The 57671-nt window shown below is 37.5% G+C and carries 54 protein-coding genes (1 of these 54 running past the window's edge); 20 read left to right on the top strand and 34 right to left on the bottom strand.

The genetic code is table 11. From position 1 onward, the window contains the following. The 4 genes in view from recG to EHQ43_RS18865 are tightly spaced (each overlapping or abutting the next) and all read right to left on the bottom strand, a layout consistent with a single transcriptional unit that may run on beyond the window. A protein-coding gene (recG, locus tag EHQ43_RS18880) for an ATP-dependent DNA helicase RecG (protein WP_135772026.1) crosses the window boundary here: on the bottom strand, window positions 1-1852 show its 5' portion. Its footprint begins 218 nt before the window's first position; 1852 of the gene's 2070 nt are visible here — the first part of the coding sequence; its start codon is at window positions 1850-1852; its stop codon lies beyond the left edge, outside the window. Next, on the bottom strand, window positions 1849-2250 hold the full coding sequence (locus EHQ43_RS18875; RefSeq protein ID WP_135772025.1) for a hypothetical protein: 402 nt from the start codon (window positions 2248-2250) through the stop codon (window positions 1849-1851). Before EHQ43_RS18875 ends, recG begins: the two co-directional genes overlap by 4 nt. Further along, complete coding sequence (locus EHQ43_RS18870; protein WP_135740840.1) at window positions 2251-3255, bottom strand: metallophosphoesterase family protein; 1005 nt, start codon at window positions 3253-3255, stop codon at window positions 2251-2253. Beyond that, a complete protein-coding gene (locus EHQ43_RS18865) occupies window positions 3256-3936 on the bottom strand; it encodes a hypothetical protein (RefSeq protein ID WP_135740839.1) in 681 nt (226 codons plus the stop codon). A 56-nt stretch (window positions 3937-3992) separates the two neighbouring features. On the opposite strand from EHQ43_RS18865, the gene EHQ43_RS18860 reads away from it, so the two are divergent. Then, window positions 3993-4994 carry an NAD(P)H-dependent glycerol-3-phosphate dehydrogenase gene (locus EHQ43_RS18860; RefSeq protein ID WP_135772024.1) on the top strand — a complete coding sequence of 334 codons (1002 nt, stop codon included), beginning with the start codon at window positions 3993-3995 and terminating at the stop codon, window positions 4992-4994. On the opposite strand, the gene EHQ43_RS18855 is transcribed toward EHQ43_RS18860, so the two are convergent. The 9 genes from EHQ43_RS18855 to EHQ43_RS18815 all read right to left on the bottom strand — a co-directional run bounded on the left by EHQ43_RS18855 (window position 4991) and on the right by EHQ43_RS18815 (window position 12649). Beyond that, a complete protein-coding gene (locus EHQ43_RS18855) occupies window positions 4991-5395 on the bottom strand; it encodes an MAPEG family protein (protein ID WP_135740837.1) in 405 nt (134 codons plus the stop codon). The two genes, EHQ43_RS18860 and EHQ43_RS18855, sit on opposite strands and share 4 nt — an antisense overlap. A gap of 123 nt (window positions 5396-5518) precedes the next feature. Further along, window positions 5519-6316 (bottom strand): alpha/beta fold hydrolase, encoded by a 798-nt coding sequence (locus EHQ43_RS18850; protein WP_135772023.1) that lies wholly within the window; start codon window positions 6314-6316, stop codon window positions 5519-5521. A 163-nt stretch (window positions 6317-6479) separates the two neighbouring features. Beyond that, window positions 6480-7235 (bottom strand): type I methionyl aminopeptidase, encoded by a 756-nt coding sequence (map, locus tag EHQ43_RS18845; RefSeq protein WP_135772022.1) that lies wholly within the window; start codon window positions 7233-7235, stop codon window positions 6480-6482. Beyond that, window positions 7236-8210 carry an arsenosugar biosynthesis radical SAM (seleno)protein ArsS gene (gene arsS, locus EHQ43_RS18840; protein WP_135740834.1) on the bottom strand — a complete coding sequence of 325 codons (975 nt, stop codon included), beginning with the start codon at window positions 8208-8210 and terminating at the stop codon, window positions 7236-7238. Between the two features lie 3 nt (window positions 8211-8213). Beyond that, window positions 8214-8552, bottom strand: a complete 339-nt coding sequence (locus EHQ43_RS18835) for an arsenosugar biosynthesis-associated peroxidase-like protein (RefSeq protein WP_015676644.1) — start codon at window positions 8550-8552, stop codon at window positions 8214-8216. A 141-nt stretch (window positions 8553-8693) separates the two neighbouring features. Next, on the bottom strand, window positions 8694-9545 hold the full coding sequence (locus tag EHQ43_RS18830; protein WP_135740833.1) for a hypothetical protein: 852 nt from the start codon (window positions 9543-9545) through the stop codon (window positions 8694-8696). After that, window positions 9542-10318: an enoyl-CoA hydratase/isomerase family protein gene (locus tag EHQ43_RS18825; protein WP_135740832.1), complete on the bottom strand. Its 777-nt coding sequence runs from the start codon at window positions 10316-10318 to the stop codon at window positions 9542-9544. The genes EHQ43_RS18830 and EHQ43_RS18825 overlap by 4 nt, the downstream gene beginning before the upstream one ends. Window position 10319: 1 nt before the next feature. Then, window positions 10320-12368 (bottom strand): AMP-dependent synthetase/ligase, encoded by a 2049-nt coding sequence (locus tag EHQ43_RS18820; RefSeq protein WP_135772021.1) that lies wholly within the window; start codon window positions 12366-12368, stop codon window positions 10320-10322. A gap of 68 nt (window positions 12369-12436) precedes the next feature. Then, window positions 12437-12649, bottom strand: coding sequence for a hypothetical protein (locus tag EHQ43_RS18815; protein WP_425269669.1), 213 nt, complete (start codon window positions 12647-12649; stop codon window positions 12437-12439). Window positions 12650-12814: 165 nt separating this feature from the next. Between EHQ43_RS18815 and EHQ43_RS18810 the strand changes: the two genes are divergently transcribed. Together EHQ43_RS18810 and EHQ43_RS18805 are read left to right on the top strand one after the other, a co-directional pair. Further along, window positions 12815-13045: a hypothetical protein gene (locus EHQ43_RS18810; RefSeq protein ID WP_135740830.1), complete on the top strand. Its 231-nt coding sequence runs from the start codon at window positions 12815-12817 to the stop codon at window positions 13043-13045. Then, window positions 12981-14798 (top strand): MutS-related protein, encoded by a 1818-nt coding sequence (locus EHQ43_RS18805; RefSeq protein ID WP_135772020.1) that lies wholly within the window; start codon window positions 12981-12983, stop codon window positions 14796-14798. The genes EHQ43_RS18810 and EHQ43_RS18805 overlap by 65 nt, the downstream gene beginning before the upstream one ends. Window positions 14799-14956: 158 nt before the next feature. Here EHQ43_RS18805 and EHQ43_RS18800 read toward each other — a convergent pair whose 3' ends face one another. The 7 genes from EHQ43_RS18800 to EHQ43_RS18770 are packed head-to-tail and all read right to left on the bottom strand — an operon-like array spanning window position 14957 to window position 24089. Beyond that, complete coding sequence (locus EHQ43_RS18800) at window positions 14957-17068, bottom strand: AsmA family protein (protein WP_135772019.1); 2112 nt, start codon at window positions 17066-17068, stop codon at window positions 14957-14959. A 7-nt stretch (window positions 17069-17075) separates the two neighbouring features. Beyond that, on the bottom strand, window positions 17076-18032 hold the full coding sequence (locus tag EHQ43_RS18795) for an ABC transporter ATP-binding protein (RefSeq protein ID WP_135740827.1): 957 nt from the start codon (window positions 18030-18032) through the stop codon (window positions 17076-17078). Beyond that, window positions 18025-19014 carry an ABC transporter ATP-binding protein gene (locus EHQ43_RS18790; RefSeq protein ID WP_135753593.1) on the bottom strand — a complete coding sequence of 330 codons (990 nt, stop codon included), beginning with the start codon at window positions 19012-19014 and terminating at the stop codon, window positions 18025-18027. Before EHQ43_RS18790 ends, EHQ43_RS18795 begins: the two co-directional genes overlap by 8 nt. Beyond that, window positions 19011-20060, bottom strand: a complete 1050-nt coding sequence (locus EHQ43_RS18785; protein ID WP_135772018.1) for an ABC transporter permease — start codon at window positions 20058-20060, stop codon at window positions 19011-19013. Before EHQ43_RS18785 ends, EHQ43_RS18790 begins: the two co-directional genes overlap by 4 nt. Then, on the bottom strand, window positions 20057-21067 hold the full coding sequence (locus tag EHQ43_RS18780) for an ABC transporter permease subunit (RefSeq protein WP_135753595.1): 1011 nt from the start codon (window positions 21065-21067) through the stop codon (window positions 20057-20059). The genes EHQ43_RS18785 and EHQ43_RS18780 overlap by 4 nt, the downstream gene beginning before the upstream one ends. 3 nt (window positions 21068-21070) lie before the next feature. After that, a complete protein-coding gene (locus tag EHQ43_RS18775) occupies window positions 21071-22117 on the bottom strand; it encodes a carotenoid 1,2-hydratase (protein ID WP_135772017.1) in 1047 nt (348 codons plus the stop codon). Further along, window positions 22104-24089, bottom strand: coding sequence for a SpoIIE family protein phosphatase (locus tag EHQ43_RS18770; RefSeq protein WP_135772016.1), 1986 nt, complete (start codon window positions 24087-24089; stop codon window positions 22104-22106). Before EHQ43_RS18770 ends, EHQ43_RS18775 begins: the two co-directional genes overlap by 14 nt. A 137-nt stretch (window positions 24090-24226) precedes the next feature. On the opposite strand from EHQ43_RS18770, the gene EHQ43_RS18765 reads away from it, so the two are divergent. Next, complete coding sequence (locus EHQ43_RS18765; protein WP_135740821.1) at window positions 24227-24682, top strand: hypothetical protein; 456 nt, start codon at window positions 24227-24229, stop codon at window positions 24680-24682. On the opposite strand, the gene ispF is transcribed toward EHQ43_RS18765, so the two are convergent. The 3 genes from ispF to EHQ43_RS18750 are packed head-to-tail and all read right to left on the bottom strand — an operon-like array spanning window position 24679 to window position 26696. After that, entirely contained in the window at window positions 24679-25173 is a 495-nt protein-coding gene (ispF, locus tag EHQ43_RS18760; RefSeq protein ID WP_135740820.1) for a 2-C-methyl-D-erythritol 2,4-cyclodiphosphate synthase, read from the bottom strand. The two genes, EHQ43_RS18765 and ispF, sit on opposite strands and share 4 nt — an antisense overlap. A gap of 1 nt (window position 25174) precedes the next feature. Then, on the bottom strand, window positions 25175-26161 hold the full coding sequence (gene nadA / locus EHQ43_RS18755; protein ID WP_135740819.1) for a quinolinate synthase NadA: 987 nt from the start codon (window positions 26159-26161) through the stop codon (window positions 25175-25177). Window positions 26162-26180: 19 nt separating this feature from the next. Next, entirely contained in the window at window positions 26181-26696 is a 516-nt protein-coding gene (locus EHQ43_RS18750; RefSeq protein WP_135740818.1) for a hypothetical protein, read from the bottom strand. Between EHQ43_RS18750 and EHQ43_RS18745 the strand changes: the two genes are divergently transcribed. Genes EHQ43_RS18745 through EHQ43_RS18735 form a run of 3 tightly spaced genes read left to right on the top strand, consistent with a single transcriptional unit; the run spans window position 26656 to window position 29451 of the window. After that, entirely contained in the window at window positions 26656-27414 is a 759-nt protein-coding gene (locus EHQ43_RS18745; RefSeq protein ID WP_135740817.1) for a hypothetical protein, read from the top strand. The two genes, EHQ43_RS18750 and EHQ43_RS18745, sit on opposite strands and share 41 nt — an antisense overlap. A gap of 35 nt (window positions 27415-27449) precedes the next feature. Next, window positions 27450-28028: a penicillin-binding protein activator LpoB gene (locus EHQ43_RS18740; RefSeq protein ID WP_012387350.1), complete on the top strand. Its 579-nt coding sequence runs from the start codon at window positions 27450-27452 to the stop codon at window positions 28026-28028. A gap of 16 nt (window positions 28029-28044) precedes the next feature. Beyond that, window positions 28045-29451, top strand: coding sequence for a COG3014 family protein (locus tag EHQ43_RS18735; RefSeq protein WP_135740816.1), 1407 nt, complete (start codon window positions 28045-28047; stop codon window positions 29449-29451). A 15-nt stretch (window positions 29452-29466) separates the two neighbouring features. Here the strand turns inward: EHQ43_RS18735 and ftsZ are convergent, their stop codons facing one another. The 7 genes from ftsZ to EHQ43_RS18700 all read right to left on the bottom strand — a co-directional run bounded on the left by ftsZ (window position 29467) and on the right by EHQ43_RS18700 (window position 38104). After that, entirely contained in the window at window positions 29467-30660 is a 1194-nt protein-coding gene (gene ftsZ / locus EHQ43_RS18730; protein ID WP_135740815.1) for a cell division protein FtsZ, read from the bottom strand. A gap of 10 nt (window positions 30661-30670) precedes the next feature. Then, complete coding sequence (gene ftsA, locus EHQ43_RS18725; protein WP_135740814.1) at window positions 30671-31909, bottom strand: cell division protein FtsA; 1239 nt, start codon at window positions 31907-31909, stop codon at window positions 30671-30673. Window position 31910: 1 nt separating this feature from the next. After that, a complete protein-coding gene (locus EHQ43_RS18720) occupies window positions 31911-32642 on the bottom strand; it encodes a cell division protein FtsQ/DivIB (RefSeq protein WP_135740813.1) in 732 nt (243 codons plus the stop codon). A 112-nt stretch (window positions 32643-32754) separates the two neighbouring features. Next, a complete protein-coding gene (locus tag EHQ43_RS18715; protein ID WP_135740812.1) occupies window positions 32755-33120 on the bottom strand; it encodes an LIC_10421 family protein in 366 nt (121 codons plus the stop codon). Between the two features lie 397 nt (window positions 33121-33517). Next, window positions 33518-35224: a caspase family protein gene (locus EHQ43_RS18710; protein WP_425269671.1), complete on the bottom strand. Its 1707-nt coding sequence runs from the start codon at window positions 35222-35224 to the stop codon at window positions 33518-33520. A gap of 56 nt (window positions 35225-35280) precedes the next feature. After that, window positions 35281-36558 carry a DUF1574 domain-containing protein gene (locus EHQ43_RS18705; RefSeq protein ID WP_135772015.1) on the bottom strand — a complete coding sequence of 426 codons (1278 nt, stop codon included), beginning with the start codon at window positions 36556-36558 and terminating at the stop codon, window positions 35281-35283. Next, a complete protein-coding gene (locus tag EHQ43_RS18700) occupies window positions 36548-38104 on the bottom strand; it encodes an MBOAT family O-acyltransferase (RefSeq protein ID WP_135753603.1) in 1557 nt (518 codons plus the stop codon). Before EHQ43_RS18700 ends, EHQ43_RS18705 begins: the two co-directional genes overlap by 11 nt. Before the next feature lie 59 nt (window positions 38105-38163). Here EHQ43_RS18700 and EHQ43_RS18695 point away from each other — a divergent pair, with 59 nt between their 5' ends. The 8 genes from EHQ43_RS18695 to EHQ43_RS18660 all read left to right on the top strand — a co-directional run bounded on the left by EHQ43_RS18695 (window position 38164) and on the right by EHQ43_RS18660 (window position 50200). Beyond that, window positions 38164-40074, top strand: coding sequence for a RecQ family ATP-dependent DNA helicase (locus tag EHQ43_RS18695; protein ID WP_135772014.1), 1911 nt, complete (start codon window positions 38164-38166; stop codon window positions 40072-40074). Between the two features lie 154 nt (window positions 40075-40228). Further along, window positions 40229-41473 carry an amidohydrolase family protein gene (locus tag EHQ43_RS18690; protein WP_135740807.1) on the top strand — a complete coding sequence of 415 codons (1245 nt, stop codon included), beginning with the start codon at window positions 40229-40231 and terminating at the stop codon, window positions 41471-41473. After that, window positions 41463-43547, top strand: coding sequence for a bifunctional diguanylate cyclase/phosphodiesterase (locus EHQ43_RS18685; RefSeq protein ID WP_135753606.1), 2085 nt, complete (start codon window positions 41463-41465; stop codon window positions 43545-43547). Before EHQ43_RS18690 ends, EHQ43_RS18685 begins: the two co-directional genes overlap by 11 nt. A 42-nt stretch (window positions 43548-43589) precedes the next feature. Further along, a complete protein-coding gene (gene pheT, locus EHQ43_RS18680) occupies window positions 43590-45989 on the top strand; it encodes a phenylalanine--tRNA ligase subunit beta (RefSeq protein WP_135772013.1) in 2400 nt (799 codons plus the stop codon). A gap of 47 nt (window positions 45990-46036) precedes the next feature. Further along, window positions 46037-47998, top strand: a complete 1962-nt coding sequence (locus EHQ43_RS18675; protein ID WP_135740804.1) for a 7TM diverse intracellular signaling domain-containing protein — start codon at window positions 46037-46039, stop codon at window positions 47996-47998. A 9-nt stretch (window positions 47999-48007) separates the two neighbouring features. After that, window positions 48008-48580, top strand: coding sequence for a gamma carbonic anhydrase family protein (locus EHQ43_RS18670; RefSeq protein ID WP_135740803.1), 573 nt, complete (start codon window positions 48008-48010; stop codon window positions 48578-48580). Window positions 48581-48663: 83 nt separating this feature from the next. Continuing rightward, window positions 48664-49890 carry an MFS transporter gene (locus EHQ43_RS18665; RefSeq protein ID WP_135772012.1) on the top strand — a complete coding sequence of 409 codons (1227 nt, stop codon included), beginning with the start codon at window positions 48664-48666 and terminating at the stop codon, window positions 49888-49890. Continuing rightward, on the top strand, window positions 49880-50200 hold the full coding sequence (locus EHQ43_RS18660; RefSeq protein ID WP_135740801.1) for a DUF1330 domain-containing protein: 321 nt from the start codon (window positions 49880-49882) through the stop codon (window positions 50198-50200). The genes EHQ43_RS18665 and EHQ43_RS18660 overlap by 11 nt, the downstream gene beginning before the upstream one ends. On the opposite strand, the gene EHQ43_RS18655 is transcribed toward EHQ43_RS18660, so the two are convergent. Next, on the bottom strand, window positions 50197-50706 hold the full coding sequence (locus EHQ43_RS18655) for an acyl-CoA thioesterase (RefSeq protein ID WP_135740800.1): 510 nt from the start codon (window positions 50704-50706) through the stop codon (window positions 50197-50199). The genes EHQ43_RS18660 and EHQ43_RS18655 overlap by 4 nt on opposite strands. 88 nt (window positions 50707-50794) lie before the next feature. Here EHQ43_RS18655 and EHQ43_RS18650 point away from each other — a divergent pair, with 88 nt between their 5' ends. After that, window positions 50795-52687 (top strand): putative bifunctional diguanylate cyclase/phosphodiesterase, encoded by a 1893-nt coding sequence (locus tag EHQ43_RS18650; protein ID WP_135740799.1) that lies wholly within the window; start codon window positions 50795-50797, stop codon window positions 52685-52687. 90 nt (window positions 52688-52777) lie between these two features. After that, the gene (locus tag EHQ43_RS18645; RefSeq protein ID WP_135742379.1) at window positions 52778-53701 is read left to right on the top strand and encodes a cation diffusion facilitator family transporter; all 924 of its coding nucleotides are present in this window, start codon (window positions 52778-52780) and stop codon (window positions 53699-53701) included. On the opposite strand, the gene EHQ43_RS18640 is transcribed toward EHQ43_RS18645, so the two are convergent. Next, on the bottom strand, window positions 53693-54295 hold the full coding sequence (locus tag EHQ43_RS18640) for a glutathione S-transferase family protein (protein ID WP_135740798.1): 603 nt from the start codon (window positions 54293-54295) through the stop codon (window positions 53693-53695). The genes EHQ43_RS18645 and EHQ43_RS18640 overlap by 9 nt on opposite strands. Then, window positions 54279-54935, bottom strand: coding sequence for a DAPG hydrolase family protein (locus tag EHQ43_RS18635; RefSeq protein ID WP_135772011.1), 657 nt, complete (start codon window positions 54933-54935; stop codon window positions 54279-54281). The genes EHQ43_RS18640 and EHQ43_RS18635 overlap by 17 nt, the downstream gene beginning before the upstream one ends. A gap of 127 nt (window positions 54936-55062) precedes the next feature. Here EHQ43_RS18635 and EHQ43_RS18630 point away from each other — a divergent pair, with 127 nt between their 5' ends. From EHQ43_RS18630 to EHQ43_RS18620, 3 genes are all read left to right on the top strand, one after another. Then, window positions 55063-55719: a TetR/AcrR family transcriptional regulator gene (locus EHQ43_RS18630; RefSeq protein WP_135772010.1), complete on the top strand. Its 657-nt coding sequence runs from the start codon at window positions 55063-55065 to the stop codon at window positions 55717-55719. Window positions 55720-55777: 58 nt separating this feature from the next. Then, entirely contained in the window at window positions 55778-56521 is a 744-nt protein-coding gene (locus tag EHQ43_RS18625; protein ID WP_135772009.1) for a helix-turn-helix domain-containing protein, read from the top strand. Window positions 56522-56601: 80 nt separating this feature from the next. After that, on the top strand, window positions 56602-56982 hold the full coding sequence (locus EHQ43_RS18620) for a VOC family protein (RefSeq protein ID WP_135740794.1): 381 nt from the start codon (window positions 56602-56604) through the stop codon (window positions 56980-56982). Between the two features lie 56 nt (window positions 56983-57038). Here the strand turns inward: EHQ43_RS18620 and EHQ43_RS18615 are convergent, their stop codons facing one another. Beyond that, window positions 57039-57542, bottom strand: a complete 504-nt coding sequence (locus EHQ43_RS18615) for a 3D domain-containing protein (protein ID WP_244242901.1) — start codon at window positions 57540-57542, stop codon at window positions 57039-57041. Window positions 57543-57671 lie beyond the last annotated feature (129 nt).

Here is a 57671-nt window from a genome sequence, read left to right as displayed (position 1 = left end):
AATATCCATCATTTGACGAAACAAGTGCTTCAATTCTGTCCCGCCCTTCTTCACTAATATTATCTCCAGTCATGAGGATACAAAAACTTTCTAAGTCACTTCTTCCTACGCGACCACGTAACTGGTGTAATTGGGAGATACCAAAACGTTCTGCATGTTCCACAACTAAAATAGTTGCATTGGGTACATCGACACCCACCTCCACAACTGTCGTTGTGACAAGGATTTGGATCTCTCCTGATTTGAATTTTTCCATCACGGTATCTTTTTCGGCACTTTTCATTTTTCCATGCAATAATCCAATTTTCAAATCAGGAAATACGGTTGTTCGTAAATTCTCGTATGCGACGGTACAAGATTCTAAATCAACCTTTTCGGATTCTTCAACGAGTGGGTACACAATGTAACATTGCCTTCCAGTACTAACATATTTTCGTATCGAGTTGTAAACTCCTGCCCTTCTGTCTTCTTTGTACCAACGAGTATCTATGGGTTTACGACCTTTTGGTTTTGTTTTGATATTTACGAGAGTCAAATCCCCGTATAAAGTAAGACAAAGTGTGCGTGGGATAGGTGTGGCGGTCATTGCCAAGATGTCTGGATTTTTACCTTTGGCTCGAATTGTTTCCCTTTGGTCCACGCCAAATTTATGTTGTTCATCAATCACAACGAGACCCAAATCAGAAAAAATCACATCTTCTTGTAATAAGGAATGGGTGCCAATGATGATATTTGATTCGCCCGTTTTGATTCTCGCTAACTTTTCAGCCCGGATCTTCTTGTTTTCACCACCTAATAATAATTCAATTCCAAGAAAGGGCATATTGCCCATAAACTTATAAATGGTTTGGTAATGTTGTCTGGCTAAGATTTCCGTTGGTGCCAAAAAAACTACTTGGATGTGGTTGTCGATATAGTGTAATCCAACAAGGAGTGCTGTGATGGTTTTTCCTGATCCAACATCCCCTTGTAATAAAAATGCAGAAGGAGAATCGGTATTGGTTTTAGAGAGGATGGTTGTTACGGCTGATTTTTGGTCATCCGTCAGTTCAAATGGAAGATTTTTTTCCAAATTGGTACGTGAAGGTGACAGAGGAAGAGGCCATAACAAACGTTTTACTTTTTGCCTTTCTCGTTGTTTGTACAATAATAACCGCTGAAAATAAAAAAACTCTTCGTAGGCAAACCTTTTTCGTGCAATTTGTACGGTTTCCATCGTATCAGGGAAATGGATGTTACGAAATGCTTCATCTCGACCAAGTAACTTACGTTTTTTGATGAATTTGGAAGGTAAGTTTTCACTTATTTCGCCGCCTTCCAAAACTTGGTGGATGAGTTTACGTAATCCTTTAGAATCAAGTCCTTCTTCCTTTAATGCTTCAGTCGAAGGGTATAACGGAATAATCCTTCCTGCGTGAATGGAGTCTTCAGGGTCATCCTTATCGGATAAAAATTCATATTCGGGATGAAGGATTTGGTATCCTCGGAAGTATTCTAATTTTCCTGACACCACCACCTTTTTATCGATAGCAAACAATTTATGAAAAAAATTGACTCCACGAAAGAAAACTAAATTGATCCTTTCATTGTTTAAGGTTCGAAACCCAACAAGTAATCGACTTTTTTTTCCATGAACAATATAACTATCAACGATAGTCCCGAGTAATGTGACCACGTCACCTTGTTTTAAAATGATATCTTTTGTAAAATTTCGATCTAAATATCGTCTTGGAAAATACGTTAACAATTCATAAAATGTTGTGATTCCATGATCGAGTAAAATAGTTTTTCGTTTCGGGCCAATCCCTTTTAGATTTGATAAACTTTGAGTTAAATCAAACATAGGTTTCATATCTCATCGGTTGGTTTTGGAGGCCCAAAGGGATTTTCCTTTCCTTGGTTTTGCTCGGAACTGTTTTTTTCAGAATCCAAGATCAGATAACAATACTTACATCCATAAATTTGCGCCTGTTTTTTTCCTTCACTATTGGTGTAAGTAGAAATGGCTGCATACAAATATTCATCTTTTCGAAGCACTGTCCCACAAACAGGGCATAAGCGAAGTCTTGGAAGATTTGGGTCTTTTTCTTTTCCGTAAACTTTTCTCGGATCCCCTACTCGAAGATTTTCTTCTTTTTTTAACCTTTCTTTTTCTTTCTTGTTTAAACTTTGATTGTCTACTGCTGAGAGTGCGTAAAGGAAAAAAGCAACGGTAAAAAGTACGCCACAAATCGTAAGAAAGGTGACCATTTAATTCCCTCGGATATAATCTTCGGAACTCACTGTTGAAATCGGATTTTGAGAAATGAGTTTTAAATGTTTTTCAGAACAATCTACTTCTATCAATCTATGCCAATCTTCTCCACGTAGTTGGCAAAGATTTGATTGGACTACATCTTTTCCTTCCATAAGTATTTCAGCGTAATATCCACCTTCTTGGAAACCATGTAATGAATCCACCGCACCAAAGTTAGATGGATTGATAAAAACAGTATTTTTTGTTTTTTTAATGCCTTGGTCTTCATGGACATGTCCTGAAACGACAAGAGATGGAGATTCATCATCTAAATACCTTCTGATCCCTTGACTTCCACATTTTCCAACTCCAGGGATGGTATCAAAATAACCATAAGCAGGATTGTGAATCCAGCAGATATCAGGCAGTTCCTCTCGGAAAAAATCTTCTGGTTCACTATAGTTTTTTCCATTTTTAGTATATTCGTGAAAAACGACGGTGAGTTTTTCGGGAATGCCTGAAGTCCAAATCGGAGCACCACCATACCCAGATACTTTAATATTTTGAAATTCAAAACTTTTACGATGCACTTCTCGTTGGTAAAGTTCGGTGTATTGCAAATCTAAATCATAATTACCCGGTAAACAATACACAGGTGACTTTGCATACTTAAGAATTAGTTTTTCGATGATTTCATATTTTTCCTTCATCGTTTTGGCAGCTAACTTGTACAAGTCTCTGTATTTTTGAGATTTTTCTACGATCGCGGTAGAATATTTTTCAGGAAAACGAATGGCATGTGTTGTAAAGTCAAACGGAGTTGAGTCATCTTTTCTTTCCGTTAATAAATAATACAATTCCTCTTGGACACCACAAAAATCAATGATCCGATCAAAGGAAAAAAAAGCTTTGTATATGATATCTCCAGAAAAAAGATACAAGTCTGCTTCTGTAGTTTGTAGGATTCGTTTCAGACCATGAAGTCCATCATGGATATCCGTTAGATAAATGATTTTCATCTATTCATTTTCCCACAGTAACATTTGGATATCTCGATCTTCTTCAATGTAATCGATCTTTAAATACTCCGGTCCAAAAAAATCCACAAGTGGTTTTAAAATTGTAGAAGATCTCACAAAAATATACAATTCATTATGATCTGCCACAAGGTATTGGATTTCAATTTTACCGGCAATAGAAGGAACCAAATTCAAAAAATAATTTAAATCAAATAATAATTCCCACTGCAAACCAGTGATGGATAAAATGTGAGGTGCCTCATGCATGATAGATTCAAATACTTTTTTTTTGTGAAATGGATCAATTTTCACAAACCACCTAACAAAGTCAAACCGACGAGGTTTAGTATCCCAAGCTCGGTATCCAACAATTTTTAATCTTGCTTTGTTATCTTTAACTAACACAGGTTTGAGTCGAACTCGGTATCGGATGGATTTCACTTTTAAAAACCGAGCGATCCAAAGCCATTCCATGCGGTACGTTCCCGTCAAAATCACTTCCCCTTTGGCGGAACCTACTTCTAAACTTTCCAAATCTGGGTCTTCTGCGATGATTTCTGAGTTTATGACTTTTTTTAAGCTACCGAGCAGTAAGGTAACTTTGTAATTACTCTTTGGGACCACTTTTGGTGGCAAAAAGAGATTCAGTGGGTTGAAACGGAAGAGATCCGTCAAAAGCATATTTTAATTTTATTTTCTATTGCCTTTTTGGAAAGCAGATTTAGAATACGGAACTCATGAAGATTGGAATCATTGGTGCTGGAAGTTTTGGCACTGCACTAGGTAGTATTTTAGCAGACAAGGGTTATGATGTCACCCTTTGGACAAGGAGCGAAGAACAAGCTCGTTCGATCAACGAAAATCATATGAATTCCAAACATATGCCAGATTTGGTTCTTCCTGAAAAACTGAGAGCAAACACAGACCTGATCCAAGTGGTGAAAGACAAAGACATGATTGTTTCGGCTCCTCCGAGCCACGCACTCTCAGGCATCTTAAAGGAAATTAAAGACCATATCCCACCCAAAGTTCCGATCGTTTCCGCTTCCAAAGGGATCGAAAACGAAAGCCTTCGCCTTGTTTCTGAAATTTTTGAATCGGAGCTACCTGGCCAATACCATTCCCAACTTTCTTATCTTTCCGGACCTAGTTTTGCCAAAGAGATGGTAAAACGAGTTCCTACCATCGTTTCCATCGCTTCGAAAAACGAAGCTACCGCCAAACGAGTGCAAGAGATCTTTAGCTTTACCTATTTCCGAACCTACTGGACTCCCGATGTGGTTGGCGTGGAAGTGGGTGGTGCTTTAAAGAATGTGATTGCGATTGCTGCAGGAGTTGCCGATGGTCTTGGGTTTGGACAAAATACCAGAGCTGCACTCATCACACGTGGGTTAAATGAAATCACAAGGATGGGAATCAAAATGGGTGCTGATCCCATGACTTTCCTTGGTCCATCAGGGATGGGGGACTTGGTACTCACTTGTTGCGGGGAAGCATCGAGAAACAGAACGGTTGGGTTTCGATTGGGCAAAGGGGAAACGTTAAAGGAAATTTTAACTTCCATGAACGAAGTAGCGGAAGGTGTAAAAACCACTTTATCCACAAAAAACCTAGCAGATAAATTGGGAGTGGAGATGGCTATCACACAAGAAGTATATCGTATGTTATACGAAGATAAAGATCCGAAAGAAGTGGTCAAAGCTCTGATGAGCCGTGACCTCAAAAGGGAAGGTGTCTAAACCAATCGGACGAGAAGTATGATATAAGTCACAATTTGAATCATGTAAAAAGTGAATCGAATGTTTACTGCTAATACATTCGTTGCAATCAAATGAGTAAGGGATTGCAAAACCCTTGCTCCCAAAATCACAAACCCCACTTGATTAACAAATGTATCTACCTTTCCCAAACTCACCGTCAAAAAAACCACTGCTACAAATAGTGGTAAGTTCTCTAAACTATTGAGGTGGGCACGGTTGAGCCTCCAATTGAAATCACTTCCATGTTGGATACCTGCTGGGAATTCATTGGATTTTTTTTTACCAAGTAACACCTGTACACTTCTGTAGGTTGTCAATGTGACACCAAGAGCGAGTGTCCAAAGAGTGAATAGAATCAAAGCTAAATAGATGGGTTCCACAATTTCTCCTTTATACCAATTCTTCTTTGTATTTACGAATTGATACAGGCGATAATCCTAAATGACTTCTGTTCATTTGTAAACCATTTAAAAGGATTTTTTTATGGAGACTTAGGAAGTTCTCTAGTCCCAATCGATGGATTTTATCTCTTTCCAAACACTAAGCCAACTATGGGAGAAAAAATGGTCGGGGGCTTCTGGGATTTCTAAAAATCGAAATTGGTTCCGTTTTGCAAAATCGACAGTTTGTTTTTTAGGAAACCATTTGTCTTCTGCGGGAAGAAATATTGTAACATCTGTTCGTTTTTCATTCACACCAAATTCTACTTGGAAACCTGGTAAAAATAAATTTCGTAAAAAGGTTGCAAGTGAATCCACTTGGATCCTAACATTTTTCACAGGAAACGAAAGGTGATCCACTTCCCCAGATACCAACCAATCAGGAGTTGCTAATGACTCTAATATCTGTTTGTTGGGAGATTCACTATCAGATAAATTCGGCAGAAGGAGCAAACGACTGAATTCCTCAATGGAATCCGATTCATACAAATACTTTAAACTTAAAACACTATCAAGTATTGGAGAAAGTAAAAATAATTTTCGAAAGGGAGTTTTTTGGGCATACATAAGAAGCGCTGCCCCTCCCCCACTATGTCCAATCCCATACAAAGGTTTTTTTAAATAGTTTTTTCCTTTTAGATACTCATCTAACAAAGTGATGGCGGTTTTTGGATCATAGGTTCCACCTGAATTCCCGTGAGAAGGTGGATTAAAACGAATTAACCTTAACCCATCACGAAGAAGCTCTGAATCTCGGATTCGAAAGGATCTCGCATTCCCACCTGTACTCGGCCAAAGGATAAGTATCCCTCTTGCTTCGTTGGGAGATGCACCAGATTCGATGATTTCTAATGGAAACATAGGCTACTAAAGTGAATTCGATCGACAGTGGTCCGATGCTCTATGTATCAATGGACAATCTTAAAATCTAATATAAAACTTTGTTTGGTCAATTGATGATTTCGTTTCCTGTAATCTATATGAATCCAATTCTAATTCAAAGAGATTAATTTTACTTCCTTGTTTACAAGGTGGTGATAATGGGTTTACCATTTTGCACGATGACTGTGTGTTCGCATTGTGCCACGTAACTTAAATGCCCTTGTCGGTTCCCAGCGACTAAAGTCCATCCATCGGATTCTTCGTATGCAGTTTGGCTCCCAGTGGAAATAAAAGATTCAATCGCAAGGACAAGGCCTTGGTTTAGTTTTCTATGGTCGCGTTTGTCTTCATATACTAAAACTTGTGGTTCTTCATGGAGTTTTTTGCCTGTGCCATGACCTGCCAAGTTTTTGATGACAGTGAATCCATTTTCTTTTGCGGCCGAATGGATTTCTTTTCCTAGGTGGCGAAGATAATTTCCAGTAAACGCTTGTTTTGTGGCACGCATTGTACCTTCGATTGCTGTATCACAAAGTTTTTGAAGTGTTGGGTTTGCGTTACCGACAATGAATGAAATTCCTGTGTCCGCATAATAACCATCTAACTTTGCAGAAACATCCACATTGACCAAATCCCCTTCCTTTAGAATCATTTCTTTTTTGGGAATTCCATGAGCAATTTCAAAATTGGTACTAATACAGGTAAATCCGGGGAATTTATAATCAAATTTGGGAGCAGAAATTGCACCTGCAGCTTCAAACTCTTGTTTTGCGGCCATATCAAGTTCTAATGTTGAAACACCAGGTTTTGCCAAAAGTTTTAATAACTCTCGGACCTTAGCAACAAACTTACCTGCTTTTAAAATCCCCTGTAGGTCTTTTTCATTTTGAATTGACATCTAAACAATCTCCCCACCACAACTAGAACCCGCACCAGCAGTACATCCATAACAATGGTTTGCTACAACGATTTCTCGTCCAAGGAATGCAGGCAAATCGAAATCTTGTATGTGATTCACAGCTTTTGATTTTAATTCCAACATTTGGTTAAAATCACAATCATATACGGATCCATCAAATCCTACTGAAATTTGGTCTAAACACATGAGACCGTTCACTGTTGCAGGATTGTAGGCATTCACCAATGTTTCCATATACATTTCAAATTTTCCACCGCGAACAAGAGATCCTAAAAATCGATTGATAGGAAGGTTGTTGATACAAAACAACTGGTTAAACACAATTCCATATTTTTTAAATAAATGTTCTTTGTATTCTTTTTCTAACTGGGTTTGCCCTGAACTTAAAAATAGCCCATTGGGATTATAAACCAAATGGATCGGAAGTGATGTTCCATAACCAATTGCATTTAACTTTTTTAAGGCGGTGATGGACTTTTGGTAAACACCTTTTCCCCGTTGGTTGTCAGTTACATTTTCCAAAACAGAAGGTAAGGAAGAGACAATTTCCACTTGGTTATCTTTTAAAAAGTCATACAGCCATTCAAAACCTGGTTCTTCCAAAATGGTAAGGTTACAGCGATCTATGACTCGTTTGCCTAGTCGCCTAGCTTCCGTTACAATGTATTTGAAATTTGCATTTCCTTCCGGTGCTCCACCTGTGATATCTACCGTTTCAATTTCTGGAATTTTAGATATGAGTTCGATACAAAGTTTTGCAGTTTTTTCGTCCATCATCTCAGTTCGAATAGGAGACGCATCCACATGGCAATGCCGGCAAGCTTGGTTACACCATCTGCCAACATTGATCTGGAACACTTTGATGGAACGCGCCTGGATGGGTTTTCCGACGGTTTCAAAAAAATGTTTTCCACTATATCCTTGCAAGGTGGAATGTTGTTCGGTTAAATCCATACTTTAAAATGAAAGTTCGTCTATTTTGTTTTGCATTTGGACGCTGTGTACCAAATTAATGCCAGCCGCCATCGCTGCTGCAACATGTACTGCTTCATTCATTTGTGCTTCATCAGCACCTTTTTGAAGTGAAGTGGTCGTGTAGGCATCAATACAATATGGGCATTTTAGTGCATGGGCCACTGCAAGCGCAATGAGTGCCTTTTCTCTTTCCGTTAAGGCTCCTTCTGCCATCACTGCATTGTAGTATCCAAAAAATTTATCAGCAAGAGCGGGATTCGTGCGACCAATCTCTCCAAATTTTCCTAAGTCTTTTGCATTATAATAATGATTTTCTGCCATATTGCCTCTTTAGAATGAAGTTTTTTGACCTTCCGATTTCGTCAAGGGTAAGCCCTAACATATATATCCAAAAGGGTTTAGGTTAGGTCAATATCTTAGACAAAGTTTCTAATTCTTAAGGATTGGTTTTAATCTCTTATCTTAGCTAAATGAACGACTGTAGGCAATGATTGTCAGAATTTCCCAAATCATTTGGAATGGGATGGTGATGGCATCCCAAACGAAGGCAAAAGGTAGAATAGGATACCATTTAACATTCGTTTCAAACTTTTCTATGGAATTAATTTCTATATACCGCTGCAGAAGGAATCCATATTTTTTTGTGTTGATTTGGTACATCTTCCCTACGATTCCTTTTTCATCCACTATGGCAACGACAAGAGAGTCTTCTGCGGGTTGTTTGGGAATGCGAATTGTCTTTCGAATTTTTGTTTGGCAAACATCACAACGATTCAATTGGAAGGTATATGGATACTGACTTGTTGCGATAGGAATTGATTCATAACATGTTTTGCCCGACTTTAATTCGAAGCAAATGCCAAAGGAATTTTCATATTCCACATATTCAATTTCTTTGGGAATCTCTGTGTATTCATCAATCGATAATTTGTATACAACTGAGAACTCCTTGGATAGATACAGATACCAAGAATAGTTGTATGACTTTGGTCGGAAATAGATGCCTCCAATACGGGAACTTTCCCCTTGATTTGTTATCTCTCTCATCTCCAAAGTTTCTATTTTGCTTTCTGGGTGTGGAGCAAACCATTTATTTGAACTTCGATCCAATGCATTGATGGAACGTATGTATGTTGTCCCATCTTTTGTTTTTAATTCAGGGGATTCAAAGAGTAAATCATAGTAAGGATGGATAAGCTTTACAGAATCCAAATGATGGATTTGGGTAGAAACATGTTTTGACCTCTTAATGACTGCTTTTGTGGCACAATTTAAAAAAATCATGACCACAAATACAATCACAAGTCGCATCATGTGGAAAACTTTGGTCTACGTTTTTCTATGAGAGACAAAAACCCTTCTTGCCCATCAGGAGATAAGATCACCTTGGTAAAATGGTCAGCATCTAACTGGAATAAGGATTCCATTTGGGCGCGGTACGGTTCACGTAACGCAGTTTTCATTCCACGGCTCGAGTTATAAGTAAGCTTGGAAAGCGATTCGGCAAATTTCATCGCTTCTGGATATAAATCATCCGCACTATAGAGCTCATCGACAAGACCAATATCTTTTGCCTCAGGACCTTTGATTTGTTTACCAGTAAAAAGTAAATCCCTTGTTGCTTTCACACCAACTAAGTCTTGCAATACGATTGTAGGGATGGAAGGAAAGTTTAGTCCCACAATTGCTTCGGAGAAACCAATCCTTCCCCCTTTGTCCACCATATAACGGTAATCGGAAAAGAGAGCAAACACTGCCCCTGCCGCCATACAATGTCCATTGATCACTGCAATCGTAGGAACAGGAAAGTGGAAATACGTCTGCGCTGTTCGTAACAATTGTTCTACAGAACGCCTAACATCCGATTCCATTTTTCCATACATGAGAGTGGGTTCAATCCCATTGGAAAAAAACTGAGTTTGTGCGGAGGTAAAAAGCAAAACACGCAAATTTGGATTATTTGCGTGTTTGTTTAAAATTTGTTGGAATAATACAAATGCTTCAAAATCAAATGTGTTTTTTTCATTCGACTGCATCTTGATTTCCAAGATGCGGTCTCCATGAAAGATCTCTGCAAAAGGAGTCATATTAACTGTTTTTGTAGAGCTCCAAAATTCTGTCTTTGTATTTTTCAGTGATCACGTGGCGTTTCATCTTCATAAGGTTCGTGAGTTCGTCCCCAACTTCAAATGGTTTTGTGATGAGAGTCACATACTGCACTTGTTCGAAGTTTTTGAATCCAGTTTTAACACTGTTAAAATTACGAACTTCCTTTTTATAGAATTCCACTACCTTTGGATGGACAATGAGTTTCTCAGGAGCTTTTTCTGAGATCCCATTTTCTTCAGCCCAAGGGATAAGTGCATCAAAGTCAGGAACAATGATGGCACCTAGAACCTTTTGATCTTGTCCAACTACCATCGATTGTTTGATGTAAGGTGATTCATCAATTTTGTTTTCGATTGGTACAGGTTCTACGTTTTCACCACCGAGTAATACAATTGTATCCTTCGCACGACCCGTGAGTGTCAGAGTCTTTTTGAAGTTAATCATCCCGATATCACCAGTGTTCATCCAATCATCTACGATAGTTTTTTTCGTAGTTTCTGGATTTTTGTAATACCCTTTCATCACTTGAGGTCCTTTTAAATGAACCACACCTTTGACACCTAACTTTCCAAAGATGATATTCTTTTTGTCGTCAATATGACAAAGAACATTCCCTGCATCATCCCGGATTTGGACTTGGCTGAGCGGAACGATATCACCCACAGAACCCATGATCGGGCGATCAAAAGTCCGAGCAGAAATCACAGGTCCAGTTTCTGTCATACCATAACCTTCGAGTACTGTGATTCCAATGTCCATAAAGAATGCATCTACGTGTTTTTGTAAGGCACCACCGCCAGACAATGTAGCGCGCAAATGACCTCCAGTTGCTTGTCTAATTTTGGAAAGGACAATACGATCAAGAGTAAAACTATTAAACAAAACACCAAGTCCCGCAAGGACATATAAAGGTGTTTTCAATGGACTCTCCTCAGGTACCAAAAACTGTGAGGCAATGAGAGAAAGGATCGTAAGAGTGAAAGGACCTGTGAACAACAATTTTACGATCGATACAATAGCCAATACCGAGGACTGTAAAATATTACGTCCTTCGTAATCCACTTCCCAACCTTTAAGAAATCGAATCGATGCATGGTAGTGTTTTGAGAAAAAGTAAGCCACTTTAAACAAAAACCTTCTGACTGGAGGGGTTTGTTTTGGGTCATTGATACGGGTGTAAATCCCATTATAAATGCTTTCCCAAACCCGAGGTGCAGAAGCCATAAAAGTAGGTCTTGCTTTTTGGATGTCGTTACGAAGTTCGGTAACCTTTGTGTAATATGTGGAACCACCATTGATGATGGCAAAGTATTCCACTACACGTTCAAAGATATGCCAAACAGGAAGGATAGACAACATACGGTCGTCAGGTGTTACTTTTGCAACCCGAGGGACTACATAATGCATTTGGTGGATCATGTTGGAATGCATGAGCATCACACCTTTTGGCATACCAGTGGTTCCTGAAGTGTAAATGAGCGTATACAAATCATCTGGTTTGATTCCAGACATCCGTTTTTCCGCTTCACGTTTCCCTTTGGAGCGAAGTTCCCTTCCGTTTTCCAAAAGATCGTAAAAGTGTAAAATTCCAGCACCTGACTTTAATTTGGTGTCTTTGTCCATAATGATGACGGTTTTTACCGATTTCACTTGTGACTTGTTATTTTTGTATTTTTCGTATACCTTATCGTTTTCTAAAAAAACAACTTTGGCTTCTGAGTGATTTAAAATGTATACGATTTCCGAATCAGTGATGTCCGAACCACGAGGAACGTTGGCTGCTCCAGCAGTTAACACGGCACAATCGGCAATGATCCACTCCACTCGGTTGTCAGCAAGAACGCCGACATGTTCTCTTGCTTTCACACCTAAATCAATTAGGGCTTCTGCAAGTGCGATACCATCTTCGTAAAGTTGTTTATAGGTAAGGGCTTGGTAATCCTTCTGTGCATTTTTATACCAAAATGCTGGTCTTGGACCAAATTTTTCTGCGGATTCCTTATAAACTTCTGCTAGGTTATTTGCCATATCTCTCCATCTAAAAGCGGTCTTTATGATAGACGCTACTTTCAGATGGTCAAGAGAAATTTAGGCAATTAGTCCCATTGGAACCCTTCGCGTTGGTGTCCTTTTTTCAAATGGCGTTTGCGAATTTCGCGAAGTTTGGTCATTTGTGAGAGGTTAAGTAGGTTACGTGCCGCAAGTCCCTTTTGTGGGAGAAGAGATTCGTCTTGGGTGTTGGCAAAAAACTGGTTGGTCTTCACAAAGGAGCTTTTAAACTCCAAATTCATATCAGGATAGAAATCCATACAAGCCTCCGTGCTTTCCGGTTTCTGGGGTATCTGTTTTTGAAGGTCCCCACCATCCGTGGTAAGTAGCCTTCCCCCGATATATGTATCGCCGAAAAATGAATATCCTGAAGCAAAAAATTTTGCTTGTACTATTTTTTTTTCTCTGATTTTTGGTATTCGTTCATGACAATTCGATTGGAAAATTCTACAGGAAGACGAAGCGGGCGCTTTGTTGCTTATGAGTATGGAGAAGACCTATTTGGCACTCTGTATTTAAATAAGTTTTCTGGTCGTGAAAAAGGACGACTCATCGACAAATGGAGATTAAGTGACTTAGGAAGTCTCATCCGTGTCCTTGATACTGAGATTTCTCGAAGGGAAGAAGAAAATTACGAACGACCTCTTTTCCACTAATCCAAAGTATACATTCCTAACTCTTAGGAAAAAAAAATACAAATCTAAAATCCAATTTTTATCCAAACGACTTCGAGTTGTAAGTCTGATTCGTCTCATTACATTCTTAATTTTTGTATCTACGATTAGTTTTTGTTATCTGGCAAAACTTTCATGGTTTGAATATGGACTTTCCTTTCTCCCACTTTTACCTTTTATTTTTCTCGTTCGCTTGTATGTACGAAGAAAAGAACAACTTCAATATGCCAAAAAAACCTTTCAATTCATTGAAGATGAAATCCAAAGGCTTACGGGTGAGTTTAAAAAACTAAAAACTAGGGAAATCTGGGAATACCCTGTTCCTGTAAGAAACCATCCACTTTCCATCGATTTGGATCTCTGCACCAAACAAGGGTTTTTGGGAGTGTATGATACAACGATTACAGAAGAAGGATTTTTAATCTATTTATATCGATTTTTACAAGAACCTGGTGAGTGGGGAAATACAGATAAAAATCACCTTTCTGTTTCCAAAATTTTAAATCAACAAAACTACAGTTTTCAATTGATGCGAAAATTTTTGATTTTGGATGGTGAACCAAATGAAAAATTTTTGTTCCCAAAAGTACACAACGATACGAATTTTTGGAAAAAACGAAAATGGCTTCGATGGTTCTTTCCTATTTGGGGAGTGATAACTCCTATCTATATCTTGGTCGGACTCTTATTTGACCTTCCTCTTATCCCATTTATTTTACTCATCAATGGTATTTTGTTTGTTAGTTATCGCAGCGAATCCAAATTATTATGGAAAGAAATTAAATCCTTACACCTAACTGCAAACCGATTCCAAAAAACTTTTTTATTTCTATCAAAAGACAGAAAATTCACCAAACATATGTTAAGAAAAATATCGAATCTTGGTGATTCTTCTGAACTATTGGTTTCCCCTTTACCCCACTTAATCTTAAATTTACTTTGTTTATGGGACCTTTGGAAAATCCAATCGTTACAAAAATGGAAACAAAAATATGAATCCAATTGGAATGAACTACAAAACCAAATCGTTCAATTTGATTCAATTTTACCACTTCTTAACTTCGGATATTTGAATCCGGAAGCTAACTTTGCCAAAATTTCAAAAGAGGGGATACTTAGATCAGAATCTTTGGTCCACCCACTTTTATCTCAAACCAATCGAGTGATGAACTCTCTACCAGCCATGAAACCAGGCGATTTAATGATAATCACTGGCTCCAATATGAGTGGAAAAACAACATACTTACGGTCTATCGCCATGTCGTTGTTACTTGCTGGATCAGGTGCACCTGTAATAGGCAAAAACTTTGAGCTCCTAGATTTCCAAATTCATACTTTGATTCGTTCACAAGATTCAATGGAAGACGGAGTTTCCTTTTTTTATTCGGAAGTAAGAAGATTATCTTCCATCATCCAAAATGCAAATGTATCTAATAAAATTCCGATTTTATTTTTGGATGAAATCTTGAAAGGAACAAACTCAAAAGAAAGATACATTGCAACTCGTGAAATCTTATCTGTGTTACGTGAGAAAAACTGTATTGTTTTTTTAACGACTCACGACTTAAAACTAGCCGATATACCTTGGGCAAAACGATTCCACTTCACTGAACTTGAAATCAATGGACAAATGGATTTTGACTACAAATTGAGAGAAGGTGTCTCAAATACCACAAATGCACTTAAAATACTCAAAAAAGAAGGCATTCCGATTCGAAACGAAGAGGAGACATGAATGCAAAATGGAATTTGGTTAGATTCGGGAATTTGATGTTGCTAACGGCGACTAATTTAATTTGCCATCAAGAGATCCCGCTAATTTGAAAAAAACTAGTAGTTACTGAAAGTAAATTCAATGAAAGGAACGATGTTAACGAAAAAATAGTTAGAGATTTACTCTTTGGTTTTTTCTTCTTTGTTTTCATCCTCTTCTTTGCTACCAAAGATATTCCGAAATCCTTTCCAACTTTTTTGAACGCCCGATGTGACATTCTCTACAGCCCGATTTACATAATCAGACATTGCCGATCCAGCAATTCCACCGACGGCAGCTCCCGCTGGGCTTGCTAAAAAAATAGTCCCCGCATAAACAGAACCTAACCAGATTGGATCAATAAATGGAGATGACACTCCGTACGTTCCTCTGTATATGATTGGAAGTTTTAATGCTTTGCCTGCAACCCCTGGAAAGGCAATTGTAAACTTCATATCAATTGCTTTGTTAAAACCAATTTTTCCACCACCAGAACCAGCAATTCCATCTGCTTTTAAGGCAAAATTTTTGATTTCAATATTTTCTTTTGCATATTGAAAATCAAACTTAAGTTCATTATAAGGTGTTGCTCTACTAAAATCTATTTTTTTAAGATTGATCACACTTCCAATCGAACTGATTGGTTTTAAGATATTTGTGTAACTGAGTAACTCCCCATTTTTTGCATTGATGTTACCGATCACTTGTAAATTGGGAATAAATCCATCTTCTGTATCAGTAGGAGAAAAAATGACAAACTCAGAATCTAAACTCCCTGTTATCGGAGAGATTTTAAAAATATCAGACAATACTGGAGCAATTGATACATGTTTGATTTCTCCTTTTAACGTAAGTCCAACAGGATTTGTCCAACGATAATCACCAGAACCAATTACATCACCATCATAAACCTTTAATTCATATCGATTGATGTTTAGTTTTCTTTTTGCATAATGTACATTTAATTTTAATGAATCAGCTTTAAAATCTACAACTGTTAAATTGCGAAAATGAAAATTTAAATAAACATTCATTCGGTTTACATAACCAGTGTTTGGTAAGCCGCGAGTGAGAATTGATTTTTCAAAATCTGGATCAATCCAAATTTGTGCAACTTTTAAGAGACTTGGTACATCTAAATAATCGGAAGATCCCTCAAAAGATATGGTTGGAGATAAAGGTGGTTTTAGAAAATTAACATAACCTGATCCATAAAGTTTTGATTTACCTTTCCACTCGACTACAATATTTGAAAAGGAAAGTTTATCTTCATTTATATCATAATTGATAATTGTTGACACATGCCCATCGGCAAAAGTTTTTCCATCCTTTAGTGCCAAATCCTTGATATGCATTTGGTCAACCACAGCATATATTTTTGATTCATCACGTTTATAAAAAGGAATGGTTCCTGTCGTTTTAGCAAATCGTAAGTCACCTCTAGTAAAGATGATTAATATATCATGCAAATCAATACCTTTCAAATTTTGAAATTGTAATTCACCTTCCAATCTTAAAGATTCATAGGTCATTTTATCTTCCAAAAATTGGAAATCCGCACTCAACGTAATTGGTTCATGATTTAATTTTCCATATAGATAAAAATCAATATTCCGTAAGTCTTGGTCGAGATGAAGTGTTGTTTCCCAAAGGTATAAATTAATATTTCGTGAATACAATTTATCATCGAATAAAATGGTTATATTTTTAATTTCGATTTGGTTTACAAAGTTTACAAAAGTTTTCGAAAAATAAAGTTCAGCTGGAGATTCTTCATCTAACTTAGATTCAATTAAATTAGAAACACTTTTCGAATTTTGATCTGGATTTACGTTTGAATTTGTTGAAAGTTTATCAAATAAAGGAAATGATTCATCTTTTTCGCGTGTGATTTCAACAGTTCCTGTATTTAAATATATTTTTCTTAATTCTAACGATTTACCAATGAAAATTCCATAATAAATTTCAATTCTTAAATTGTTTACGTGAATGATTTCATCATCCAATTTTGAAACAGTAACTTCTTCTAACTCAATTCCTGGAAAAGGAAAAAACACGGGTTCTGAACTTTTATAATTAACATTAAGTCCAGTTAGTTTGTAAGTAGAATCCAGAATTAAATTTTTGTAATAATCAGGATCCGCAAGCAGCGGGTACAATATAAAAAACATTGTCATTGAGATGACAAAGATAAAAGATAAAAGTGTTTTTCCTATAACACCTTTGATTGTATCACGTAATGATAGTTTCACAGAAATTTCACAACAATGGGAAATGGCATTTCACTCGGCGCAGCTCTGAAGGATACGTTTCCAGCGGTTCTTGCGTTTTGCAAATCTCTTTTGCAATTGGACATCGTGTATGAAACTTACAACCTTTTGGTTGGTTGAGTATACTTGGGATTTCCCCAACAAGTGGTTGAGATACTTTCATTCGATCTTTTAAATCGAAACTTGCTGAAAATAGGGCTTTTGTATATGGATGGAGAGGTTTTTGGCTAATCTCATCTCGATTACCTTCTTCCACGATTTGACCTAAGTACATCACGGCAATACGATCTGATACATGTTTAACTATATTTAGATCATGCGAAATGAATAAATACGATAAACCATATTTTTCTCGGAGTAATAACAAATTATTTACTACCTGTGCTTGAGTGGAAATATCCAAAGCTGAAACTGCCTCATCACAAACGACTAAACTTGGTTCAAGGATCAATGCGCGTGCAATGGCAATCCTTTGCCTTTGGCCTCCACTAAATTCATGTGGGTATCGGTGCAAAATGTCCGCAGGAAGATTGACTTCCGATAAAGCTTTGATTGCTTTTGCTTTTTTCTCACTCAATGTCAGCTTAGGGAAATGAATTTGTAATCCTTCGGTGATGATTTCCTCTATCGTAAAACGTGGGTTTAACGAAGAATAAGGATCCTGGAAAACGACTTGGATTTTACGTCTAAGAAGTTTATGTTCTTCTTTGGATATTTTTGAAATATCTAAATCTTCGAATGTTATGGAACCTTGATCGATAGGCAATAAGGATAAAATAGCACGACCAATGGTTGATTTTCCGCAACCTGATTCCCCAACAAGTCCAAGTATCTTACCTTTAGGAATTGAAAATTGCACACCGTCTACTGCGACTAAACGTTTTGTAGAAAAGGAAAGAGATTGTGATTGTTTATACGATACAACCAAGTCTTTTACATTAAGCACTTTCTCTCCCTCCATACAAAAAACATTCTACAATTTGAGATTCTTTGACCAAAGAAGGATAAGGAATCTTGGAATCACAAATTTCCATTTTTTCTTTACAACGAGTATGAAATCGACAACCACTTGGATAGGATTTTGGAGAAGGAACAATCCCATCAATTGTTACTAATTTTTTGCCTATATTCTCATGTGTAGGATAGGCAGAAATCAATGCCTTGGTATAAGGATGTTTGGGTGAATCAATCACCAAATCCACATTCCCTTGCTCTACAATTTTACCAGCATACATTACAGCAATGCGATCCGCAATATGACTCACAAGACCTATATCATGTGAGATAAATAAAACGGACATTCCGTGTTCCTTTCTCAATTCCTTCAATAGTTCAATTAACTGGAGTTGGATGGTGACATCAATTGCACTTGTTGGTTCATCTGCGATTAAAATTTTGGGATCACACATAAGAGCCATTGCAATACAGACTCTTTGTAACATACCGCCGGAAAATTGGTTTGGGTATTGTTCCAATCGTTGTTTTGCATCTGTAATTCCAACACGTTCTAACAAATAAATCGCTTTGTTTTTTGCTTCTTCAATGGAACCAAGTCCGTGTAATAAAAAACTTTCCACCAACTGTTTTCCGATTTTATGTAATGGATTAAGGGATGAAAAAGGCTCTTGGAATACATAACTGATTTCTTTTCCACGAACTGATCTTAGGTGTTCACTGGAAGACTTCATCAAATCAAATCCATCAAAAAGGACAGATCCTGTTGGATATATGGTTGTATTGGAAGGTAATAACTTCGTTAAAGCTAAACTAGTGATGGATTTTCCACAACCCGATTCCCCTACTAATGCTAAAGTTTCTCCCTTATCTAGGTGAAAACTAATTTCACTTACAATTGGTAAAATTCCATCATCGGTTTTGATTTGTATGCTTAAGTCTTTTACATCAATGGCTTTTTCTTTGGAACTCATTCGTAAACCACCTTGTCTTTTGGATCAAAGGCATCTCGTAATCCTTCCCCAACAAATGCTGAAAACAATATCGTCAAAAATAAAGCAACGGATGGAAAAGTAATCAACCACCAAGCGGTCAATCGTTCCCTACCTTGCCCTATGAGCTCACCCCAAGATGGATTGGGAGCAGGAATCCCATATCCTAAAAAGTCCAATGCCGATAATACCGAAATCGCTGATATTAAAATAAAAGGTAAAAACGTAACAAGAGGTGTCAGGGAATTTGGCAATAGATGTCTCATGATGATCGAATACGAAGATGCACCCAAAGTTTTTGCAGCATCAACAAACTGTTGTTTGCGGAGTTTTAAAAACTCACCTCTCATATAATAACTGAGCCCGATCCAACTCAATGATCCATATGTCACAATAAGGACCGTAAACCCTCGTCCAAAAAAGGAACCCATAATCAAAATTAGATAAAGAAAAGGAATTGCTGATAAAATTTCGATGATCCTTTGTAAGAATAAATCCAATCTACCTACAAAATATCCTTGTACCCCTCCAATAAAGGATGCGAGAAGGATCTCGACAACGATGAGAATCAAACTAAAAGTCATCGCAAGACGATAACCATAAACAATTCGTGTAAAAACATCACGACCTCGGTCATCAGTTCCCATCCAATGGCGCAGAGATGGTTTACTAGGAGGATTTGTTCCTTCTTCTAAACTATCTAAATTGTCTTCATTCACGCCAAATGGGATGGGCGGAAATACCATCTTATTGCCTGAATCTTGGAATCTTAGCTCACGATTTAGTTTTTTATAATTTGGTTCCGTTAGATTGACACCACCAAATTTTGTTTCAGGATAAAATTGAAAGATAGGAAAAGAAACAGAGCCTTCATACAATACAAACAATGGTTTATTATTGATTAACAAAGGCGAAAACAAAGAAATAATATATGTATAAAAAAGAATGAGCAATGAATAATAAGCTCGTTTATTCTTTTTAAATTTTTCCCACTTACGAACGTTTGCCGGGTTTGATATAAACTTCATTCGAAATCAATCCTCGGATCAATAATGATATAACAAAAATCAGAGACTATTTTGCCAATGAGCCCTAAAAAACTTTGTGCAAGCAGAAGTCCCATCATAAGATCAGTATCTCTTTCTCTTACGGCTTCAAAACTTAGTAACCCCATTCCGTCGATATTAAATACCAATTCAATGAAAAGAGAACCAGAAAAAATTAAAGTTAAGTTACTCCCGAATCCCGTCGCTATCGGAATGAGTGAGTTTCGAAAAGCATGTTGGAAAATCGTATCTGAAAAACTAAGCCCTTTCGAGAGCGCAGTTCTTACGTATTCCTTTGCAATTTGGTCGAGTAAACTATTTTTCATAAGAAGAGTGAGAACGGCAAAACTACCGACCACATAACAGATCACAGGCAAAAACATATGCGCCAATCGATCTTTTACTTTTCCAATAAAACTTAAGTCTTCATAAAAATCGGATACTTCATGTCCAAGTGGGAAAAAGGAAAACACTTCACCAGATGCAAATAAATATAATAGTAACATCGCAAAGGCGAAAACAGGTAATGAATACGTAAAAAATATGATAAAACTAGTGATAAAATCAAAACGACTTCCTTCTTTTAGAGCCTTTTGGATCCCTAACGGAATACAAATGAGATAAGTCAGAAAAAAACCAGACAAACCAAAAAAAAGAGACACTGGTAATTTTTCGACAATGAGTTCCGATACCTTTCTCGAATGGAGTCTCGATTCTCCAAGGTCGAATTGCACAATTTGTTTTAACCAATAAAGATAAGCAACGGGAGCAGGTTTGTCTAAATGGAGTCTTTTTTTGATAAGTTCAATTTCTTCCTGTGATATTTGTTTTGTGGATGCTCCCGCCAGATTGCCCGAACCTTTTAGTTTGGCAATTTCACTATTGAGTGGTCCACCAGGCGCAAAATGTGAGATGAGAAATACTAAAAATGTAATCCCCAGTAAGGTAGGAAAAATTAACAAAAAACGTTTTAAAAAGTATTTCCACATGGTTTAGAACTCCCACCAGTCTCTTGACTTTTGATAACCTTTCAATTCTAAATATCCTTTGGCAGACTTTTTTTGACTTGGGTCCTCCGCCTTTACTGCCCCTTCCCAATAAATTGTTTTTGTAGATTCACTTCCATCAAACTCTTGTTCATTGAATACTGCTGACACAATCCATTCTCCACCAGGATACAAAATTTTCCAAGAGAGAGGGTATTCAATTTTTGTCATTTTACTTTTCCAAGTTTTTCCGATGGGGAACATTTGGACCTCACCGGTTTCTTTCCAATATGTAACATGTCCCATTGGATCGCGGTAAGTTCCAAAAATTTCAGGACTAACTTCCGGACTTTCTCTAAATCGAAAAAATACGTAATCACCACCCTTGTCATCCATCAGACAAATCCAATCCCAACCAGATTTGCCTTTGGCCAAAGTTGGAATGGTATTGGATGTTTTTTCACTCCATTCGTGGTCCATCCAAGAATCACCAGAATCGATGGTTTCTTTTTTGCCCTGTATCCACAGAAACCCTTTGGTTTTTAATCTCGGATAACTGTAGTAATACGAAAATATTTTTGGATTCCGTTTGGATTTGATTGAAATTCCATCCTTACCATGAGGTAATAGATTTCCGTTCCCTATTAATCTTAACTCCAGAGCAATTTCATTGGACTTTGGTTTTGCTTTAATGAAAAATTCATCTTTTGACAGAATTTCTAATTCATATTCACCACTATAGATTCGATTCTCTTTGTTTCCAGCTAGATCACCTAATTTTCGTTTGATGGTTTGTGCAGTGTAGTGTTGTTTTGTTGAAAGATCAGAAATTGCAAAATGAACAGGAAAAATTTCAGGATTCCAATTTTCTCCATCTGAAAATTTTAATCGGAAAAAGGAAAGTTCGTATCCGTATAAATTCCCTGACTCTGCTTTGATATGACCAACAAAGTAACACCATTCTAGGGCAAAATCAGAATGAAAGTTATGATCTTTTGGAAAACTAAAATGAAAAAAACAGAGTGAAACAAGGATTATTTTAATTCGATTCATTCGGTAAAGCTTCCCACTTTTTTTCCAGTGGAAGGATATGTAGATAACTGGCTTCAATGTGTTTCATCTTATCGATGACATCTTTCATTTTTTGTTTTTGATTCAACTTGCGATACAATTGTGCTAAATTGTATAAGTTAGATAAGTTGGAGTCGTTAATTGAATATGCTTTTTTCCATTCCACTTCTGCTTTTTCGTATTGTTCCATTCGGTAATAACAATAACCTAAAATTGAATGTGATTTAAAATGATTTGTCTTAAATTTGTTATAAGCTTCTAACATCTCGATGGCTTTTTCAAAATTTCCACTATAAGCCAAAGCCTTTCCGTAAGTTAGTTGTGTATTCAACTCTCTTGGCAAAATTTGGTGGGCTTTTTCATAGGATAAAACAGCAGCTTGGTAGTCTTTTGTCTGATACGCTTTGTCTCCATCAGATTTTATCACATTAAATTCTTCTAATTTTGGAGATAACTGTAATCCAAGCAAAGTTATGTCGTCCATTGGATCTGTTCCCATCGTAAATTCACGGTGATGGTTCATAATGAGTTCTACTGTTTCTTGGATGGTAGAATTTGCATTTTCTTCTATGAGTTTCATCAGTTTTGATTCACCAAATGCTTGCCCATGATCGTTCTCTGCTTCAATGAGTCCATCGGTATATAAAAACAGTTTATCTCCAGGTTCCAATTGTAGATGGAAGTCGCGATATGTGTCTCCAGCATCAGGAAACATCCCAAGAAAAGTCCCTTCTCCCATACAGATCTCAGCTTTACCAGTCTTATGGCGAAATAAAATTGGCCGCGGATGTCCAGCAATTGAATACACAACTTTATAATCTGAATGGATAAGAAGGTAAACACAAGTAGTGTAACCTTGTTGTTTCACAAGGTCGAGTAACTCTCGGTTGATCAGTTTGAATGTTTCCGTTGGTTTTGGTTTTTTAAAATTCGAAAATAACATTTTTGATAAGGCAGTGATAAATGCTGCAGGCACCCCATGCCCAGAAACATCACAAACAGCTACACCTAACTTATCAGAGTGATACGGAAAATAATCATAATAATCTCCACTCACTTCTTGCATGGGACTAAAGCTCGTCCAAAATTGAATTCCATTCCAATCTGGAATAATTTCAGGGATCAGTCCCTTTTGGATGTTCTTTGCCAAACGAAGGTCTTTGGCCATCGAGAGTTGTTTTTTTTCCAACTCTTGCTTGAATGACTTTAACACTTCTACTGCCGCTTCCAAATCTCGATTCTCAATTGCAAGTTCTCGAGATTTACCAACCACATCCCGAACATCTACGATTGACATTTCTTCCAATTCTGCTTCAGATCTTGAGGTTACCATCACCCGATGACGAGATGAAACATTTTCTTTTGTTAGATGAGACCTAGATAAATATAAAACATCATCCTTCCATTCCATTTCGTATTCGTTTGTATCAGAACCAAATTGAATTTCTTCACCTAATTCTTTATGCGATACATGTATACCAAACAGTTTGGTTTTTGTCATTTTGATCTGAAATTCTTTGAGTTCAAAGAGTACAGCGAGACCATTTAACATCCCTTGGAAAAATACAGCATCATACCACTTCTCTTGGTATTCGGGTAAATAAACAAAAATGAATTTAAAGTGATTTTCAGAAATTGGTTTTACATTTAGATACACTGCTCTTGTTAGTCGACCTATCAAAATAGGTAATCTGTGGATCATTTCCACTAGTTCAATTCTGGAATCATCCAATGGTAACAAATCATACGCATTTGTGATAAGAGCTTCTGTTCCGACATGATACAAAATTCCAGAGATGTCTATGGATAATGAGATTTGTTGGATGATTTTATCTTCGAGGGTTTGGGAAATCCAATAATTGGGATCCTTTAGAATCCGAGAATAAGTAGTATCATCTAAAATCTCAGGAAAAGGATTGGTTTGGATCGAAAGATTGTTTTCTCGCTCATACACTTGGATGAGGCCAGATACTCGTTTGGATGATATTTCTCTTGCAGAATGCAGTGGCTAAACCCTCCCGAAGATTCCCCTTCGGTAGGAGAAAAATAAATTTCAATCGATCCCTAGGCAATAGATTTTTCTATGGAGATATGATTTGGTATCTAAGAGTTTTTGGAATCTTTGTTTTTGTGTTTTTTTTCGCGGTCCTTGGCCAAAAGGAAAGTCATTTGGAGCGAACTTGGGAAGTGAAACTTAAACCCGACCAAACCCAAAAGATCTTATATGAATCCTTCCTTCCCAAATCTTACCGCTCTCCCACTGTGGGAGAAGAATGGGAATCTAAAAGTTTAGGGGAGACAGTGATCTGTAAGACGATTGCTGTCACAAATACACCGACAATTTCTTTCCAAATCCAATCCAAAGGATTCAAACATTACCAAGTGCTAAATGAGACCTACCAACTCGATACAACTGAGAACGGCGTTCGCATCTTTGCTAAATTAGATATCCAACCAGTTCCCAATTTCCTTTCGAAACTATTATTTTTATTCTTTAGCGATGCGGACTTAAATCATATCGTCTTATCCAAAGAAAAAAGATTCTAGTGGTGTTTTTTTGTGCTTTCAATCAGCACAGTTGCCATCACCATCACACCTTCACTTCTTCCTAATGCACCCATTCCTTCCGAAGTGGTTGCTTTGATTGAAACACAGTCTAACGGAAGTTTGGTGATATTCGCTAAAGATGCATTTAACTCATGCCGGATTGGATTAATTTTGGGATGGTCTCCAACATAGGTGCAGTCCACATTAACCAGTTTGAATTTTTTTTCTTCCAATAGTTCCAAACATTTTTCAACAATACGAGTGGATTTCATATTTTTGTATTGCGGGTCAGTGTCAGGGAAATGAACCCCAATATCTCCCAAAGCAAGTGCACCTAAAATCGCATCTGCCACTGCATGTAAAATCACATCTGCATCACTATGACCGAGAAAGGCAAATTCAGATTTTACCTCAACTCCTGCCAGTACCAAAGGACGAAAGGGTTCGTGGATTAATTTATGAAAATCGATTCCGTTTCCAATTTTAAACATATTATTTTTTATAACTCAACTCTAACATTCGATTCACTGATTTTTGGGCAAGGCGTATCACTTCTGCATCTAAAAAGATTTCAAATTGTTCTTTTAAAAGTGCATCCCTTACTTTTTCCAATGTAATCTTTTTCATATGTGGGCATGTTTGGCAAGTAGAGACAAATTCTTTTTCAGGGAATTCCGCGCGCAAATTATCACCCATCGAACACTCTGTCACAAGCATAATTTTATCTGTTTTGCTTTTGCGAATGAAATCTACCATTTGGGAAGTAGACCCAGAAAAATCGGCTTCTTTGACGACATCCTCATGGCATTCAGGGTGAGTGATGACAGTGACTCCACCAGGGAACAACCGTTTTGTGGAACGAATGTCTTCTGGAGTGTACATTTCGTGAACCATACATCTTCCTGGATGAGAGATGATCGTTTTTGAGGTTTGGTTGCGAACATTTCCTGCCAAATATTCATCAGGCAAAAAGATCACCGTATCCCCTTCCACTGCATTCACAATTTGTACGGCATTGGCAGAAGTACAACATACATCTGTTTCTGCTTTGACTTCCGCCGAACAGTTGACATAGGTTACAACAGGAACACCTGGATATTTTGCTTTGAGTGCTTTAACATCTTCCCGTGTGATGGATTCCGCAAGGGAACAACCGGCTTTTGGATCAGCAATCAAAACCTTTTTTTCAGGAGAAAGGATTTTGGCAGTTTCTGCCATAAAGTGAACCCCATTGAACAAAATGAGATCGGCAGTTGTTTCCTTTGCCATCTTGGAAAGATACAAAGAATCTCCAATGATATCTGACACCCCCCAAAACACATCAGGGGTCATATAGTTATGTCCAAGGATCACTGCATTTTTTTCTTTTTTCAGTCGATTGATCTCTTCTGCAAGTGGGAGAATTCGTTCCTCAATTTCATGTGGCAAATAGATGGGATTTAGTTTTTGGACCAATTGGTCTTTGGTTACGAGTGACATTTTTTTCTCCTATATCAGTTCATTGGAAGGGATCCGACCCAAGGATTGTGTCTGTTTCACGAAGCCCCGAATCCGCGGGTGGAACAGAGTTCTCAAGGGAACCACATTGGTTCATGGCTTCTTGCCACGATGTTTCAGCAGACGAAGTACCTGTACGTTGGACTCTTCTGTATTCTGAATTGGAAGCGAATGAATTTTGGTTACAGGCTTTTGCTACATTATAAGATAAATTGATTTTGGAAAAACAATCAAAATACAAAACCGCAACGGAATCCGTGCTCAGTTCTCTTGGTAAGATTTGGGCTTTTAATTTTGAGATGAGGCCTGGGCAGACATTCGTACTTACATCGGCAACTGCCACACAATTTGCTTCAGTTAGAATAAATCTTTGACAAGCTGATTGGACAGGGCTCCCTTGAGCGAGTAAGGCACTAAAAAGTTCCGAATTTGAATCTTCATTGGATTTTTTCGTACAGGCAAAGTCCAAACTCACAATGCCAATGAACAAAAAGAAAACCATTTCCATCCTTCTCATCTCGATTCTACTCTCCTTCGTTCTTGGTGGTCTTGTCTATTTCCTTTTTCTGAAAAAACACTACGGAAATACCAAAGAATCGTCTTATGATTCCCGTTCGGAAGTCTACTGGCAGAGGTTACAAAATCGACCAGAGGTTCTAAAAGGAGAAGGGTATCCAAACGATCTACGCGATTTTTTAGAAACATTACGAGGAAAAGAATCTTATCTTTGGAAAGGAGACCGGGACAAAACTTACCTCCACTTACTCGAAGAATATCCAGATGAACGAGGACATGTGCTCTATGCTGTATATGTCGCTTATATGAATTGGCGGGAAAAAAGTTTGGAAATTGAGTCTTCTCCTTCCTTATCAACTTACGAAAAACTAACAGCCGTAAACCGCCTAAAGGAAGAAATTTTTCCAGGTTTTTTAAATCTCCTCCTTTTTCCAAAACACCCCACCTCTCCACCTGTCTTATTATCCTCTTATCTAGAAGATTACATTCAGAGAAATCCCTATAGTTATGCCAGAGAACGCAAACGAATTTTCCTTCGAAAAAAAGAGGAACTTTACAAACAGGAAAAATGGGATATCCAAAGTTGGGAAAGCCCTTCGTTTTACCGACAAATCGTAAATCTCATTTACGAAAGAGAAATGAAGGAAATGACCGACGAGGAAAAAACTTTTTACCGTAGTTCTAAAATCGAGGAATTGAAATCGGATTTTTGGAATTGACAAGACATTTTTCCATCCCCCATATAAGTGGGGTTATGAAACAAATTCTATTCTCCTTTCTCTTAGTAGGATTCTTATTCCAGTGCAGCAGTAGTCCCAAAAGACTTGACAATGCTGATGATTATATCTCCGACTCAGGTGGACTGACTAGCCAAGAATTGGTGAAAGCGGCCGAAAAATTAGCAGGCCAAATTGGGGAGTACTTCAAAGAAAACCCACATGAAGAAGGTGTTTTTGTGGCACACTTCCCTACGCGTAACGATACATCGGAACAAATTCAAACGGAACTGTTTGACAATGCATTTGTTTCCAAACTCATTAAAAACAAAATTTACACAGTACGAACTAAAAACAGAGAACAATCTTTGAACGAAATCCAGTTCAGTTTGTCCGGACTCACTTCCAACCGGCTTTCCATCGGAAAACTCAAATCTCCTAACTTTTTTGTTCGTTGTGACATCAACGAAAACATGTTCACTTCCAATGGAGAAAAAATTGTGGAGCAATCCATCAATATTGAACTAGTCGAAGTAGAAACTACCATTGCAGTATGGTCAGAAAAAGTATCTTACCGAAAATTAGCAGTTCGAGGTAACAAAGGGGTTAGTTGGTAATCCCTTCCAACAATACATGAAAAAATCATTTCTCTTTCTTTTTCTTCTCATTCTCGGTTGTGCAAGTGATTACAACAAAATTATCCAAGCAACCGAATCGGCATACTATGGACAGAATTATGATTCTGCCATTCCTAAAATTAGAGAACTTTATGAAGGTTCTTCCAATAAGGACAAACTTCTTTTTTTAATGGAAGCCGGTATGATCTTCCATACCAAAGGTGACTACGAAACTTCGAACAAAGTTTTTAAAGAAGCTGAAGATATAGCAGACAATATCAAAGTCAGTATGACGCGGTCAGGACTTTCGTTTATTCTATCAGATAACGAATCCAATTATACTGGTGAAGATTTTGAAAGAGTCATGATCAAGTTCTACATTGCGAACAATTATCTTTTACTAGGAGATCCAAATAACGCAAAGATTTATTTCCGAAGATTGGATTTTGAACTTAAAGAAATGCGATTTTTGGCTGCTGAATACCGCCAAAACAATGCAGCTAGATTAATCGATGCATATGTTTCTGAGAAATTGGGTCGTTTCAATGACGCAAGAGTTCAATACAAAAATATGGAACAACTCATCGGGAAAAGCCAAAACTTAATCGCCGACAGATATATGTTAGCTTACAAAGAAGGAGACTCTTCTGACCAAGCAAAGTATAGTGCAGGTCGTTCTAGTTTACAAGCTTACAACCGTTCAATGCAAAGAACATCACCAGAAAATGAAAAACTTTCTGAAGTCATTATCATCCATGAAGCTGGGAAATCTGCGATCAAAATGTCCAGAGGCCGTCTCATTGAAGATGAATACTTTTCTGCAGCTCTCCGTGGAGCTGTCGAAGTGGGTCTCCGTGCAAAAGGTGCAGGTGCTTCCTTAGCAGGTGCCATTGCAGCACTTTCAGTTGCGGAAAACCCAATTCCCGTTTACAAAGAAAGAGATCCAAAAGGTTCCCTTCCTAAACGGTACTTCATCAATGGTGTGGATGTTGGTTATTCTGATATCATGAATAATTATTCAGAAACTGCGATGAACAATTTTAATGAGAATTACAAAGCACTCATTACAAAAAACCTTACTTCTTTATCCCTTAAGGTAGTCGCTGCAGTCATCGCATCGGAAGCAATGGCTAGGGCCATTGAATCTGGTGGCAAAAGTAAAAACAATGACTTAGTTTCTGGTCTCATTCGGGTGGCCGCAGGGGCAGCGGCGGGGCTTGCGGTTTCGCAAACCATCGCTCCTGACCTACGTTGTTGGAGGACGATTCCTGCCAATTTCCAAGTTAAACGAGTTTTCCTAGCTCCAGGTGAATATGATTTTAAAGTCGAATCCCCTGGTTCGGTTGTGACAAGTGCCCCTAAAAAGTTACTTGTTGAGGCAGGAAAACCATTATTTGTTTCGGTTCGTTCCTATTCCAACTAACAGACTTTTGCTGATTTAATCGTTTTTCTTTCTTAGAAAAGTGGGAATATCGTAATCCTCTCCGTATTTTTGAAAGGGGGAGGATTGTTTTTGTGTACCGCCAATGCTACGGCCTGTTTGGCGAATTCCTTTCACCACTTCTGATTCCCTAGAAAATCCAGAATCTTTTTCTTCTGGTTTTCGTAAGTACACCATAGGTGAGATGGTTTCTTCGGAACCCACAACCTTTTGTTCTCTTTGGTATTGTTTTCCTTTTTTGGAAAATCCAGTCGCAATGACAGTGACTCGGATTTGGTCCGTAAGGCTCTCGTCTTCATTCAAACCAATGATGATGTTGGCATTTGGATCCGCTTGTGCTGTGATGATTTGTGAAACTTCATTCCATTCATGGATGGTGAGGTCACTTCCACCTGTTACATTGATGAGAAGGGATTGTGCACCTTGAATACTCGAGTCTTCCAATAGAGAATTGTTGATGGCTTGTTCCACAGCTTCACTCACACGAGTCTCACCTCGTCCTTCACCCACACCTAAAATTGCATCCCCAGTATCTTTCATGATCGTTTTGACATCGGCAAAATCTACGTTGATGATTCCAGGGTGATTGATGATATCACTGATCCCGCGTACACCATTTAACAAGATATCGTCGATCACTCTAAACGCCATATCAAATGGTGTATTTTTATCTACCACTTGGAAGATAGAATCATTTCGAATCGTAATGAGTGTGTCTACATTGGCACGGAGTTGGTCGATCCCTTGTTTGGCAAGTTCAGCACGGCGTTTGCCTTCAAACGAAAATGGAACTGTTACCACTCCTACAACCAAACATTTGAGTTCCTTCGCAATCGCTGCAATGATGGGAGCAGCGCCAGTTCCAGTACCACCACCCATTCCTGCCGTAACAAATACCATGTCAGCACCCTTTAGTGCCGAAACAATTCGTTCTTTATCTTCAATGGCAGCTTTTTGTCCTAGTTCTGGATCACCACCAGCACCCATCCCACGAGTAACTTTGTTACCCAGTTGGATTTTGACTTCAACAGGAGATTTGAGTAATACTTGTTCGTCGGTGTTCATCACAATGAAGTCAACACCAGTCATTTTAGAATTTACCATTCTTGTGACGGCATTCATTCCGCCACCACCAACTCCAATGACTTTAATAATAGCTGGGCTCGTTTTTTCTTCTTCTAGGTATAACATATACTTTTCCTCAGAGATTATTCTCCATCCAACGACGAACCTTCTTCATCCATCCCTCTCCTTCGGAAACGGTATGCATGTTTTTCTGTTCTAAGTTTTGTATTTTTGAACTATATTTAATAAGACCAACAGCAGTTGCATATTCAGGACTTGCAATTCGCTCCACAAGTCCACTTAAACCCGCAGGTTTTGCACGACCCACTGATAATTGCAAAACTTCTTCAGCAGTGGACTCAATTCCTTGTAATAGTGAAGTTCCTCCGGTAAGGATCACTCCACCTGCCAAACTTGCTTTATAACCTGAACGAATGAGTTCATGGTCGATCATTTCTAAGATTTCACGAACTCTGGGTTCTAAAATTTCTACGAGTTCTTGGCGAAACACAGATCTGGCAGGCCTACCCGAAATGGATGGAATCTCAAATTTTTCTGTTGGATCAACCATATCAATTCTGGTATGACCATATCTTTTTTTAATGATCTCAGCTGTTTCAACAGTCGTTTTTAAACCGATGGATATATCACTGGTAATGTGGAATCCACCAAACGGTACAACAGAAGAAAATGCGATTCCCCCATCTACATAAATTATGATGTCACAAATCCCTGCGCCAATATCAACAACCGCAGTACCTAAATCTTTTTCACCAGCAGTTAAAATGGCTTCAGAGGAAGCCAAACTCGACAGTACTTTATCCATTTGTAGAAGACCTGATTGTTCCACACATCGATCAATATTGTTTAGTGCCGTATTGCCGCAAGATACAATATGAACTTCAGCTTCTAACCTAACGCCGGTCATACCAATCGGATCTTTGATGTTTACTTGGTCATCAACTTTGAATTCTTTAGTGAGGACATGGATGACTTGTTGGTCATTGGGAACATGTACAGCTTGAGCAGCTTCCACAACGCGCATGATATCCATTTCAGAAACTATCCGCTCACGATTTGTAACAGCAATGATTCCTTTTTCATTAAAACCATGAACAGATTTACCAGAAACATTTACGACAACGGAAGTGATCTCTTGGCCTGCCATAAGCTCCGCATCACCAAAAGCTTCAATGATCGACTTAGTAGTTGTTTCAATGTTCACGATGGATCCATTTTTGATCCCTGTTGATGGATAAACACCAGTTCCAATGATTTCGATTTCATGGTCTCCGAGAAGTCGCCCAATGACAACCTTCACGAGTGAAGAACCTAAATCCAATGCAGTTATGATGGGGGAATCATCTTCTATCATACTAATGGTAAACGGCGTCTTCTCCCCTCAAATCAATTGTTACAGCTTTGATAGATTCTGATTCCATGTAGGCAAGTGATGCATACAATTTGCGGAAGCTATTGAGTTCTAATTTATCACCTAAAAAAACTTTCATAGGTTTTGGTGATTTTAAAAACATAGTATAATTACCGTCACGTTCAGCGACAAGTTCGGAGATTCGAGTGGATAATGCTGGGTAAAGGGAAAGGGCGTATCGCATTTCTTTAGTTATATCAAAAATCTGTCGGCCTTCTAGTTTGTGTTCTCCTACAGTAAATGGTCCACTTACCACGATTAAGTGAGTATTCAGGACTTGGTCACGGGATAAAATTTCTAAACTTTCATCCACTTCATAAAGAGAACTTCCTACATGTATGACAAATTCTGCGACTTTCTCCTCTATATGAATCAATAAAAATCCATCTGGATCCCTTGTGATTCGAACTTTATTCACACGAGGATGGTTTGAGAGTTTTTTTTCCCAATCTTTCCACTCACCCATGTTTGGTGATTCTCTATCTGTCCCTAAGTAGTCCAAAAGATCTGGAGGAGAAAGGTATTGTAATCCTTCCCATTCCAAACGTTCCACAGGTTTGACAGGCCTTCCCCATCGAAAAATAAGTCCAAGAGCCAAAAGCCCTGAAAGGACAAGAAGGATCGGAATCACACGCCCAAATCGTTTTTCTTTGATTTCTTGGGGGGTGTCAACCATATATTGATTATGTCACATACTCAGGTTGTTTGGAAAGCATTTATCAAAAGGGCATAAAAAAAGGCCAGGCGAACCTGACCTTTCTCGCGAGACTCAAGTTAAAATTGAGTGCTTAGTTTTGTGCTACCTGCATGGACTCTGAATGAAGGTCCATAGAGACAGTTTGGTATTTTTTAGCTTCTTTTTCAAGAGCCTCAGCACGGCGAAGGAGTTCCTTCTTCTCGTTCATTTGGCTAAGAGCTTTACCACCACGAGTTGAACCAGCTCTTTCACGAAGGGCTTGGGCCAATTCTGTTTTTTCTTTTGCAACATTCGCAAGGTATTCTGAAACTGCAGATTTTTGCGCTGGAGTGGTTGCTTGTTCAATCATAGCAGACTCCAAAAGTTCCAATCTGTCGTTTGTGTCTAACGCATGAAGATTTGCTGTTGCAAGTCCCATTGCCAAGATCCCTGTTGCGATTATTTTTGTTGTTTTCATGTGATCCTCTCTAGATCTGGGAACCTCTGTTTCCGATTCCCTTTTTCTTTTATGACTATAGAATTCCGAAAATAGGGATTAAATTCAATCGGAAAAAGTGGAAAAAAACTTAGATTAGTCCTTAATATCGGAAATTTATTGCTTTTTAGATTAATTTTAATCATTCCTGGATTAATTTTAATCTTTTTTTCGGTTTTGATTATATTAATCTTTGTTAGTAGGTATTAGTTTTAAGAGGTAAACCAAGAAAGTTTGCCACAAGGAAATTGATTCATTCCGCCAAAAAGGGTTTTTCATATGTTTTGTCCAAATTCCAAATCAAAAACCCTCCGGAGAGGGTCTCTGTCTTGGAAAAGTCCAATGGGGCAATTGGACCCTAGAGCCAAATGGATTATGGTTAGTATTTGGTTTTGGTATAACTCAATTTTTTATTGAGGATGATTTCTACCGTTGTCACTTCCCCAGGTTTCACGACAATCTCCGAGTTTTCGAGTTTCATTTCTTCCATAAAACTCGCTCTGATTTCGTATTTCCCTGGTTTTAGGTTGGTAAACCAAAAGTATCCGTCTTTGTCAGTTGTGACCTTAAAGATTTGGTTTGTTGATACCACTGTTGGCATATAAATAGGGTGTTTTTCGATGGGGTTATCCAATGTTTTGAAAAACACTCGCCCACGAATCGCACCAAATCCATCCATCGAACTCATCGCATCGACGGTCACGGTTTGTTTTGGAATCACAGCGGTGGCTGTTTTGTAGATCGGATAATTGTCCGCACGAATCTCTATCTGGTGAACACCTGCTGGTAAATTGTCAATTTTGACATTGTAAATATCACCAGGGATTAACGTTCCATTTTTAGTGATAGAACCCCAAATTTTTGATTTTTCGGTTGTGACTTGCGCTTTGTATTCCTGGTCATCGACGAGGACTTTGATCGCACGCACTTTGTCTTCTGGAGTTGAGGATCTCAGTTTGCCTTGTTTGTTGAGGAGGTCATAAGGAGATTTTGTGGCAGCTCCTCCGTAAGATTTATCTCGGATGATCGACGTACGGATCAGGATATTCCCAGTCGAAACAGATGGTGGAGCCGGTGGTTCCACTTCTGTGATTGGTGGGATCACAACCGTTGTTTCGTTGGCCGGAGTTGGTTCCGGCTCTGGTGCCACAGGGGTTGTTGTTTGGTTGTTTGGTGTGGTTGTTTCTACAGGTGTGATGGGAACATTCACAACAACATTTGGTGGTTTGGGTGGAGGTGTTTGTGGCTTCGGTGCTCCAGAAAGGAAAATCCCAGCCGCATTCCCTGAGACTTGTGGGGTTTGTTCGTGGCTGAATTGGCGGGCCATCTTTACCGTTTCCTCTTTTGCCACAAAGAAGGCTTCCAAAGCAGTGACAACGCTGTCTTTGTTAAGGTCTGCTTTTTCCAATGCATTTCCAAAGTTATAAGTGAAGATACCATGGTTGATGGTGCCTCCGACTTCAATGGAAGTTTGGTCATCATCCGATGAAGAGATCACTGCTTTGTCTTGGAAAAAATAATCTTCAGCATTTTGACGGACAACCCCATCATTGCCTTGGGCAATTGGGATCTCTGCGGCACCACGAGTGTTTTTTCCTTTTTTAGCAATCCCCCCAGAATAACAACAATCCATCACAAGGACTGTTTTTGGAGATTTGATTTCGGTTAAAAATTCATTGAGTTCTTCATCAGAAATATGCGGGCGATCGTAACAAATTAAATAGTTACGCATTCCATTTTTGGCTTTCGCATCTTTCATGTACATTCCATGCCCTGAGAAATACAAAAAGACGGAATCTTCTTTCCCAACCACTTTTCCCAATTGAGAGATAGCGTTTTTGACATTGTCTCGAGTCACCATGGAACCTAACAGGACTTTGATATCCTTGAAGTTTCCTTTTTTTTGGATCTTCTCTTTTAAAAAATTCGCATCTGCTTCACAGAGATTCAACTCGGGGATCTTTGCCGTGTTCCCTTTGTAGTTCGTTCCTATGAACAACGCATAACGGTTCTGCGCAAACACCGGTAAACCGATGAGATAGGCAGTTAGAATACAAACAAATATGTTTCGTAACGAAAACATGATTGGGTTTCCTCTTGTCCGAATGGAGTGCCTCATTCTCCAGTACCAGAAATCGGAAATCAATTGGATTTTTGTTTGGAATCTAAAAAACGAAAGACCTGTGGGAGGACAAATTGGCGGAATTCTTCGTTTACCCGTTTTTCCCCTCGGCAATCGTAATGGATATTATCTACAAAACGCTCTGAAGGGTAGGAAAAATCAGGAAAGAAAAAGAGTTTGGTATCGGGGTGGTTTTGGAAAAAAATAATTAACTTGGATAGTAATGCCTTTGATTCAGGAGATTCTTGGCGTTCCTTCATCCAAGGCATATACACCATACCAAATGGAATTCCCTTTTCTTTGGTGTAGGCGATCAGATCTTCCAATACGACAAAATCTGGATTGGAATCAAAATTCAAATTGGGATGTTTTAATTCTTCATCCAATTCTTTTCGAATCAGTTGTTTTGAAAATAAAACCAACTCTGGTTTCAATCGATTAGAGATATTGTATTTTCCAAAATGTCGATTGATTTGGTCTTCGATTGTGAGATTGTCTTCCAATTGTGAAGCTGATGGTTTGCATAATCCAGCTTCAATGTTTTCACATGATTCACAGAAAATAGATTTTTCTTTGTATTGTTTGTCTACCTTCCAGTTCGAAAGGCTTAATGCATTTCGTATGGCACCATGGAACCTGTAAGAATCATATAAAAGTGGAGTTGCCTTAGATAAAATAAACAAACGTTCAATACCAGTATATTGTTTTGAAAGTTCTGAAAATGTAAATTGATGGAGATACCTATGGCCAAAAAATTCCCATAGGATTTGGTTAGCGTCTTCTTGTTTTCCACTATAACTGATGACATTCGGTTTTGAAGGTGTACGAAAAAAGTTTTTTTCAATTCCTTCGTTCCATCTTCTTTCTAAGTATGTTCCAATTGTTTCGTTTTCTTTGACAACTTTTGCATCTGGATCATACAAAGGAGGTCCGTATCCAGTTGCATATAACTTTGGCGAGGCGGCAAAAAGTACCATTTTTGGTTTTTTGTTTCCTTTTGATAAATATTTATCTAAAAAGAAACGATAGTATTTTGGTCCCATTGCTGGCAAACTATGGTTATAAACAGAATATTCTGTGTTTTGGTCCTTTGCATATCCAGAGAGGGCCATGGAACGAGAATCACCTAATACGAGTATGTCGGCGTCACCTTTACCTGATTCTACAAAGTTTTTTTTGAGATTTACAAAAAAGATTTCTGGTTGTTCAAGGTAGTGGATACCAGTCAATCGAACAACGATTTCTAATACCAAAAAGAATAATAGGGTTAGTCCAATGCCTAAAAATTTAGAACGCAAAGTAAATTACCTCTTTTCCAAATACACCTCTTGTGAGGATAAGAAACGCCATAAACGATAATACAAAAGTTTGGATAATGGGATGAGTCAAAAATATCCAATACCTTTCTTTTTTGAAATAAGTGATCCCATCTATGACTAGAAGAGGTAGGAATATTTTAAAATACTCTTCCCATAACCCAAACATATTTTTTACATTATTGTTCGGTGACAAATCCCAAGTCCAAAAAGAAAGAAATTTTTGGAGATAAACGACCATCATATTAGCATCATACGATCGGAAAGCAACGGCACTAAACGAAACAAGTGAATAGACTAAGATACGACTAAAAGTTCCAGAAAGAATTGCTGAAAACTTTGAAGTAATGGAAGAAGAAGATTCATTTGAATTCACACCCAAATCATCCTTCTTATTGGAAAAACCCACTAGGTAGATGATTGTATAAACACCTTGTAAACAACCCCAAGTGATGAATGTCCAATTGGCACCATGCCAAAGCCCTGATAAGAAAAATATGATACATAAATTTCTGTATTGAGCGAACTTTCCGTACTTACTGCCTCCAAGAGAGATATAAATATAATCACGAAACCATCGATTCAATGTTACATGCCACCGATTCCAAAACTCAGTCGGAGTTTTAGAAAACTCGGGGCTATCAAAATTGACTGTGAGTGTCACACCAAGTAATCTTGAAATTCCTAGTGCAATAAAGGAATAACCTGCAAAGTCACAATAGATTTGTGTCAAAAATAAAAACCCACCCACAAACACTTGTGAGCCATCCATTGCTTGGATGATTTCGGGATTTTGAACATAAAATGATTTCCCTGCAAAAAAAACTTGGTCAACATATGTTGCTAAATTATCAGCTACATATACTTTCATAAAGTAACCAAGTAAGATGTCGTACAAACCTTTTTGTACACCATCCATAGTCGGGAACTTTGGTCGTTTCAACTGAGGGAGTAAATCTTGTGCTCTTTCGATGGGCCCTGCCACAAGTTGTGGGAAAAAATTGACAAACAATGCAAAATCAAAAAAATCACGTTCTGCTTTGATTTGTTTTCTATACACATCGATCGTATACGACATGGTTTGGAAGGTATAAAAACTAATCCCAACAGGGAGTACAATGTTTTTCAAAAGGTATGTACTCGAATCGGTTGCGGGTGTGCTACCAAGCCATATGGCGATTTGGTTCCAGGAATCGATGAGATTCACTGCAAAAAAATCATAGTATTTCATTGTAAAAAGAAGGCCCAAATTAGCAAAAATGGAAACTGATAGATAAATCCTTCTTCGGAATTGGTGTTCGGAGGATTCAATGAATCTGGCTGCTACATAGTCGATGATCGTACTGACTAAGATAAGGGTTAGGAAGAACCACTCCCACCATCCGTAGAAAAAATAAGAAGCAAAAAGTAACCAAATGTTTTGCGCACGATATGCCCATTTCTGTTTTTTGGCAAACCATCCAAAGCCTAAAAAGACCGAATACACGACAATAAAGAATAGAAAAAAGACAAAGGTATTAAAAAGCATCGGTCTTCGTTACAATTTCTAGGTTAGTAGATTCTGTAAAATTCAAAAATGCAAGAAAAATGGAGAATCTTATCGTTGACCCGTTCCTATTTACCAAAAATCTAAGAGTTACTTTGGATCTACTCTCGGAACTCAAAACCAAATTCGGTTTTTCTGAATTTCGCCCAGGCCAAAGGGATGCCATTACATCTGTCTTGGATGGTCGGGACACTCTTGCAATTTTGCCTACAGGTGCGGGAAAATCCCTTATATACCAATTACCTGCAGCAATCCAAAAAGACAAACTAACGCTCGTTATTTCTCCGCTCATCGCACTGATGAAAGACCAAACCGAAAGTTTACTTGCCAAAGGAATTCCAGCTGCATTTTGTAATTCTACACAAGACGAAGTGGAACAAATGACCATCCTCTCCCAAGCGGTAAGAGGAGAGATTCGTGTTTTACTCGTTTCTCCCGAAAGAGCCCTATCCAACGGTTTTCTAAGAATTTTACGCGAAATGAATTTGTTCGCTTTGGTAGTGGATGAAGCCCATTGTGTTTCACAATGGGGTCATGATTTTCGGCCGGAATACCGCCAAATCCATGTTTTACGAGAAAAACATCCCAATCCCCATTTCCCAATTTTAGCACTGACTGCCACGGCAACGGAAAAAGTACAAACCGATGTACAAGCTTCTTTGGGAATGCGATCACCAAACGTTGTACTTTCGACATTTTTTCGACCCAATCTCAAATTCAGTGTGGAATACCCAAGCCAAGAAAGAGAGAAAGTCGACCGTCTCATGGAACTTCTAGAACCATGGAAAGATGGAACCAAGTTTCCTGGTCGAGCCATTGTTTATTGTGCCACACGAAAAAAAACGGACGAAGTGTACGAACTTTTAAAAGATTTTGGATTTTCAGTAGGGAAATACCATGCAGGCCGAACAGATGGCATTCGGGAACGTACACAAAATGCATACACTTCGGGGAAAGTTCCTATTCTTGTGGCAACAAATGCCTTTGGGATGGGAATGGATCAACCTGATGTACGTTTGGTGGTTCATTACCAAGTCCCAGCTTCATTAGAAGCATATTACCAAGAGGCTGGACGTGCTGGTCGTGATAACCAAAACTCTGAATGTGTATTATTTTACAAATCAGGTGATGTTGCAACCCAAATGTTTATGTTGTCAAAAGAAACAAACTTCAAAGGTGGGGATACTTTACTCAAATATATAAAAGAGTATGCTAACAATGAAATTTGTAGGCAGGTACAACTATGTTCCTATTTTGGGGAAACCATTTCGCCTTGTGGGAAATGTGATATCTGTACAGAAACAGGCGTTAGTGTTAATCGAAACAAATTCATAACTTCGGAAAAAGTAAAACTCCAGAAAAAAAATGAAAAAAGAGAACACCCACTTTCAGAATGGGAAGAAGAAACCATTCAAAATTTTTTAAAGGAACACCCTGCAGTTTTTGGTAAAAACATCATTGCAAAAACATTAGTTGGCAAACGAACAAAAGATGTCCTTCGTTATCGAATGGAACGAAATCCATTCCATGGAAAATTGGAAGGGATCCCAGAAGAAGCAGTTGTTGCCAAATTAGAAACCTGGGTAGAAGAAAAAAAAGTTTTGGTCGCAGGAGCTAAGTATCCAAAGTTATATTTACCAAATTTTTCAAAAACAAAAGTAAAACTTTCTGCTTCATCTAACTCAAATGAGGCGGATAGCAAAAATTCTAAACCTAAAAAAGTTCCATCATTAAATTCACAAATTTTAAAAGAACTGATGAATTATAGGGATCGGAAAGCACGACAACTCAAATGGAAAAAGTTTATGGTCTTTCAGAATCCTGTCCTCAAACGAATTGCCGAAAGAAAACCAAAAAATTTATCCGAATTGGAAGCCACCAAAGGAGTGGGCCCTGCAAAAGTGGAAAGGTTTGGAAATGATATCATTGAAATTTTGGCAAAATGGGACTAAACTAGAAAACAACTTTTGTATCAATCAACAATAATGTCTTTGAGAATTCCTTTGTTATTTTTGCAGATCCAATAGGATGATCTGAAAAGAATTCACTTTAAATTCCCTTGAAACTTTCCTTCCCTCTTAGAATCTGCTGAATGAAGGGGACAAAATGGAATCAATTGCAGGAAAAATCGTAACTCATGAAAGAGAATTTTTAGGTACCATTGGATTTGATCCAACCACAGGACACATCACTTACGTAAAAGAAGGCTTGGATCCAAGTGCTCGCCAATTCTCAGAAGATTGTGTGATTTTTCCAGGGTTTGGAGACATCCATATCCATGCAAGAGAAGACGTATCAGGCAAACATACATATAAAGAAGATTTTTTATCGGCAAGTGCCGCAGCGATTAATGGTGGAGTGATCCATGTAGCTGATATGCCAAACAATCCTGTCCCTCCCATTGATGATGAAACATACGCCGCAAAACAAGCGCTAACCGAAAAAGCGCCGATTCATATCACATTATATGCAGGTATAGGTCCTCATACAAAACCTTTATCCAAAAAAGTTCCTTATAAAGTGTTTATGGGTCCTTCCATTGGGGAACTTTTTTTCCATGACAACCCTTCACTCGAAGAGGTGATCAAACACTACCAAGGCCAAGATGTAAGTTTTCATTGTGAAGACCCAGAGATTCTCATTGCCAATAAAGACCAACCCACACATGAAACAAGGCGTCCCAAAGAAGCCGAAACTGTTGCCACAGATTTTGCATTGTATCTAATCGAGAAGTACAACCTCAAAGGGAAACTATGCCATTATTCGACAAAAGACGGTCTTTCGAAGATCATTGCTGCAAAACAACGCGGTGTGAAAGTCACATGCGAAGTGACTCCAACCCATTTGATGTTTGATACCGATATGTTAACCGAAACCAATCACAAATGGTTTCAAATGAACCCACCACTTCGAGGACGTGAAGATCGAGAAGCGATGGTAAAAGGCATACTTGATGGGCATATTGATTATTTAGCGACCGATCATGCACCCCATTCGATCGAAGAAAAACAAAAAGGTACAAGTGGCATTTCACAATTGGATACGTATGGACTTTTTGTCACATATATGATACTAAATTTAAACATTCCAATGACCCTTATTGCTAAAATTTGCTCTAAAAATCCTGGTGAGTTTGTAGCAGCCTATTTACCAAAAAAATTTGGAAAAGGCGTTGGAATAATTAACGAAGGTTATGCGGCAAATTTTTCTGTCCTAAATTTAAAAAAACCAGTTGAATTTAAAAAATCAATGATTAAAAGTAAGTCCGGATGGTCGCCATTCGAAGGGTTCAAATTTCCGGGATCTATCGAAGCGGTCTATTATTTAGGCAAAGAAATACATGCGAAATGAGCCTTTAGGCAGTAAAATTCTCTCTGGTCTCACTGTTAAATCCCTTCTGACCGAATACCCAAACAGTTTCCAAGTCTTAGATTGGGAAGGGCATTTTATTTCGGTCACAGATCGATTTGCACGTTTTTTAGAATTTGAACCAAAGGAATTGGTGGGACAATCCATCCTTAAATTCACACAAGAAGACGATAAAGAAAATACGGAGAACACATTTAATAGTTTGGGTGAAAATCCGAATATTGTGAATTTCGAAAATCGTCTTGTAACCAAATCCAAAGAAGAAGTTTGGATCATTTGGTTGCTGATCCCTCTTCGTGAATCCAAAATCATTTTGGGATTTGACCGGGATGTAACGATCCAAAAAGATATTTCCTTTGAATTTTTATTACAACAACAGAAGTACAAGTCTATCTTTGATAACCTTCCAATGGGCATCGCCATCACTGATGAAAAAGGAAAAATCATTGAAACCAATAAAACAGCAAGGACTTACTTCGATATCCAAGATGGAGAACTTCTCAATCGTACATTAAACATTCGGAAGTACACTCTCATCCAACCGAATGGAACCAAAATTTACCCACGAAAATCCAGTTTGATGCGGGCCCTTCGGCACAAAGAAGTGATCCGTAATTTGGAAATTGGAATGATCAAAGAAGATAAAATCACTTGGTTTGATATTTTAGCAACACCCATTCCGATTGAAAACTTTGGCCTAGCCGTTGCCTTTCTTGATATCACCCAAAGAAGGCATGCAGAAGAAAAAATTGCCTATATGGCATTTTTTGACCAACTCACAAACCTTCCGAATCGGAACTCACTCATCGACAAACTCTTTCCTATTTTTGAAGAAGCAAGGCGTCATGGAAATTTGGTGGGTATCCTTGCAATTGACTTGGATAATTTTAAAATCATCAATGATTCCCGAGGCCATGACTTTGGTGACAAAATCATCAAACTCGTTGCCTACCGCATTCGCGAAAGCATTCGTGTGTATGATCTTATCAGCCGACAAGGTGGGGATGAGTTTAATGTAGTCTTACCAGATTTATCCAACGAAAGGGATGCCGCAGTGATTTCTGAGGCAATTTTAGATGCCATGACCCATCCCTTTATCATTGATGGTGAACGAATCTTTGTAAACATTTCAATCGGGATCGCCTTATACCCAACAGATGGAAAAGATACCAATACACTTCTTAAAAACGCAGACAGTGCCCTCAATTTAGCCAAGTCACAAGGTAAAAACTGTTACGTGTTTTTCACTGAAGAACTACAAACCGTGGTTGCCGAACGTTTGGAAATTGAAAACCGAATGCGGATTGCCATCATCGAAAACCAATTCACTTTGATGTACCAACCCAAAATTGATTTGTATACTAAAAAACCTGTGGGTGTTGAAGCATTAATCCGATGGCGCCATCCGGAACGAGGACTTATCTCGCCAAATGTATTTATACCGATTTCGGAAGAAACGGGTATGATCCTTGCGATTGGAGAATGGGTGATCAAGTCAGCCATCAAAACTATGCGAGAATGGAAAGATTCTGGGATCAAAGAAATTACCATGGCAGTGAATATCTCCACCAAACAATTCAAACACGAAAGACTCATTTCAACAATCGCCGAAAATCTAAAATTATTCAAAGTGGATCCACATGATTTAGAAGTGGAACTTACTGAAAGTTCTGTCATGGAAAATGCAGATGCCGCTGTTCGTACGATGCAAGAAATCCGTAAACTTGGTGCTAAAATTGCTATCGATGATTTTGGAACTGGTTACAGTAGTTTGGGATACTTAAAAAAGCTCCCAATCTCATCATTAAAAATTGACCGCTCTTTTGTTTCCGAAATCACAACCGACAAGGATTCCAAAACCATTATTCACGCTGTTTCCAACCTTGCACATAACCTTGGTTTGAGCGTTGTGGCAGAGGGAGCAGAAACCGAAGAACAAGTGCAATTACTTGCTGAAAGTGGTGTCGACCAAATCCAAGGATTTTATTTTGCCAGACCAATGACCTCTGAGGACTGCCTGCATTTTCTAAAAACTGAACTTGGAATTTCCGATTGACCCGTTCGCTTTCCTGCCATTTTTAACAAATAAGGATTTCACTTGAAACTTTCAGTTGATTGGCTAAACGATTTTACCCCGCTCTCCCAGATTCCGTTCGAAACAGTTCTGGAAAAAATTAATACATCGATTTGTGAAATTGACGATGTGGAAGAATTCAAAGCCCACCTATCATCCGTTATCACTGTCAAAATCAAATCCCTCGAAAAACACCCCAATGCGGAAAAATTACAAACGACCATCGCCACTGACGGGACAAAAGAATACCAAATTGTCACAGCTGCAACCAATGTATCAGCAGGTGACATTGTTCCTTTGGCACTCCCAGGTACCAAGTTGGATGGAAAAGAAATTTTAGATTCTGAACTACGTGGTGTTCGCTCCCAGGGGATGTATTGTTCTGAAAAAGAATTGGGCATGGCATTAGAATCTTCAGGTGTCCTCATCCTTCCCAAAGACACAACTCTTGGCATTTCAGTTCGCAAACTCTTTCTATGGGAAGATACCATTCTCACCATCGACAATAAGTCTATCACACATAGACCTGACCTTTGGAACCATTTTGGATTTGCAAGGGAACTCGCAAGCCAACTACAAATTCCCCTCAATACGTTTCCACTCGAATCAAATACAAAATGGGAATCGGATAACCAAGGTTTAACGGTTGAGAAATCAGATCATGCACATGCATATTATGTTTGTGCGATTCAAAATGTAAATATCACAAATTCTATTCCAAAAATCAAATCCCGATTAGAAAAATGTGGAATACGTTCCATCAATAATGTAGTAGATGTCTCCAATTATTTGTTATTAGAACTCGGCCAACCCACTCATTTTTTCGATCGTTCCAAATTAAAGTCCACAATCTTTACTGTATCCAAATCCAAGGAAGGGCAAAGTTTTGCACTTCTTGATGATACCTCTCCTACTCTTCCAAAGGGTATCGCACTTATCCAAAATGGAGAAACTCCTGTCGCTTTAGCAGGAGTTATGGGAGGAAAAGATTCAGCTGTCACCGATTCCACAAAAGATATCGTAATGGAATCCGCAGTCTTTAAAAGAGAAGATGTACGTTTCACCATTCGAAAAACCAATATACGTACAGAATCAGCGGTTCGATATGAAAAAGGATTGGACTCTTACACTTGTTTGCCGGTGATCAAACGTGCTGTACAACTACTCATAGAAAACGGAAATCCAAATGTAAAGGTATTTGAACCTCAAGGTTTCAACGATACCGAGACCAAATCTGTTACAATCAATACCAATTTAAGTTTCCTTCGAAACAAACTTGGAAAAAAGATTAGTCTCAATGAAGTAACAGACATTTTACAACGATTAGGTTTTATTGTTACAGTAAAGGATGAATCGTTATCTGTCGTTGTCCCTAAATATAGACAAAATTATGATGTTACGATACCAGAAGACCTCGTTGAAGAAATTGGTAGGACCATTGGTTACGCTTCAATCCGAACGGAAGCACTTTCTATGGCAGTGGAAACTCCGATCCGGAACCCACTCCGTGAATTGGAACGAAGAGTAAAACAATTTTTATCATTGGAAGTCGGATTCAACGAAGTATACAATTATTCGTTTGCTTCTTCGGCTGATGCAAAACTTGAAGTGGCTTATACAGAAACTTCTTTAAAAATTGCCAATGAAATGCCGGAAGAACATGCCTTCCTCCGCACAAGTTTGTATCCAGGGCTTATCAAACAAGCGAAGTTAAACCAAGATCGTTTTGATTCTGTGAATTTGTTTGAATTAGGCAGAACCTATCATAAAGAAGGAAAAGGTACTGAATTAGCAGAAGAAAAACGTTGGCTTTCCATTCTCTCTTTATCCAAACACAAACCAACAGAACTATCTTTGGTGGAAGGTGAATTCCTCCAAGTCAGAGAAACCATTTCAGAACTCTTTTTGTTTTTAAACTTACCTAAGTTTGAATGGTCAAAACAACTACGAAATCATTTTCACCCTAATGCTAGTTTGGTTTTAACCTATGATGGAAAGGAAATTGTTGAACTAGGAATCCTTCACACTCGTTTTGCCGATATTTATGATCTTAAACGTCGGGTTATCCTTTCCAAAATCAATATGGAAGTTTTGGTTGAAGTTTGGGAAACTTATGCTAGAAATTCCCATTTTATTCCGCCATCTCATTTCCCACAGGGTCAACTTGATCTTTCCCTCCTTTTGAATGATTCCGAACCAACAGAATCCTTTGTTAACTTAGTAAAGGAATTAAGAATTCCAGAATTAGAATCTGTTTATGTGCAAACGATCTTCCGTGGGGAATCTGTTGGTGATGGGAAAAAATCAGTTACCTATCGTTTTCGACTTATGTCCTATGATAAAACTTTTACCCAAGAACGATTCAAAGAACTATCTGACAATTTAGTGGAAACAGCAAAAACTAACGGTTATTCTTTGCGATAAATTTGCTTTGACAAATTCCAATTTTTATTGGGAAATCATTCGAGTTTATGCGGATTTTATATCTCATCATTCTATCGGGAAGTTTGTTTGCTTGTTCCCGATGGGAGATCCAAAAGTCAATAAGCGACGAAAGTTTTGTCCCTCAAAAAATTGATTATGCGATCCATTCTGGAAATGATGTTAATCTTGCGAAACTGAGATGGACACCTATCTTTAAGAATAATTTAAGTTTAGGTTTTCAATCTGAACATGTATATCTCAAAATCAAAGCCACTAACTTAACTTCAGTTAACAAACTTATTTTAGATTTAGGGAATCCTCATTTGGATTTTATCAGAGTGTTTGAAGAAGGAAATCCAGAACCTATCAAGGAAGGTGGGGATTTTATAGCTCATTCTCATTGGGATGCATTTTCAAAATCCATTGCTTTTGAACTCAATTGGCCTGTTGGCGAAACAAAAACTCTGATTTTGGAAACTAAATCGTCTTCAAACATCAGTTATCTAATCAGATTTTATTCTAAAGAAACGTTCTATCTAAAAGAGAATTTAGAAAACACAATCCTTGGATTTTTTTACGGCACCATTTTTATCATGGTGATATATAATTTATTTATTTATTTTATTTTAAAAGAAAAAGCTTATATCACGTATTCTATTTCAATTTTTTGTAATCTGATGTTGCAAATGTATCTGAATGGTATTCTGAACCAAGTATTTACTTTGGATCATCCAGAGATTCACAATCGAATTGGAAGTATCATCGTAACTTGTTCTGCAATTACTGGTTGGACATTTGCGCAACAAACCTTGAATTTGCGAGACTTTAATCCATGGTCACATCGTCTCATCCAATCCTTAAAATACCTTGTATTGTTTTATATTCTCATTCCATACGCATATTTACCTATTGACATTGCAGTTAGGATTGGAAACTTCATTGCTCAACTATTTGTTGTATCAGTACTTGTTGTCGCTCTTGTCAATTATAGTACAGGCAATAAACAGGCTAGATTGTTTTTGTTCGGTTGGATAACATTACTCTTTGGAATTTTAATGTATACTTTAATGCAGAATGGTATTCTACCAGTCAATGTATTCACAATATACGGAAACCAAATTGGTTCCACATTGGAAGCAGGCATTTTATCACTCGCTCTTGCAAATAAAATTAATGAACTCAAAGAGGAGAAGGCAAATACACAAGCAGAAGCCCTTGTTACCCTTGAAGAAAAAGTAAGAGAACGCACAAAAACTTTAGATGAATCATTAAACCTCATCAAAAAAGATTTGAACGTTGCCAAAAAAATCCAAAAAACTTTATTCTCTGATATCAAAACGAGTGATCCTCGAATCCATTTTCACTCTTATTACCAATCGATGTCTGAAGTAGGCGGTGACTTTTATGACCTCACACAAGTGAAAACCGACTATTATAGAATCTTTGTTGCTGATGCAACAGGTCATGGTATCCAAGCCGCTCTCATTACGATGGCAATCAAGGCAGAATACGAATCCTTAAAAATGATTTATGACCATCCCGATGATTTGGTATTCCATATGAATCAAATCTTTATCAATAAGTATAGTAACATTCAGACTATTTTTACATGTTCGGTTTGCGATATTGATTTAAAAAACAAACAATTGTTCTATGCATCTGCTGGTCACCCTGATCAAATCCACCAAAGGATTTATGATATCAAACTTTTACCAAGAACAGGCAAAATCATTGGCCTTATGGACCATACACAATACCGACTTATCGAACACCAAATCGAAGAAGGAGATCGAATTTTTTTATTCACAGATGGAATCTTCGAACAATTTAATGCTGAAAAGGAACTCTTTGGCGAAGACAGGTTGTATGAAATTCTTAAAGATAACTTAAAACTAAGTTTGGACCATTCGATGGCAAAAGTGTTAAGTGAACTCTCTTTGTTCACTGATGGACAAGCAAAACAGGATGACATTACATTTATCGGTTGCGAAATTCAAAGTCTAAGTTGACTTTGATACATGGCTTATAATCAAATTCCCCATTTTTCAAAACCATTCATCCATCCGAATGCCACAGCTTTCGGAATGATTGAATTTGGAACGTCAGTTTCCATTTGGCCAGGAGCCGTGGTACGCGCAGATATGAACCAAATCAAATTGGGTAGTTTTGTGAATATCCAGGATAATTCCACTTTGCATACGGACTCCACAAGTCCTATCACTATCGGTGAATGGACATTAGTTGGTCATAATGTGATGATCCATGGTTGTAAAATTGGACGAGGAGTTCTTGTTGGTATTGGTTCGATTGTCCTCGACAATGCAGAGATTGGGGATGGATCTCAAATTGCAGCAGGTTGTATGATCCGAGGTGGAAAAAAAATCCCACCAAGATCTCTAGTTGTGCCTGATGGTTCTGATATTAAAATTTTTCCAGGAAAAGCCAAACCTGAACTTACTGTTGCGGGATGTATTGAGTATGCTCATTTATCCGTACGATTTGAACAAAATGTATTTGTACCCTTCCAAAAAGAAGAAGAAGTTCATTTTGTCTCCCAAGCAAAAGAAATCATCGCAAAACTTGGGATTTAGACAGATCCTATCCGAAAGAATCTGTCTAAATTAGAACATAATTATAAATAGAAAATATAAACTTGGATACAACCATCTGATCTATGAACCATTTCTTTAATAAAGTAAAAGTCCTTGGAATTTTTTCTATCACTCAAACTGTCTTCCAAATTGGCACGGTGATGATTATGGCAGTTTCTGCCCTTGCTGGCCAAACAATCGCTCCTTCCCCTGAATCAGCTTCCCTTCCAGTTTCCTTTGTGATTTTGGGAACACTCATTGGACTTGTACCAGCTTCTAAGTTTATGAAATGGTATGGTAGTAAATATGGTTTACTGCTTGGTACGATCATTGGAATTTTTGGAGCCATCCTCGCAACATATGCGATGTGGGAAAAAAGTTTTATTCTATTTACCTTAGCACACTTGTTATTTGGTCTTCACCAATCTTTTATCCAATATCTTCGTTTTGTAGCAATGGAATCTGTAGCAACTCATGACCGAGCAAGTGCTCTTTCATGGATTTTAATTGCAGGGATACCAGCTGCCTTTTTAGGACCACTTGCTGGTTTACAAGGTAAGGACCTGTTCCCTTCCTCTATGTTTTTGGGATGTTATTTGATTTTGGTGGCTTCTTTATCCTTGCAATTTGCATTGATCACCTTCCTTCCATCACCTAACAAACGCAAAGCAATAGAAGAAAGTACAATGGAACTGATTTCACCAAGAGATGTGACTCGTCCCCTATCATTTCATTTTAAAAACTTAGGACTTTGGGTTTCGATCCTTGCTACTGCATTTAGTTTTGGTTTAATGGCAATGCTTATGACAGCTGTTCCAGTTGCGATGAAATCACATGGCCATGCCATGCATGCATCTACACTTGTTTTGCAATGGCATGTGTTAGGGATGTACATTCCTTCATTTTTCTCTGGATTTTTGGTTCGGAAAATGACGGCACCTTTTTTGATTCTATTAGGTGTTTTTGTAATGGGACTCGAATGTATTTCTGCCTTACAAGGAACAGAATTTTTGCCTTTTGCAGTAGCTCTTATCTTCCTTGGTATTGGATGGAATTTTATGTATGTTGGTGGTACAAACTTACTTGTAGAACAGTACCATCCTTCTGAAAAAAATTCAATCCAAGCTATCAACGATACAATTGTTTATTCGTTTGCAATCCTATCCACTTATAGTGCAGGTTATCTCGAACATAAAATTGGTTGGTTATCTTTAAATTTAGTGAGTATACCTTTTTTGATTTTTGTTTCAATCGTTACATTGTATTACATCCAAAAAAGAGGTAGGTTGAATTTTTATCATGGATCATAAATCACACTGGGAAACAATTGTTGGTTTGCAGGTAAAAGATGAAAATCTATATGCAGAATATCGAAAGGCAATGAAAAGTATTTTGGAACTTTATGAAGGTGGTTTTCGTTATGATTTCAAAATCCAAGAAACTTTAAAATCAGAAACAGAAAACCCTATCAATCGAGTATTTCTCATTTACTTCAAAAACAAAGAAAGAAAACAGAGTTTTTTTGCAGATCCCGAATACAAAAAAATTAGGGAAAAATATTTTGTTCCATCGGTAGAAAGTACAACTCAAATTGCCGAGTACGAACATATTATAAATTAAATGATTTTGCGGCTCGCTTTGATTTTTGCTGCAAATTCTTTTGCCATTTCGATCCGCATTTTCCCTTCCGCATAACGGCGTTTTTCAAGTTCCGTTTCTAATTTCAGTGGAGGAACTGGAGCTGGTTTTTTGTTTTCATCTAACGCAACAAACGAAAGATAGGCGGTTGTTGCCCGAACCATCTGACCAGTATAAGGATTTTCACGGTTCACCTGCACTCCCACTTCCATCGAAGTAGTACCCACATAATTGACCATTGCCTTCAAATTGACATGATCCCCTATCTGGATTGGTGTGATAAAGTTGATACGATCAATGCTTACTGTGACAGCTTCCCTTCCGGAATGTCTTTGTGCTGACATCGCTGCAATTAAGTCGATCCAACTCATTATGGCGCCACCAAACGCAGTTCCATAATGGTTGGCATCATTGGGCAAAACAATATGTCTGGTTTCGACGGCTGACTCTTGCGGTGACTTTGGTGATAATTCATTAGGAGAGGGCACAATGAGGATAACTTAGTCTTGACGTTTTGTTTCGAAAAGACTTTTTTAAACATGCCGACCTTAGACAAATTTTGGAAGTAGCGGACAAATGATCACTGACAAACGAAACTATGTCTATTGGCTAAAATTTCGAAAAGACACAGGTCCACTGCTTCGAAGTTTTTTAATCGCAGCTTCCGGGCTTTTTTTAGTTGCAGCAACTTTACACCTAACGCCGTATTTTACGAAATCTGGCGAAATTGATTTTATTTTTTTCATCGTTAACTTAGGAATTTCAGTTTTATTTTTACTTGAGTATCTCCTAAAAAACAAAGTCCCACTTATTTTTCGGGTATTCACTTTGATTGGCACTGCGATATTTATTTCTGTATTATCATTTTTTAGAAGTGGACTACTGGGAACTGGAGAAATCTCTCTTGCCTTCATCATCATCTCCTTTTTTGTATTTCTGCCACCAATCCCTAGTTTAATTTCAGCTATTCTTATATCAATTGTCCCCGCTGTTTTCGGAATCTGTGTTTACTTTTCTCTTTTATTTTTTCCAGAAGAATTAGGGATTAGAAACCAAAGCCCAAGAGAGTGGTATTTTAAATCTGTTAGTTTGATCATATTTTCCATCCTTTCAGGTTTTTTGATCCAAAGGTTAAGAGCCAAATTAATCAAAAACATTATATATCTAAAAGAATCCAGAGCGAAAATTTTAAAATCTAATCAACATATCGACAAACTAGCATTTTACGATTCATTAACTCAGTTACCAAATCGATATTTATTTGAAACCTCCATTCACAACCGAATTTCAAAAGGTCAAAAAGACGCATTTGTTTTACTCATCAATATTAAAGGGATCAAAGTGATCAATGCATTGCATGGCATTGGATTTGGTGATCAGATTTTGGCTCTTATTGGAAATATATTAAAACAATACTCATCAGAGAGACCAGATATTTTGATTGCGAGTTTAGGTGGAGATGAATTTATACTTTGGATAGAAAACTCTTCAAGACCAAGAATTGAAGATGCCATCATCAAATTCGATTTGAACAACAATCAAACTCTTACACCCGATAGATTAGGACATCGATTGCAATACCGAGTATCTGGAATTCATTTTCCAACCGAGGCTAATGACTTGGATGAGGTCATTCGCAAACTTTCCATTGCCATGAATGTTGCTAGAGAAAACTCAATTAATCACCTTGTTTGGTTTGAACCAGAAATGGAGAAAAAAATTGAAAGAGAACAAAAATTAAAAAACCAATTAGAAAAAGCGATAGAATCGAATGAATTTAAAATCGCTTACCAAGAAAAGGTAGATATCAAAACACAAACAGTAGTTGGACTGGAAGCACTCGCAAGATGGAGTGTGAATGACTATGGAGATATTTCACCAGAGGAATTCATTCCAATCATCACAAAATCAGAGCTCATTGTACCCTTTGGTAAAAATATTTTTCAAAAAGTAGTCAATCAGATCCCTAAACTTTTAACGTCTTACGGCAATGAAATTAAAATTTCAATCAATATCTCCCCTATCTTCTTTTTATACCCAAATTTTAATGAATATGTAATTGAATATTTAAAAGAACAATCGATTGATCCTAAAGTTCTCATTTTTGAAATAACTGAAGATGTATTTATTGATGAAATAGAAACTATCCAGAAGATTGTGTCTTCCCTTCGATCAAATGGAATCTCGGTTTCCTTAGATGATTTTGGAAAAGGTTACTCTTCATTACATTATATGCAAAAAATACAGTTCGATGAACTAAAAATCGACAAATCATTCTTGGATGACATTGCTATATCAGATAGAAACTTTTTATTATTGGAATCTATTTGCCATTTAGCTGATTCTCTTGGTTTAAAAACAATAGCAGAAGGCATTGAACGAGAGGAACAAATCCATCGACTTAAAAAAACTTCCTGCCATATTGTACAAGGTTATCTATATTCAAAACCAATGATTCTATTCGAATGAAATTGAATTGCATCTTTTAAACTAAACGAGTGTTTGATAGATTTCTCTTTCCTAGTTGCATCCAATCATTACATTTTTCATTCTATCCACATGGGACATGGCCACGATCATTCAGATCACCAAACAAAACACAAAAACCATTCACACCATCACACATCTGCTTCCAAAAATTTAGCATGGGCATTCATTTTAAATTTAATCTTTTCTATTTTTGAATTGGTTGGTGGCATTTATTCTAATAGCATCGCCATCATTTCGGATGCATTCCATGACTTCGGTGATGCCCTTTCACTAGCTTTTGTTTGGTATCTGCAAAAAGTTTCTACAAAACCGAAAGATCGCCATTTTGATTATGGATACAAAAGATTTTCAATATTAGGTGCATTAATCATATCAGTTTTATTATCCGTTGGTTCCATTTTTATGATCATTGAATCAATCAAACGATTCATCACTCCTGCAGAATCCAAGGCTGATGTTATGTTTGGACTTGCAATTGTTGGTGTTGTCGTGAATGGAATCGCCATGATTCGTTTGCATCATGGGACTAGTTTTTCAGAAAAAGCTGTTTTTTTACATTTTTTAGAGGATATACTTGGATGGGTCGCAGTTCTTATCGGCAGTGTGTTTATGTACTTTTGGGATCTTCCTTGGTTTGATCCATTATTATCTCTGTGTATTGCTATATGGATTTTATATAATGCATATGGTAACACTAAACAGGTGATGCGAATTTTCTTACAAGCAGTACCAGTATCTCTCAATCGATCAGATTTAATTGTTCAATGGGAGCATATCAAAGGTGTCAGATCAGTACATGACATCAAAATTTGGAGTTTGGATGGCAATAATCATGTTGCTTCTCTCCATGTTTTGATCGACAAAAAAACAAAACCAAATCAATTCCAAAACATCAAAGAACAAATTAGAAAAATTGCATCCAACTTCGATATCGTACACACAACGATAGAATTAGAAACAGACGAAGAAAAGTGTAATCTCCATCTAAATTGAATTCATAGGAAGAAATAATTTTTGATTTTGGATCCTTTGGATCCATTCTTTAATTTTTGGATATTGTGATAAATCAAATCCACCTTCATGAGAAACATGCGTATATGCAAATAAACTAATGTCTGCCAAAGTCATCGAATCTCCGACCAAATAGGGTGTTTTCTCTAATTGAATTTCCATTACCTTGAGAGCTTTATGACCACCAACTTGTTTTGATTCATACTCGACTCTTCTATCTTCTGGAATTCCCAAATAATGTTGGATGAATCTTGCAACAGCAATATAAGGTTCATGACTGTATTGTTCGAAAAACTGCCATTGTAATACTTTTGCTTTTTCAAATGGATCCTTTGGTAACAATTCACTTCCTTCTGCCAAAAAATTCAAAATTGCGTTTGATTCAGATAAAACCCTTCCATCATCGAAAACAAGGATGGGAATTTTACCATTTGGATTTAATTTGAGAAATGATTCAGTTTTGGTATCTCCATTTTTGATATCTAACTCAATCCACTCATAAGGTATCTTTAAGAACGAAGCGACTAACTTTAGTTTGTAACAATTACCCGATTGACTATCACCGTAAATTTTCATTTTCTTTCCTATAGAGATCAGGCAAAAAATTTTGAAACTGACCAACTTCTTCTATATTATGTTTGATCCAAGCATATCCATGTTTTTTGTCAAAGAATAGAAACTCAAAAATTGGTCTTAAAAATCGAAATGAAAATCCTTTCCATCCGACAATTAGACAATTCTCATAATATGTTCCGTCATCGGTTTGTTGGAAACGGTATTCCATTCTTGCTAAAGGTAATAATCCATATAATTTAGGATTATGAATGAATCCATCCTCATCCAATTTTTCAATCGGACTAATTACATTGACTAAATACTTTTTTTGTCGGCCAAGGTATTCTACGATTCGTAATACAGCGCCAGGTCCGATCGAACCATCTTCTTTCCGTTTTTCATAACTCACATGAACATGGTCTTCTGGATGCCATACATGGTATCGATTGTAATGTTTTCCTTTGTATTCGATGTCTCCTTCCAGATTTTGAAACCACCAAACCAACATTTTAGGCGCTACTTCCTTTAGAATTTCATGTTGGATCCAATATTTCACTCGCCCATCGGGTAAAATTTCCCTTCCAGATTTAGCCGAATCCACAGATTTCCGAAGCCATTCAATTTCAAGTATGGGTAACAACCCTAATTTGACTCGTTTCATAAAACCCCTCATGTATAGTATACACTATACTCAATTAAAACCATTGTAAAGTAAATACTATACAAAAAATCAATCGAAAAAAATAACCATTGGAGAAAAATGATATATTACGAGCTAGATGTAACCCATGAAACTTACCTTAAAACTGCTACAAAATGAATTTGAATCCTATCAAAATCCTTACTCAGAGAAGGAAAAAGACATAGTAAATGCGGCTGAGCAAGTTTTTGCAGAACAAGGATTCAGTGGGGCAACTACCGCAGAACTAGCAAAACAAGCAGGGGTTACAGAACGAACTTTGTTTAAATATTTCCCTACAAAAAATGATCTTTACAAGCGAGTGTTAGCTGGTTTACTTTTTCAGACAATTTTGCCAGGACATATGACGGATTTAAAACATAGACTTCAAACCTTAAATCCAAATTTTAAGGATTGGTATATTGCGATAATAAAAGCAAGGTATGAAGCTGTTGCCAAAGAACCACAAAAATTAAAACTTTTACTTGGCGCCCTTCTATTTTCAAAAGAATTTGCAGAGATATTTGGACAATTGTGGAAAATTAATTTGTATGATACCTCATTGGAAGCTTTTCGTTATTTTCAGGAAAAAGGTGATATTCGCAAAGACTTAGATCCAAATCAAATCGTCCGAGCTTCGTTTAGTTTGGGTGCCAGTTTTTTGATAACTAAGTTTGTATTAGCACCTAAGTATCCAATCGAAGTAAATGCAGAAATCGAATCTATATTCTCAATTTTTTACCTAGGTATATCGAATCAAAAATGAATTGAAGGCCATCCATTCATTAATTCTATGAAACAGGAAACAAATAGGAAATACTTTAATGAGATACGATCCAATCAATGATGGCATTCATAAAAAGTATCATGCTGTTTCCTTCAAGGTAATCAAGGCACCTAAAGAATTACAGTCCATTGTCCATTCTTACTGGGAAATGAAAACAGTTCAGATGTTAGAGGAAGATTTTATCCTACATGTGATTCCAGATGCCTGTGTGAATTTGCTACTTAATTTATTGGATACAAAAATTGCCGCAATCACGATGAGAAAAACAGAATACGTAACACTCAATTTAGGTAAAAAGTTTCATTATACAGGCATTCAATTTTTGCCGGGAATGTGGCAAGGGAATCCAAAAGAAATCGTTTCTGGGTTTGTGGACCAACCTTATCAAGGGAACTTACCTCTCGTGGCAACGGCAATCCGTCTGTTGCATTTAGAGTTTGAAAATTTTTCTGATATCTTTTCAGAACTTGTGCAAACATTATTGAAAGAAGGAATTGTAAAGAACAATGAATTAATCAGTATAATCTTAGAAAATTTGGATGAGATTGAGTCGGTGGAGGATATGGCAGTTTATGGAAACTTATCTCCAAGACAGTTACAACGTAAACTCAAACAGGCAACAGGATTTTCTCCTCACGATTTTTTAAAAATAATCAGATTACAAAAGGCATTAAAAGGCCATTATCTCGATTTTTATACAGACCAATCTCATTTCATCCACTCCTTTCGTAAAATCACAGGTTACACACCAAAAGAATATTTTAAACACTTCGATGTCTGATTTATACAATCCTAACTTACATTTTTGAAGTAAGATCAATCATCATGAAAACAATACCTTTCATGATGGAGGATAATGATATGACAAAAACAAATGCCATTGGTTGGTTTGATCTCTACGTGAATCAATTGGATAGAGCCGCGAAATTTTATGAAAATATATGCCAACAAACCTTAGAAGATCTAATCGACCCAACTGGTGAAACAAAAATGAAAGTTTTTTCTTCTGATATGGCTATTTATGGTTCTTCTGGTGCACTTGTGGAATCAAAATACCAAAAGCCTGGGTTAGGTGGAACATTGGTTTATTTTAGTGTTGAAGATTGTTTATTGGATGAAAATAAATTAAAATCTTATGGTGGAAAATTAGTTCGGCAAAAGTTTTCTATCGGCAAGTTTGGATTTGTATCCATTTGTGAAGATTCTGAAGGAAACCAAATTGGACTCAGTTCTATGAAATAAGTACCATACGATCCTTAAATATAAAAATCATTTAGACTAAGATTTTTATATTAGGATCATTCCATTGATTTTGATTGCCGACGGTTACATTCTTTAGAGTAAACAGTTTGGCAGTCATTTTTTCGTGGAACAAGTAATACTACTTTTCCTTTGGTTAACAGTTGGTTTGCAACCTCATCAATTCCAAATCCATTGCCTAAATAAAAATCAACTCTTCCTTCGCCTTGGATGGCATTCCCACGATCGTGAACAAATGCCAGATGGTCATGATATGTCTGTTTGGTGGAAGGAAAACTCAAAAGGACTGGAAATCCAAGGGGAATTTGTTTGTCCATCGCCACTGATCGACCTTCGACAAGCCTTATGCCACCACTTCCCAATGGTCCGATGGGAAACGAATTGGATTTACGATTATGAATGGCTTCTTTTTCAAAAAAAATATACCTTGGATTTTTCCAGATAGCATCTGTTACTTCGATTGGATTTGTTTCCATACAATTGGAAAGATGATATGGCTTTAAACTTGGACAAACAGAAACAAAGGAAGTTTTTCGGATCAATTATTCTTCTGACAATGGGTTGGATTATATCAGTCCATCAATCCATTTAACAGGTGTTTGTCCAAGTTTAAAGCCATATCATCTTTCCAATTGTATGGAAACAAATCCAATCGAAGTAACAGATGCTAT

Source organism: Leptospira bouyouniensis (assembly GCF_004769525.1).
GTDB classification, from domain to species: domain Bacteria; phylum Spirochaetota; class Leptospiria; order Leptospirales; family Leptospiraceae; genus Leptospira_A; species Leptospira_A bouyouniensis.
Note: the sequence above shows the minus strand (reverse complement) of the source record. Positions and strands in the feature narration are given on the sequence as shown.

Bases quoted from the DNA above. Each gene is read 5' to 3' on its own strand.
- EHQ43_RS18875 (WP_135772025.1), bottom strand. From the start codon at position 2,250: ATGGTCACCTTTCTTACGATTTGTGGCGTACTTTTTACCGTTGCTTTT.
- EHQ43_RS18870 (WP_135740840.1), bottom strand. From the start codon at position 3,255: ATGAAAATCATTTATCTAACGGATATCCATGATGGACTTCATGGTCTG.
- EHQ43_RS18865 (WP_135740839.1), bottom strand. From the start codon at position 3,936: ATGCTTTTGACGGATCTCTTCCGTTTCAACCCACTGAATCTCTTTTTG.
- EHQ43_RS18860 (WP_135772024.1), top strand. From the start codon at position 3,993: ATGAAGATTGGAATCATTGGTGCTGGAAGTTTTGGCACTGCACTAGGT.
- EHQ43_RS18850 (WP_135772023.1), bottom strand. From the start codon at position 6,316: ATGTTTCCATTAGAAATCATCGAATCTGGTGCATCTCCCAACGAAGCA.
- map (WP_135772022.1), bottom strand. From the start codon at position 7,235: ATGTCAATTCAAAATGAAAAAGACCTACAGGGGATTTTAAAAGCAGGT.
- arsS (WP_135740834.1), bottom strand. From the start codon at position 8,210: ATGGATTTAACCGAACAACATTCCACCTTGCAAGGATATAGTGGAAAA.
- EHQ43_RS18835 (WP_015676644.1), bottom strand. From the start codon at position 8,552: ATGGCAGAAAATCATTATTATAATGCAAAAGACTTAGGAAAATTTGGA.
- EHQ43_RS18830 (WP_135740833.1), bottom strand. From the start codon at position 9,545: ATGATGCGACTTGTGATTGTATTTGTGGTCATGATTTTTTTAAATTGT.
- EHQ43_RS18825 (WP_135740832.1), bottom strand. From the start codon at position 10,318: ATGACTCCTTTTGCAGAGATCTTTCATGGAGACCGCATCTTGGAAATC.
- EHQ43_RS18820 (WP_135772021.1), bottom strand. From the start codon at position 12,368: ATGGCAAATAACCTAGCAGAAGTTTATAAGGAATCCGCAGAAAAATTT.
- EHQ43_RS18815 (WP_425269669.1), bottom strand. From the start codon at position 12,649: ATGGATTTCTATCCTGATATGAATTTGGAGTTTAAAAGCTCCTTTGTG.
- EHQ43_RS18810 (WP_135740830.1), top strand. From the start codon at position 12,815: ATGACAATTCGATTGGAAAATTCTACAGGAAGACGAAGCGGGCGCTTT.
- EHQ43_RS18790 (WP_135753593.1), bottom strand. From the start codon at position 19,014: ATGAGTTCCAAAGAAAAAGCCATTGATGTAAAAGACTTAAGCATACAA.
- EHQ43_RS18785 (WP_135772018.1), bottom strand. From the start codon at position 20,060: ATGAAGTTTATATCAAACCCGGCAAACGTTCGTAAGTGGGAAAAATTT.
- EHQ43_RS18780 (WP_135753595.1), bottom strand. From the start codon at position 21,067: ATGTGGAAATACTTTTTAAAACGTTTTTTGTTAATTTTTCCTACCTTA.
- EHQ43_RS18775 (WP_135772017.1), bottom strand. From the start codon at position 22,117: ATGAATCGAATTAAAATAATCCTTGTTTCACTCTGTTTTTTTCATTTT.
- EHQ43_RS18765 (WP_135740821.1), top strand. From the start codon at position 24,227: ATGATTTGGTATCTAAGAGTTTTTGGAATCTTTGTTTTTGTGTTTTTT.
- ispF (WP_135740820.1), bottom strand. From the start codon at position 25,173: ATGTTTAAAATTGGAAACGGAATCGATTTTCATAAATTAATCCACGAA.
- nadA (WP_135740819.1), bottom strand. From the start codon at position 26,161: ATGTCACTCGTAACCAAAGACCAATTGGTCCAAAAACTAAATCCCATC.
- EHQ43_RS18745 (WP_135740817.1), top strand. From the start codon at position 26,656: ATGCCAATGAACAAAAAGAAAACCATTTCCATCCTTCTCATCTCGATT.
- EHQ43_RS18750 (WP_135740818.1), bottom strand. From the start codon at position 26,696: ATGAGAAGGATGGAAATGGTTTTCTTTTTGTTCATTGGCATTGTGAGT.
- EHQ43_RS18740 (WP_012387350.1), top strand. From the start codon at position 27,450: ATGAAACAAATTCTATTCTCCTTTCTCTTAGTAGGATTCTTATTCCAG.
- EHQ43_RS18735 (WP_135740816.1), top strand. From the start codon at position 28,045: ATGAAAAAATCATTTCTCTTTCTTTTTCTTCTCATTCTCGGTTGTGCA.
- ftsZ (WP_135740815.1), bottom strand. From the start codon at position 30,660: ATGTTATACCTAGAAGAAGAAAAAACGAGCCCAGCTATTATTAAAGTC.
- ftsA (WP_135740814.1), bottom strand. From the start codon at position 31,909: ATGATAGAAGATGATTCCCCCATCATAACTGCATTGGATTTAGGTTCT.
- EHQ43_RS18720 (WP_135740813.1), bottom strand. From the start codon at position 32,642: ATGGTTGACACCCCCCAAGAAATCAAAGAAAAACGATTTGGGCGTGTG.
- EHQ43_RS18715 (WP_135740812.1), bottom strand. From the start codon at position 33,120: ATGAAAACAACAAAAATAATCGCAACAGGGATCTTGGCAATGGGACTT.
- EHQ43_RS18700 (WP_135753603.1), bottom strand. From the start codon at position 38,104: ATGCTTTTTAATACCTTTGTCTTTTTTCTATTCTTTATTGTCGTGTAT.
- EHQ43_RS18695 (WP_135772014.1), top strand. From the start codon at position 38,164: ATGGAGAATCTTATCGTTGACCCGTTCCTATTTACCAAAAATCTAAGA.
- EHQ43_RS18690 (WP_135740807.1), top strand. From the start codon at position 40,229: ATGGAATCAATTGCAGGAAAAATCGTAACTCATGAAAGAGAATTTTTA.
- EHQ43_RS18685 (WP_135753606.1), top strand. From the start codon at position 41,463: ATGCGAAATGAGCCTTTAGGCAGTAAAATTCTCTCTGGTCTCACTGTT.
- EHQ43_RS18675 (WP_135740804.1), top strand. From the start codon at position 46,037: ATGCGGATTTTATATCTCATCATTCTATCGGGAAGTTTGTTTGCTTGT.
- EHQ43_RS18670 (WP_135740803.1), top strand. From the start codon at position 48,008: ATGGCTTATAATCAAATTCCCCATTTTTCAAAACCATTCATCCATCCG.
- EHQ43_RS18665 (WP_135772012.1), top strand. From the start codon at position 48,664: ATGAACCATTTCTTTAATAAAGTAAAAGTCCTTGGAATTTTTTCTATC.
- EHQ43_RS18660 (WP_135740801.1), top strand. From the start codon at position 49,880: ATGGATCATAAATCACACTGGGAAACAATTGTTGGTTTGCAGGTAAAA.
- EHQ43_RS18650 (WP_135740799.1), top strand. From the start codon at position 50,795: ATGATCACTGACAAACGAAACTATGTCTATTGGCTAAAATTTCGAAAA.
- EHQ43_RS18645 (WP_135742379.1), top strand. From the start codon at position 52,778: ATGGGACATGGCCACGATCATTCAGATCACCAAACAAAACACAAAAAC.
- EHQ43_RS18640 (WP_135740798.1), bottom strand. From the start codon at position 54,295: ATGAAAATTTACGGTGATAGTCAATCGGGTAATTGTTACAAACTAAAG.
- EHQ43_RS18635 (WP_135772011.1), bottom strand. From the start codon at position 54,935: ATGAAACGAGTCAAATTAGGGTTGTTACCCATACTTGAAATTGAATGG.
- EHQ43_RS18630 (WP_135772010.1), top strand. From the start codon at position 55,063: ATGAAACTTACCTTAAAACTGCTACAAAATGAATTTGAATCCTATCAA.
- EHQ43_RS18625 (WP_135772009.1), top strand. From the start codon at position 55,778: ATGAGATACGATCCAATCAATGATGGCATTCATAAAAAGTATCATGCT.
- EHQ43_RS18620 (WP_135740794.1), top strand. From the start codon at position 56,602: ATGACAAAAACAAATGCCATTGGTTGGTTTGATCTCTACGTGAATCAA.